The organism is Magnetococcales bacterium, assembly GCA_015232395.1.
Classification (GTDB): domain Bacteria; phylum Pseudomonadota; class Magnetococcia; order Magnetococcales; family JADFZT01; genus JADFZT01.
On record JADFZT010000023.1, the window covers coordinates 1 to 57,287 of the forward strand.

General features: G+C 57.1%; 50 protein-coding genes and 1 pseudogene. 32 read left to right on the forward strand and 19 right to left on the reverse strand.

Annotated elements, in window-relative coordinates; all coding sequences use genetic code 11:
* Window positions 1-69: 69 nt before the first annotated feature.
* Window positions 70-2,490 (forward strand): DNA internalization-related competence protein ComEC/Rec2, encoded by a 2,421-nt coding sequence (locus HQL52_08560; GenBank protein MBF0369492.1) that lies wholly within the window; start codon window positions 70-72, stop codon window positions 2,488-2,490.
* Here the strand turns inward: HQL52_08560 and HQL52_08565 are convergent.
* From HQL52_08565 to mazG, 3 genes are all read right to left on the reverse strand, one after another.
* A complete protein-coding gene (locus HQL52_08565; GenBank protein MBF0369493.1) occupies window positions 2,474-3,064 on the reverse strand; it encodes a hypothetical protein in 591 nt (196 codons plus the stop codon). The genes HQL52_08560 and HQL52_08565 overlap by 17 nt on opposite strands.
* 115 nt (window positions 3,065-3,179) lie before the next feature.
* A complete protein-coding gene (locus HQL52_08570) occupies window positions 3,180-3,782 on the reverse strand; it encodes a hypothetical protein (GenBank protein ID MBF0369494.1) in 603 nt (200 codons plus the stop codon).
* Between the two features lie 169 nt (window positions 3,783-3,951).
* Entirely contained in the window at window positions 3,952-4,776 is an 825-nt protein-coding gene (gene mazG, locus HQL52_08575; protein ID MBF0369495.1) for a nucleoside triphosphate pyrophosphohydrolase, read from the reverse strand.
* A 515-nt stretch (window positions 4,777-5,291) separates the two neighbouring features.
* Here mazG and flgF point away from each other — a divergent pair.
* The 9 genes from flgF to csrA all read left to right on the forward strand — a co-directional run bounded on the left by flgF (window position 5,292) and on the right by csrA (window position 11,769).
* Window positions 5,292-6,098 carry a flagellar basal-body rod protein FlgF gene (gene flgF, locus HQL52_08580; GenBank protein ID MBF0369496.1) on the forward strand — a complete coding sequence of 269 codons (807 nt, stop codon included), beginning with the start codon at window positions 5,292-5,294 and terminating at the stop codon, window positions 6,096-6,098.
* A 162-nt stretch (window positions 6,099-6,260) separates the two neighbouring features.
* Window positions 6,261-7,067, forward strand: coding sequence for a flagellar basal-body rod protein FlgG (gene flgG / locus HQL52_08585; protein MBF0369497.1), 807 nt, complete (start codon window positions 6,261-6,263; stop codon window positions 7,065-7,067).
* A gap of 291 nt (window positions 7,068-7,358) precedes the next feature.
* Complete coding sequence (gene flgA, locus HQL52_08590) at window positions 7,359-8,021, forward strand: flagellar basal body P-ring formation protein FlgA (GenBank protein ID MBF0369498.1); 663 nt, start codon at window positions 7,359-7,361, stop codon at window positions 8,019-8,021.
* 55 nt (window positions 8,022-8,076) lie between these two features.
* A complete protein-coding gene (locus HQL52_08595; GenBank protein ID MBF0369499.1) occupies window positions 8,077-8,763 on the forward strand; it encodes a flagellar basal body L-ring protein FlgH in 687 nt (228 codons plus the stop codon).
* Between the two features lie 20 nt (window positions 8,764-8,783).
* Window positions 8,784-9,881 carry a flagellar basal body P-ring protein FlgI gene (locus HQL52_08600; protein ID MBF0369500.1) on the forward strand — a complete coding sequence of 366 codons (1,098 nt, stop codon included), beginning with the start codon at window positions 8,784-8,786 and terminating at the stop codon, window positions 9,879-9,881.
* Window positions 9,881-10,279: a rod-binding protein gene (locus HQL52_08605; protein MBF0369501.1), complete on the forward strand. Its 399-nt coding sequence runs from the start codon at window positions 9,881-9,883 to the stop codon at window positions 10,277-10,279. Before HQL52_08600 ends, HQL52_08605 begins: the two co-directional genes overlap by 1 nt.
* 163 nt (window positions 10,280-10,442) lie before the next feature.
* A complete protein-coding gene (gene flgM, locus HQL52_08610) occupies window positions 10,443-10,748 on the forward strand; it encodes a flagellar biosynthesis anti-sigma factor FlgM (protein ID MBF0369502.1) in 306 nt (101 codons plus the stop codon).
* 17 nt (window positions 10,749-10,765) lie between these two features.
* Complete coding sequence (locus HQL52_08615; GenBank protein MBF0369503.1) at window positions 10,766-11,296, forward strand: flagellar protein FlgN; 531 nt, start codon at window positions 10,766-10,768, stop codon at window positions 11,294-11,296.
* 239 nt (window positions 11,297-11,535) lie between these two features.
* Window positions 11,536-11,769, forward strand: coding sequence for a carbon storage regulator CsrA (gene csrA / locus HQL52_08620; GenBank protein MBF0369504.1), 234 nt, complete (start codon window positions 11,536-11,538; stop codon window positions 11,767-11,769).
* A 131-nt stretch (window positions 11,770-11,900) separates the two neighbouring features.
* On the opposite strand, the gene HQL52_08625 is transcribed toward csrA, so the two are convergent.
* From HQL52_08625 to HQL52_08635, 3 genes are all read right to left on the reverse strand, one after another.
* On the reverse strand, window positions 11,901-16,301 hold the full coding sequence (locus HQL52_08625) for a translocation/assembly module TamB domain-containing protein (GenBank protein ID MBF0369505.1): 4,401 nt from the start codon (window positions 16,299-16,301) through the stop codon (window positions 11,901-11,903).
* An 18-nt stretch (window positions 16,302-16,319) separates the two neighbouring features.
* Entirely contained in the window at window positions 16,320-18,194 is a 1,875-nt protein-coding gene (locus HQL52_08630) for a BamA/TamA family outer membrane protein (GenBank protein ID MBF0369506.1), read from the reverse strand.
* Window positions 18,195-18,544: 350 nt separating this feature from the next.
* The gene (locus HQL52_08635; protein ID MBF0369507.1) at window positions 18,545-18,688 is read right to left on the reverse strand and encodes a hypothetical protein; all 144 of its coding nucleotides are present in this window, start codon (window positions 18,686-18,688) and stop codon (window positions 18,545-18,547) included.
* Between the two features lie 206 nt (window positions 18,689-18,894).
* On the opposite strand from HQL52_08635, the gene HQL52_08640 reads away from it, so the two are divergent.
* From HQL52_08640 to HQL52_08650, 3 genes are all read left to right on the forward strand, one after another.
* On the forward strand, window positions 18,895-19,533 hold the full coding sequence (locus tag HQL52_08640) for a methyltransferase domain-containing protein (GenBank protein MBF0369508.1): 639 nt from the start codon (window positions 18,895-18,897) through the stop codon (window positions 19,531-19,533).
* A 9-nt stretch (window positions 19,534-19,542) separates the two neighbouring features.
* Window positions 19,543-20,892 (forward strand): NnrS family protein, encoded by a 1,350-nt coding sequence (locus HQL52_08645; GenBank protein ID MBF0369509.1) that lies wholly within the window; start codon window positions 19,543-19,545, stop codon window positions 20,890-20,892.
* Window positions 20,893-20,989: 97 nt separating this feature from the next.
* Window positions 20,990-22,678, forward strand: a complete 1,689-nt coding sequence (locus HQL52_08650) for a glutamine--tRNA ligase/YqeY domain fusion protein (protein MBF0369510.1) — start codon at window positions 20,990-20,992, stop codon at window positions 22,676-22,678.
* Between the two features lie 225 nt (window positions 22,679-22,903).
* Here the strand turns inward: HQL52_08650 and HQL52_08655 are convergent, their stop codons facing one another.
* The gene (locus tag HQL52_08655) at window positions 22,904-23,470 is read right to left on the reverse strand and encodes a hypothetical protein (protein ID MBF0369511.1); all 567 of its coding nucleotides are present in this window, start codon (window positions 23,468-23,470) and stop codon (window positions 22,904-22,906) included.
* Window positions 23,471-24,091: 621 nt separating this feature from the next.
* Between HQL52_08655 and HQL52_08660 the strand changes: the two genes are divergently transcribed.
* From HQL52_08660 to HQL52_08675, 4 genes are all read left to right on the forward strand, one after another.
* Window positions 24,092-25,291, forward strand: a complete 1,200-nt coding sequence (locus HQL52_08660; protein ID MBF0369512.1) for an aldo/keto reductase — start codon at window positions 24,092-24,094, stop codon at window positions 25,289-25,291.
* A gap of 12 nt (window positions 25,292-25,303) precedes the next feature.
* Window positions 25,304-26,251, forward strand: coding sequence for a hypothetical protein (locus HQL52_08665; protein MBF0369513.1), 948 nt, complete (start codon window positions 25,304-25,306; stop codon window positions 26,249-26,251).
* A 12-nt stretch (window positions 26,252-26,263) separates the two neighbouring features.
* Window positions 26,264-27,274: a DUF362 domain-containing protein gene (locus HQL52_08670; GenBank protein MBF0369514.1), complete on the forward strand. Its 1,011-nt coding sequence runs from the start codon at window positions 26,264-26,266 to the stop codon at window positions 27,272-27,274.
* Between the two features lie 94 nt (window positions 27,275-27,368).
* Entirely contained in the window at window positions 27,369-28,871 is a 1,503-nt protein-coding gene (locus HQL52_08675) for a 4Fe-4S binding protein (protein ID MBF0369515.1), read from the forward strand.
* A gap of 5 nt (window positions 28,872-28,876) precedes the next feature.
* Here the strand turns inward: HQL52_08675 and HQL52_08680 are convergent, their stop codons facing one another.
* From HQL52_08680 to HQL52_08695, 4 genes are read right to left on the reverse strand one after another with little or no spacing between them, the layout of a single operon-like run.
* Window positions 28,877-29,068 (reverse strand): hypothetical protein, encoded by a 192-nt coding sequence (locus HQL52_08680; GenBank protein ID MBF0369516.1) that lies wholly within the window; start codon window positions 29,066-29,068, stop codon window positions 28,877-28,879.
* Window positions 29,046-29,519, reverse strand: coding sequence for a PIN domain protein (locus HQL52_08685; GenBank protein MBF0369517.1), 474 nt, complete (start codon window positions 29,517-29,519; stop codon window positions 29,046-29,048). Before HQL52_08685 ends, HQL52_08680 begins: the two co-directional genes overlap by 23 nt.
* Before the next feature lie 24 nt (window positions 29,520-29,543).
* On the reverse strand, window positions 29,544-29,957 hold the full coding sequence (locus tag HQL52_08690; GenBank protein MBF0369518.1) for a hypothetical protein: 414 nt from the start codon (window positions 29,955-29,957) through the stop codon (window positions 29,544-29,546).
* A 2-nt stretch (window positions 29,958-29,959) separates the two neighbouring features.
* The gene (locus HQL52_08695) at window positions 29,960-30,151 is read right to left on the reverse strand and encodes a hypothetical protein (GenBank protein MBF0369519.1); all 192 of its coding nucleotides are present in this window, start codon (window positions 30,149-30,151) and stop codon (window positions 29,960-29,962) included.
* Between HQL52_08695 and HQL52_08700 the strand changes: the two genes are divergently transcribed.
* The 4 genes from HQL52_08700 to HQL52_08715 all read left to right on the forward strand — a co-directional run bounded on the left by HQL52_08700 (window position 30,150) and on the right by HQL52_08715 (window position 35,452).
* Complete coding sequence (locus HQL52_08700; GenBank protein ID MBF0369520.1) at window positions 30,150-34,523, forward strand: tetratricopeptide repeat protein; 4,374 nt, start codon at window positions 30,150-30,152, stop codon at window positions 34,521-34,523. The two genes, HQL52_08695 and HQL52_08700, sit on opposite strands and share 2 nt — an antisense overlap.
* Entirely contained in the window at window positions 34,520-34,798 is a 279-nt protein-coding gene (locus HQL52_08705; protein ID MBF0369521.1) for a helix-turn-helix transcriptional regulator, read from the forward strand. The genes HQL52_08700 and HQL52_08705 overlap by 4 nt, the downstream gene beginning before the upstream one ends.
* Window positions 34,799-34,919: 121 nt before the next feature.
* A complete protein-coding gene (locus tag HQL52_08710) occupies window positions 34,920-35,171 on the forward strand; it encodes a hypothetical protein (GenBank protein MBF0369522.1) in 252 nt (83 codons plus the stop codon).
* The gene (locus HQL52_08715; GenBank protein MBF0369523.1) at window positions 35,168-35,452 is read left to right on the forward strand and encodes a type II toxin-antitoxin system RelE/ParE family toxin; all 285 of its coding nucleotides are present in this window, start codon (window positions 35,168-35,170) and stop codon (window positions 35,450-35,452) included. The genes HQL52_08710 and HQL52_08715 overlap by 4 nt, the downstream gene beginning before the upstream one ends.
* Before the next feature lie 416 nt (window positions 35,453-35,868).
* On the opposite strand, the gene HQL52_08720 is transcribed toward HQL52_08715, so the two are convergent.
* Together HQL52_08720 and HQL52_08725 are read right to left on the reverse strand one after the other, a co-directional pair.
* Entirely contained in the window at window positions 35,869-36,282 is a 414-nt protein-coding gene (locus tag HQL52_08720) for a PIN domain-containing protein (protein MBF0369524.1), read from the reverse strand.
* Between the two features lie 5 nt (window positions 36,283-36,287).
* Complete coding sequence (locus HQL52_08725; protein MBF0369525.1) at window positions 36,288-36,503, reverse strand: AbrB/MazE/SpoVT family DNA-binding domain-containing protein; 216 nt, start codon at window positions 36,501-36,503, stop codon at window positions 36,288-36,290.
* 185 nt (window positions 36,504-36,688) lie between these two features.
* On the opposite strand from HQL52_08725, the gene HQL52_08730 reads away from it, so the two are divergent.
* Entirely contained in the window at window positions 36,689-37,993 is a 1,305-nt protein-coding gene (locus HQL52_08730) for a sodium:alanine symporter family protein (protein MBF0369526.1), read from the forward strand.
* A 60-nt stretch (window positions 37,994-38,053) separates the two neighbouring features.
* On the opposite strand, the gene HQL52_08735 is transcribed toward HQL52_08730, so the two are convergent.
* Window positions 38,054-38,752: an NAD-dependent deacylase gene (locus tag HQL52_08735; GenBank protein ID MBF0369527.1), complete on the reverse strand. Its 699-nt coding sequence runs from the start codon at window positions 38,750-38,752 to the stop codon at window positions 38,054-38,056.
* Between the two features lie 112 nt (window positions 38,753-38,864).
* On the opposite strand from HQL52_08735, the gene htpG reads away from it, so the two are divergent.
* The 4 genes from htpG (at window position 38,865) to HQL52_08755 (ending at window position 44,992) form a co-directional block, all read left to right on the forward strand.
* Entirely contained in the window at window positions 38,865-40,811 is a 1,947-nt protein-coding gene (gene htpG, locus HQL52_08740) for a molecular chaperone HtpG (GenBank protein MBF0369528.1), read from the forward strand.
* Between the two features lie 201 nt (window positions 40,812-41,012).
* The gene (locus tag HQL52_08745) at window positions 41,013-41,291 is read left to right on the forward strand and encodes a DUF2312 domain-containing protein (GenBank protein ID MBF0369529.1); all 279 of its coding nucleotides are present in this window, start codon (window positions 41,013-41,015) and stop codon (window positions 41,289-41,291) included.
* Between the two features lie 174 nt (window positions 41,292-41,465).
* On the forward strand, window positions 41,466-43,856 hold the full coding sequence (gene rlmKL, locus HQL52_08750) for a bifunctional 23S rRNA (guanine(2069)-N(7))-methyltransferase RlmK/23S rRNA (guanine(2445)-N(2))-methyltransferase RlmL (GenBank protein MBF0369530.1): 2,391 nt from the start codon (window positions 41,466-41,468) through the stop codon (window positions 43,854-43,856).
* A 200-nt stretch (window positions 43,857-44,056) separates the two neighbouring features.
* Window positions 44,057-44,992, forward strand: coding sequence for an exopolyphosphatase (locus HQL52_08755; protein MBF0369531.1), 936 nt, complete (start codon window positions 44,057-44,059; stop codon window positions 44,990-44,992).
* A gap of 474 nt (window positions 44,993-45,466) precedes the next feature.
* Here HQL52_08755 and HQL52_08760 read toward each other — a convergent pair whose 3' ends face one another.
* The 4 genes from HQL52_08760 to HQL52_08775 all read right to left on the reverse strand — a co-directional run bounded on the left by HQL52_08760 (window position 45,467) and on the right by HQL52_08775 (window position 49,722).
* Window positions 45,467-45,646 (reverse strand): hypothetical protein, encoded by a 180-nt coding sequence (locus HQL52_08760; protein MBF0369532.1) that lies wholly within the window; start codon window positions 45,644-45,646, stop codon window positions 45,467-45,469.
* Between the two features lie 38 nt (window positions 45,647-45,684).
* Window positions 45,685-47,820, reverse strand: a complete 2,136-nt coding sequence (gene feoB / locus HQL52_08765; GenBank protein ID MBF0369533.1) for a ferrous iron transport protein B — start codon at window positions 47,818-47,820, stop codon at window positions 45,685-45,687.
* A 168-nt stretch (window positions 47,821-47,988) separates the two neighbouring features.
* Window positions 47,989-48,210 (reverse strand): ferrous iron transport protein A, encoded by a 222-nt coding sequence (locus tag HQL52_08770; protein MBF0369534.1) that lies wholly within the window; start codon window positions 48,208-48,210, stop codon window positions 47,989-47,991.
* Window positions 48,211-48,405: 195 nt separating this feature from the next.
* The gene (locus HQL52_08775) at window positions 48,406-49,722 is read right to left on the reverse strand and encodes an SO_0444 family Cu/Zn efflux transporter (protein MBF0369535.1); all 1,317 of its coding nucleotides are present in this window, start codon (window positions 49,720-49,722) and stop codon (window positions 48,406-48,408) included.
* A gap of 130 nt (window positions 49,723-49,852) precedes the next feature.
* Between HQL52_08775 and HQL52_08780 the strand changes: the two genes are divergently transcribed.
* A complete protein-coding gene (locus HQL52_08780) occupies window positions 49,853-50,305 on the forward strand; it encodes a helix-turn-helix domain-containing protein (GenBank protein ID MBF0369536.1) in 453 nt (150 codons plus the stop codon).
* A gap of 44 nt (window positions 50,306-50,349) precedes the next feature.
* Here HQL52_08780 and HQL52_08785 read toward each other — a convergent pair whose 3' ends face one another.
* On the reverse strand, window positions 50,350-52,956 hold the full coding sequence (locus HQL52_08785; GenBank protein ID MBF0369537.1) for a CHASE2 domain-containing protein: 2,607 nt from the start codon (window positions 52,954-52,956) through the stop codon (window positions 50,350-50,352).
* 309 nt (window positions 52,957-53,265) lie between these two features.
* On the opposite strand from HQL52_08785, the pseudogene HQL52_08790 reads away from it, so the two are divergent.
* The 5 genes and pseudogenes from HQL52_08790 to moaA all read left to right on the forward strand — a co-directional run bounded on the left by HQL52_08790 (window position 53,266) and on the right by moaA (window position 57,263).
* A pseudogene (locus HQL52_08790) lies at window positions 53,266-53,694 on the forward strand (molybdenum cofactor biosynthesis protein MoaE).
* 189 nt (window positions 53,695-53,883) lie between these two features.
* Window positions 53,884-54,351, forward strand: a complete 468-nt coding sequence (locus HQL52_08795; GenBank protein ID MBF0369538.1) for a MogA/MoaB family molybdenum cofactor biosynthesis protein — start codon at window positions 53,884-53,886, stop codon at window positions 54,349-54,351.
* A 215-nt stretch (window positions 54,352-54,566) separates the two neighbouring features.
* Window positions 54,567-55,778 (forward strand): molybdopterin molybdotransferase MoeA, encoded by a 1,212-nt coding sequence (locus HQL52_08800; GenBank protein MBF0369539.1) that lies wholly within the window; start codon window positions 54,567-54,569, stop codon window positions 55,776-55,778.
* Window positions 55,771-56,268: a cyclic pyranopterin monophosphate synthase MoaC gene (moaC, locus tag HQL52_08805; GenBank protein MBF0369540.1), complete on the forward strand. Its 498-nt coding sequence runs from the start codon at window positions 55,771-55,773 to the stop codon at window positions 56,266-56,268. Before HQL52_08800 ends, moaC begins: the two co-directional genes overlap by 8 nt.
* Entirely contained in the window at window positions 56,268-57,263 is a 996-nt protein-coding gene (gene moaA, locus HQL52_08810) for a GTP 3',8-cyclase MoaA (GenBank protein ID MBF0369541.1), read from the forward strand. The genes moaC and moaA overlap by 1 nt, the downstream gene beginning before the upstream one ends.
* The last annotated feature ends 24 nt before the right edge of the window (window positions 57,264-57,287 follow it).

The following is a 57,287-nucleotide window of genomic DNA, read 5'->3' on the forward strand; positions in this document are numbered from 1 at the left end:
TGTTGGTAGATATGAATCACCCCGTTTGGGGGGGTGGCATACCCTTTTCAGCCAGTATGGGAGAATCGATTGGGCCGTTTTTTGGCATTTTTGATCCTGGGGCTCGTTCTGGTCGCTGAACTGCCGCCAACAGGGGGGTGGGGGGTGATCAGTGGGGCCGGGGTGGCGGCATTGGGGACTTTTTTCGCATCCAGTTGGCGAAAAGGGTGGTTGGTGGTATTGGCAGGACTTGTTGTTGGTTTGACAACGGCATGGTGGAATGGTGAGCAATATCAGGGCCATTTGCCTGAAAAGCTTTCGGGGGAGGAGGTCATCACCGGGGTGGTGGCGGACCGGGAGGATCGGGCCCGTTCGGTCAAATTGATTTTGGCTGGGGTAACCGCCTCTATGGCTGAGGTGGGGGCGGTTTCCCAGGGGGAGAGGCTCGATTCCGTGGATGATCTGGAAGGGGGGAGCACTACCCTGTGGCGGGCTGAAGGGTTGGTGCAGGTGACGGTCTATCGGCAGGATGTGTTCGCCCTGCCCGGGGATCGGGTTCGTTTTTCCGCCCGACTCTTTCCCCCCTCCGGCCATCGGGTGCCGGGGAGTTTTGACTATGGGGCCTGGCTTAAAGAGCGGGGTATTGTAGCCACCGGCTATGCCCGGGGGGATGTGGAGATTCTGGAAAGCACGGAGGATTGGCGCTGGAACCGCTTGCGCCAGCATATTTTTCAATGGATTACCCATCATCTTCCCCCGGAAAGCCAGGGGATGGTGGCAGCCATTCTGGTGGGCAAACGGGGAGGACTCTCCCATGAGGTTCGGGAAAATCTGGTGGTGGCCGGGGTGTTTCATCTGGTGGCCATCTCCGGGTTGCATCTGGGGCTGGTGGCTTTTTGGGGATATGGCTTGATTCGTTTGGCCTTGGCCTTGGTGATTCCCCTCTCAGCCCGGTGGGATGTGAAGCGCCTGGCTGCGGGGCTGGCAATTTTCCCTATGCTGGCCTATGCCTTTCTTGCAGGCTGGCCGGTTTCCACCCAACGGGCGGCGGTGATGGCCGGGGCTTTTTTGCTCAGTATCGCCTTAAGTCGAAACCCCCACCCTTGGCGGGCTTTGGGGGTGGCGGCGATGATTGTGTTGGTTTGGCGGCCGGGACAACTCTTCGAAGCGGGCTTTTTGCTCTCCTTTTTGGCGGTGGGGGTGTTGCTATGGCTCTGGTGGCCGGGGCGCTCTCCCATCGGCAATGAAAAGGCCCCGACGGGTCTGGCTGTTCGGGAAGAGAGTGGGGTTTGGGGCCAGCTTCGGGGGTTGGTGATCACCACTGTGGTGTTGGGGGTGGTTCTCTCACCCATCTCGGCCCATTTTTTCCACCGCCTCACCCCCTATGGCTTTGTCGGCAACCTGGTGGCGGTGCCTTGGGTGAGCCTGGTGGCGGTTCCCTTGGGGCTGGGGAGCTTGGTGGTAGCCCCCTTTTCCGACACCCTGGGGGCTTGGCTGCTGCTGGGGACGGGGTGGAGCCTGGATCTGGTTCGCCTGGGTTCTGATTGGTTGGCTGCTCTTCCTGGTGCGTGGCAACGCCTTCCCGGCCCCCCCTTGGATGGGATCGCCTGGGGGGTGGTGGGGGGATTGGGGGTGGTGGCACTCCCGGGGCGGATGGCCAAGGGGTTTTCCTTGCTGGTGATGGTGGCAGCCCTCTTTTGGCCCCGGGTGGCTCCTTCGTATGGGGTTTTTCACCTGGCGGCGCTGGAGGTGGGGCAGGCCCAATCGGTGGCGGTAAGGGGGCCGGAGGGGGCGTGGTCCATTGTGGATGCCGGGGGGGCGGTGACCCCTCGTTTCAATATTGGTGAAGGGGTGATTTCCAGTTATCTCTGGCACCATGGGGTCACGGAGTTGAAGCATTTGGTGGTGAGCCACCCCCAGGCGGATCATATGGCGGGGGCTCGGCGGGTGTTGCGCAATTTTGCGGTGGAGAGTCTCTGGTTGGGGCAGTTTCCTGTCAAGGAGCGGGAAAAGGCGAGCTATCGGGCGCTGATGGCAATGGCTGAAGCCCGGGGCGTGGCGATTCGGCGGTTTGCAGTGAGGGAAGCCTTTCAGGAAGGGGAGCTGATATGGCGCATTTTGCCTCCCTGGTCTCCGGGGGAGGGTCGAAACCATAATGATCGCAGTGTGGTGGTGGAAGCGGCTTTTGGGGCGCATCGCTTTCTTTTTCCAGGGGATATCGAAAAAGCCGGGGAGGAGTGGCTTTTGGGGCAGGGGGTGTTGCAGCCTGTGACGCTACTGATGGCCCCCCACCACGGCTCCAACTCCTCCAGCTCCCCGGAGTTTATCGCCGCCACCCAGCCCGAGGGGGTGATTTTCAGCGTGGGGCGGCGCAATCGTTATGGATTTCCCAAACAGCCGGTGGTGGATCGATGGCGGGAGAGTGGGGCGCAGCTGTGGCGGACGGATCGCCACGGCACGGTGATTGTGGAAAGCGATGGTGAGGCTTGGTGGGTTAAACCTGTAGAATAACTTCCCAGAGAGGTGTTGTTCCTGAAAAATCAAAGATCTTCCCTGCTGGAACCCCGTCAAACCGGCTGCCCAGAGCGGTCAACGCCTCTTGATAGATCTTCCCATCAGCCGGAAAAGAGATTCCTTCCGGATGGCGGATGGTCAGCCGATGGTCACAGCCCGCAAGCCCTGTGGCCAGGCGCAGCCCTTCGGTGAGGTGCAAAGGGTCGGGCAGCAGCACAAGTATGCTTTTGTGTCGGCCATCATCGGGGGCGCTTGGCCAGTGCAGGTTGGGGAGGGAGAGGGTGAACCGGCTTCGTCCGATCATCTCTCCCAGGTTGGCAAGTCCTCCGTCCCGGGCTGGATGGTCTCCGGTAAAGGGGGGGAGATGATGGCGATTTCGGCTGTGGGCGCAGGCGATTTTTTGGCGAATGTCGAGATGGGGGAAAGCGTTGTCAGCCAGATAAACCCCTCGGTCCAAAAAAAAGAGATTGATCTGAAATTCATCAGAAAATGGCTCGGGGATTCCGGTGATGGCCTTTTCAATGGTGTCTTCGGGGAGCTGATCCCGGGTGATGAGGAGGGTGACTTCCATGGGGCATTTCGCTAACTGCGTTCGATTTCCTGATGATTGGCGTGGCTGTCTGTTTCGGATCGTTTCCATTCCGGTCGTGTTGACTTGTTCCCGATAGATCCCTCCCCGGTCGCATTTACTTGTTCCGGAAGGGATCTTTCACTTTGACCCGCTGGCCGGGACGGGGTTGATCTCCAGCCTTCTCTTCCAGCTTCCACGCTTCGGTAGCCCGCAAGCGCCGGGTAAAGATGATCTGCAACAGCGGCGTCAGAAGGAGCGCGATCAGCACTGTCAGCAGGATGCCCATGTGGAGATTTGCCCGGGCGGTATAGTCGGGGGGGAGCATTACGCCGATGCCTACAGTGAGGAAGAGGATGGCCAAAATTTTGGAGACATAGCGCCCCATCCACACCCCCAAAACCGCAATCAGGGTGAGAATGGCCAAATTTTGCCACAACCCCGTATTGCCCCCTTCGGAACTCATGGGGATGTTGGCACCCAGGGCCAGAATCAGCACCACGATGGCCACCAGAATGTTTTGATTCCTCAACATCCAGATTGCCACAAGGGCGTAGAGGGTGCCCAGGAGAAAATTGGTCTCCACTCCCACCCGGGCGGCCAGCTCCGCTGGAAGATTGGCTCCCACGGAGAGTACCAGGATAAAGAAGATAAACCCGGATTTGATCATCCCCGTTAACGAGGCGGGTTCGGGTTTTGAGGTGATGATTTTTTCCGCCATTCGTCCCCCCTTGCCTTTGACGATTGCGAAATGAAGGTTTAAGCCGATAGTTCCATTATCGAATGGATGAAGGGAAGAGTTGAACGGAATTTAGGATTGTTCACAAATATCCCCCGGTTTTTTTCCTGAGGCTCTTCCCTGATTTTCCAGAAAATGCATGTGTCCGGGTTCAAGGAAATAGCCGTTTGGAGTCTTGCCAGAGCTCTTCCAGTGCCGCCAGATCTTCATCCTCCACCAGCTTGTCCTGCTGTTGCAGGTGTTCCTCGATATAGCGAAAACGGGATTGGGCTTTGATGGTGGTGCGGCGCAGGGCGGCCTCGGGGTTGACGTTCATGTGTCGGGCCAGATTGACCAGGACAAACAGCAGATCCCCAAATTCCCCCTCCATCCCCTCCTGATCCTGCTGGGCATGGGCCTCTTCCAGCTCCCCCAGCTCCTCATGGACTTTTTTCCACACCGGCTCGATTTCGGTCCAGTCAAAATTGACCTTGGCCATCTTGCGCTGCACCTTGTGCGCCCAGAGGAGCGCTGGCAGCTTGCCGCTCAAGCCGTCGAATACCGACAGGGTCTGGGGGGAGCGTTTATCTTCCCGATCAGCCTTTTCCCGACGTTTGATCTCCTCCCATTGATCCACCACCTGATCCGGCGTGGCGAGGGTTTCCTCCTTGGAGCCGAAGACGTGGGGGTGGCGATTGGTCATCTTGGTGGTGATGTGGCGGATCACCTCTTCCAGGGTGAAGGTGCCATTTTCCCGGGCGATCTCGCTGTGAAAAACAATGTGAAAAAGCAGATCCCCCAACTCCTCCTTAAGCTCTGCCGGATCCCCGGATTCCACCCCTTCAGCCACTTCATAGGCCTCTTCGATGGTGTAGGGGAGGAGGGAGTGGTGGGTCTGTTTGCGATCCCAGGGGCAGCCGTCGGGAGCGCGTAGACGCTGCATCAAGGTTTCGAGTTCCTGGATGGCTTCGCTGGAAAGGGAAGTGTCGGAGGGCATATGGCTCGGTCCATGGGGTGGTTGGCAAGCCCATGGATGGATCCTTCACGGGCAGTTGGCTTCCTGTTTGCTACTTTATATTAAAGTGAGACCATCCGGGTAGGAACCTCCGCCCCTCCCGGGGTGGATCGGTTTGATGGGGTAAAAAACATGAAGGCCCCGGAGCGTTCTTGTTTGGTGCTTCGGTCTATCCCTGTTTGGTTAATTGACTGTCTTTGCGCTCTTTTTGTGCAAGTCGGAGCATGTCATGCACCTCCTGCTCCAGCCCGGATCAGAGGGTGTGGGATTCATTCCCAGAGGGCTCCCCGGGCTTCCCTGCCAGGGAACAATTGCCCGGGCAGGGGGCAAAAAACGCCAACTTAACCGAATGTGGAAAAAGTTTCCCCCTGTTCTTCCCCAGGGGAAATCACTGGTGAATCCAGCTGTTGCTGAAAAAAACCGCCTCAATCCGGGTATGGCATGGGGGTTGCTTTGATTCTGGATACCTTAGAATCCTCATAGGAGAAGTTTTCATCATGGACAGTGGATTGTATGCGGCGGTCAATGGCGCACTCAGGGCCGAACTACGGATGGAAGTGTTGGCCAATAACCTGGCCAACGTCAATACCAACGGTTACAAGGAAGATAACATCACCTTTGATTCCTATATGACCGAGCCGGGTCCCGAGCAGTTTCCCCTGCCCACAGACTCCTTTTTGGGACAGCGTACTCCGGGGGGCATCCCTTTTCCTTTCAGCAACCCCTCCGCCAACGCCTACCAGATGACCTATCCCCGAGCTGACGGCACCACCGTCGATCTTTCCCAGGGGGCCATGCAAAAAACCGGCAATCGTCTGGATGTGGCTCTGGAAGGGGAGGGGTTTTTCGTGGTCAACACCCCCGACGGCCCCCGTTATACCCGGGACGGTCACTTTCAGGTCAATACCCTGGGGGAGCTGGTCAACAAAAACGGCCATCCGGTCCAGGGCGCGGGTGGTGCCAATCTGGTGATTGGTGATAACCCGGTGGAAATCGGAGCCGATGGGGTGATCTCCGGCCCCGGGGGCAATCTCGGCCAGATCCAGGTGGTGGGACTCCCGGAAGAGGCCTTGACCAAAGTCGGTCAAAATCTCTATTCCGCGCCTGCCGGGGCTGAAGTGGCCCTGGAGGACTCATCCCAAAGCTTCCATCAGGGATTTCTCGAAGGCTCCAACTCCAACATGATCCGGGGCATGACCCAGATGATCGAAACAGGGCGGGCCATGGAGGCCTATATGCGTCTGATCAAAACCATGGATCAGCTGGATGCCCAGGCCGCAGGCCAGATCGGTAAGTTGGAATAGCCCGGCCAGAGGGGATAACCCAGTATAAATGAACCGGAATGGCTGAACTGTTTTAGGGGTTGCAGGGGCTGAATCAATCTCCTCTCACCCTCCCAAATGGATCCCATTCCCAGTCAGATTGAATCATTCAAGCCAAAAAAAAGAACCAAGGAGCCTTTCGTCATGATTCGGGCACTCTATACCGCCTCTACCGGCATGCAAGCTCAGCAACTCAACATCGACGTGATCGCCGACAACCTGGCCAACGTCAACACCACCGGCTTTAAAAATGCCCGGACTGACTTTCAGGATCTGCTCTACGCCAACCTGCGCTCTCCCGGTGCTGAAAACTCCTCTGCTGGCACTCTGGTGCCGGTGGGAACCCAGCTGGGCCACGGTGTCAAAGTGGCTTCCGTCAGCAAGGATTTTACCCAGGGCAGCCCTGTCGCCACCAGTGAAGATCCCATGAACGTGGACATGATGGTTCAGGGACAAGGTTTTTTCCAGATCGAACTCCCCTCTGGTGAGACCGCCTACACCCGGGATGGCAGCTTTAAAATTCTCGACGGCAACATCGTCACCTCCGACGGCTATCCTCTGATCGGTGGCCAGATCGGCTTTGATCCCACCACCACCCTGGGCATCAGCGTTGAGTCCAGCGGCGCCATCGGCCTGGAGGACACCTCCACCACCGGGTTTACCTCTGGCGTTGGTCAGCTGCAACTGGCCCGTTTTGTCAATCCCGAGGGTTTGAATGCCATCGGCAACAATCTCTACAAAGAGACCGAATCTTCCGGTACCCCCCAGCTGGGCAACCCCGAAGAGGATGGTTACGGTTCGGTCAACCAGCACTATCTGGAGCAGTCCAACGTCTCCATGGTGAGCGAGATGGTCAACATGATTACCACCCAGCGGGCCTACGAAGTAGGGGCCAAGGCGATTCAGACCGCCGACTCCATGCTGGGTGAAGTGACCGGCCTGAAACGCTGATCCGGATAAACAGGATTTTTGATGCGGGGTGATTTCGGTTTTTGACCGGATGATCCCCGCGACCGGTTCCCGGTTTTGGATGCCAGATTTCAAGTTTCAAGCTCAAAACCGACAGCGACAACGTTTTGGTCCAATGGAGTGACGATGAAGGGCTCTATCTTTTCTGGCGCGATTCTTGAATATTCAACTCTTGAGTGTTCAACTTCACTCTATTCAACAGGGCCATGTGCACGACAGCCTCTCGGGTTTTGGCCCAGGGGAATCGCCCTGATTTTCGCCCTGGTACTGGGATTGAGTGGCTTCGACGCCCAGGCCCAGCTTCTCTCTCAGGAGCAGCTGAATCGCCAGGTGAGTTTAGAACTTCAGAAGATTTTGGCTGATGATGGCAACGGTTTGACGGTTTCCAATGTGCTTTACCGTTACGATCTGCAGGTGAATGATGGTGAAGTCAGCGTGGAAGTGGATCTGCCAATGGAGATCCAAACCCCTGGCCGCCACACCATTTTGGTCAATGTTTTGGTAGACGGGGTGGTGGAAAAGGTGCTGGAGCCCACCGCAAAGCTCACGCAGCGGCTGCGGATTCCGGTTCCAGCGACAACCCTGGAGCGGGGCACAGTGGTCAGCAGTGCTGATTTCAACTGGATCGAAAAGGAGTTTTCCCGCTCGATACCAGGTTTGGTCACAGAAATAAATGCGGTGGTCGGCAAGGCTTTGACCCGCACCGCCCGTGAGGGCAGGCTCCTGCAGAGCAAATGGTTTGAAGCCCCGGTGGCTGTCGATCGGGGAGAGAGAATCCGAGTAAAAGTGAGCACAGGATTGCTCACCATCAATACCCTGGGGGTGGCCATGGGCAAGGGGCGCATCGGTGAAACCATCGAAGTGCGCAACCCCGACAGTCGCCAACGCTATCTGGCCCGGATTATAGGACCCGGGGAGGTCCAGGTAGAAAACTGATCCGCCTAAAGCACTGGGGCATAGAGGCGGGGCAAGCGTGGAAAGAAGAGAGACCATGACGACGGACCGGCTGGTAATCGTATTGCTGATGGTAAGTGTGACCCTGACCGGTTGCGGCATGACCCGCGCCTCCCAGCGTCCCATCGCCCCGATGGCGGTGGTTCAGCCTGAGGCCCCGGAGCGTTTGTCTCCCAAAAAGGGCTCCATCTGGCAGACCACCGACCGCAACACCCTTTTTGTGGACAACAAGGCCCGCAACATCGGCGACCTGATTACCGTCTACGTATCAGAAGAGTCCGAGGCGGGCAAAGAGGCCTCCACGGCACTCTCCCGGGAAGATGACAGCTCCTTCAGCTTTTCCGGTCTGTTTGATCTGACCTCGGTCTTCAAATCCGACAAAACCCTCGCTTCCGGGGGCACTTCCAGCAAACATGAATTCGACGGCTCCGGCAAAACCGAGCGGGAGAGCGCCTTTACCGCGACCATCTCCTGCCAGGTGACCGAGATGCTCAGCAACGGCAACCTCCGCATCGAGGGGCGTCGGGATATCACCATCAATAACGAAAACCAGTTTATCCTCCTCTCCGGCATCATCCGGCCCGAGGATATCGCCACGGACAACTCCATCCAGTCGGCCCAGATCGCCGATGCCCGGATCGAATATTCCGGTGATGGCGATATCGATGACCAGCAAAATCCGGGATGGGTCAACTCCTTCTTTGCCAACCTGCCCATCCTGTGAGGCTGAGGAAGCTGAACATCATGAAAAAAATACCCTCTCTGCTGATCCTGCTGGCTCTGCTGCTGTTTGGTCCCATCACCGAGACCCAGGCAGCCCGGCTCAAGGATGTGGTGGATATCGAAGGTGTTCGGGACAACCCTTTGACCGGGTTCGGCCTGATCGTGGGCCTCAACGGCACCGGGGATTCCAGTGCTGACTTTACCACCCAGTCCCTGAAAATGATGTTGAAGCGTATGGGGATTTCCGCCCCCGACGATGTGAAGGTAAAAAATATCGCCGCTGTGATGGTCACCGCCACCCTGCGCCCCTTTGCCCGGCAAGGTAGTCGCCTGGATGTCATTCTCTCTTCCCTGGGAGATGCCAAAAGCCTCCAGGGCGGTACCCTGATTTTGACTCCCCTCAAAGGTGCTGATGGTCAGATCTATGCCGTGGCCCAAGGACCGGCCTCCATCGGTGGTTTTGCCGCTGAGGGGGGGGCTCAAGGGGTTCAAAAAAACCATCCGACCGTGGCGCGTATCGCTGGTGGAGCCATTGTTGAGCGGGAAGTGGATTTTGATTTGACCAACGAGCGCCACTTGCGCTTTGCCCTGAAAAATCCAGACTTTACCACAGCCAGTCGGGTGGCCAGGGGGATCAATAATCTGATTGGCCAACGTCTGGCCAAGGCCCGGGATTCGGGTACGGTGGATCTGGAAATTCCCCCCACCTATCACGGTCGGGTGGTGGAGTTTATCTCCCGCCTGGAAAATATCCAGATCGAACAGGACCAAACCGCCCGCATTGTCGTCAACGAGCGCACCGGCACCATCGTCATGGGTGAAAATGTCCGGGTCTCCACCGTCGCTCTCTCCCACGGCAATCTTTCCATCCGGGTGAGCGAAGATCAGCAGGTGAGCCAACCGGCTCCCTTCAGCGATGGTGAAACCGCCGAAACCAACCAGACCCAGATCGATGTGGATGAAGAAGAGGCGAAATTGCTGGAGATGGAAGAGGGGGTGACCCTGGGGGATCTGGTGCGGGGACTCAACAGCGTCGGGGTAACCCCCCGGGATTTGATCGCCATTTTGCAGGCCATCAAGGCTGCAGGAGCACTGCAAGCCGATTTGGAGATCCTCTGATGAACGCCATATCCGGAAATATGCCCCAGGTCGCCAGCCTCAGCGAGAGCGACACCAAGCGTCTGCGTGAGGCGACAGCTGATTTTGAGGCTCTGTTTGTCCGCCAGCTCTTTTCGGCCATGCGCAAGGCGGTCCCGGAAGGGGAAGAAGGGCTGTTCGCCAAGAGCAATGGGGAAAAAATATTTCGTGAAATGCTGGACGGCGAATATGCTAACATTATCAGTCGTAGGCCCAATGGTCTGGGTATGAAGGAGTCGATCTTCAAGGAGATGACCCGCAACTACAAGCTCCCCACCCAGGAGACCCGGGGAGCCTTGGATGAAGCCCAGGCCAAAGTAGCCGCCATGAAGGCCATGGATCATCGCATGAAGGGTTCATTGACCCCTTCGTCGGAGTGATGGTTGGCCGAGTCGTGTGAAGGGATCAGGGCCAAGAAGCAAATGACCTGAGCCAACGGAAGGCTTGAAGCAGTCAAGTAGCGTCGGAAGAGAGCGGTCGGAGCCGGCTGGTTTTCGTACCATTTCCCGGGACGTAAGTTCAAACAGAGGATCCATTTGCACCATGGTCACGCGCATCAAAGGCACAAAGGTCGGTCAGCTGGAACGGATTTCCGGACGCCGGGTCGCCAAACCCAAAACCGGGACAACAGCCAAGGCCAAACCCCGTCAGGATGACGTGGCGCTCTCGGCCATCTCCCGTACCATTGGTATGGCTGGTGAGGCCGCTAGTAACGCCCCGGAAATCCGCAGCGAACTGGTAGAGCCCATTCGAGAGGCTTTGGCTGCCGGGCGCTATAATGTTTCCAGTCTGGATGTGGCGGATAAAATTTTGCGCCAGATTCTGATGGAACGCAAAAAAAGCGCCTGACGGGGGTCGGTTAAGCCATGGAAGCTCGCAAAATGAGAAAAGCCGCTTTTGACGCTGAAGATCTGATCCGCCAACTCAAAGGGATCCTCAGCCAGATGATCCAGCGGTTTGAGGGATTGATCGCCCTTTCCGAACGGGAGCGGGAGGCCATCCGCCAGCGGGAGCCTGAAAAGGTCGAAGCGGCCTCTGCCGAAATAGCCGGGGTGCTCAAGGAGATCGGGCGCATCAACAGCGAACGCCAGCGCCTGACTCTGGGCTTGGCCGACGGCTTGGGGCTGCCTAAAAAAGAGCTGGATCTGCTCAAGGTGGATGCGGCCACCGGAGGGCGATACGGCCTCAAAGAACTGAGAACCAAACTCCAGGATGCCATCAGCCGGGCCGACCAGGCCAACAAGGAAAACAAGGCGATTTTGAATGGGGTATTGATGGCCACCGAATCGGTGATCAAGGCGCTGAAGGATGGTACCCGGGACTCCTCCATCGCCTATGACCGTTTGGGTCAGCGTCAGGCTTCCTCTGGATACAATCTGTTTTCCAAGCAGCTGTAGGGGGTTGGGTGGTTTCAAGGGTGTGATGGCGGTTGAAGGATTATTGGTTGATTTTGAGCCAATGGAGCCTTGCTGAGTGCGGGCCTGTTAACAGGTTCTGGAGTGTGTTTTAAGGCAGCATTATGCCGAAGATCGTTTTTGACAAAGAAATTCCAACAGGGATGTTGAGCCATGAGGCATAACCACTATTACAGGCTTTTGGGCAGGGATGCCGGTGGCGATTCGAGGGGGGGTGGGCCATGCTGATTTTGACCAGGCGGATCGGGGAAAGCCTGAACATCGGCGACGACATCAAGATTACCTTGCTGGGCATCAAGGGCAACCAGGTGCGCATCGGTATCGACGCACCCCGGGATGTGCAGGTCCACCGGGAAGAGATCTACGACAAGATCAAACGTGAAACCCGCAAGGCCAACCGTCGAATGAGCGAAGAAGTCTTGGATCAAGCCTCCAGAATGCTCTCTCAGAAATAGTCTCTCCTGTTAGCTCGGGGGGGCTGGGGAGGGGCTATCTGGAATGCTCTCCTGGGATGTTCCCTTGGGGTTTTCTTTCTTGAGGACGGACTCATTTTTTTGGTTTTCAGCCTGGAGCCGGCCCCTCCCTCTCAATAATCATGCTTCCAGTTGATGCCAAACGCCCCGTTTTGCTTTTGATCCATTTCGGTTTCGAGGGTTATGTCGGGGGTGAGTTCCACCTCCACGCTCATCTTGCCACTCCCCTCCGATAGTCCCTGCTCCACCTCCAGAAACACCCGATCACCGATATATTTACCCACCTTGACGGTGCCGGTGGCCAGATCGTCCCCTCCAGCTTCAAAAGAGTCGATGCCCAGGCTATCCTGCATTTTGTCCATCATTCCCGGCCCACCCCCCTGAAGACGCGCCACCGCAGCAGCCAGTTTAATGGCCTGGCCCGGGGTGATGTCACTGGCGTTGCGGTCGAAGAGCAGGTTGGCCAAAATTTCATCCTGGGGCTGGGGGGGCTCGCTGGTGAGAATCAGCTTGGGTTCGCTGGCCGGGCCTTCCAGACCAATCACCGCCTTGATCTCCTCCTTGGTGACCGAGGCGGAGATATCCAGGTTGGGGGTCGGTGGGGAAGCGCCGCCAAATTCGATGATTCCCTTGTCCAGATTGAAGCGGTGGTCGAGAAAATCGAAGGTGCCCTTTTTGACCGAGAGATCCCCCAGCACCACCGGATTCGTGGCATACCCCTTGATTTTGAGGTCCCCCCGCCACTCCGATTCCAACCCCTTGCCCCGAACATAAACCTGTCCGGGAATATGCACCGCGACATCGAGCTTGATGGCGGCAGACTCCGAGTCTTCCGTCCCATCTTCCTCTCCGTCAGCACTCTCCCCGCTCTCCCGCAGCTCCAGGGTGGCGATATCCGGCCCCACTCCCTCGGGGAGGTAGAACAGCACCCGGTCGGTGGTGAGGTCCCCCTTGACCATCACCAGGGAGGTATCCCCCGTGACATCGATGGCGCCGCTGATGGTGGCGGAAAGGTCGTCCCGCTGCACCAGGTTGGCGTGATCCAGCTCGCTGTGGATCCCAAAGGTGTATCCCCCTTTCTCCAGGAACGACACCTTGCCAGAGCCCGACAGCTGGCCTTTGTTGCCATCCGTCGCACTCAATTTTTCCAGGACGAGGACTTTTTCATCGAGCTTGGCTACCAGGGTCATTTTTTGAATGTCGGTGCCGCTCTCGATGCTTTTGAAGAAACCTTCCCCCACAGTCAGCTCTCCCGAAGCCTGGGGGGTTTCCAGGGTACCGGTTGCAGTGAAATCCGCTTTCATCTGCCCCCCCATCTCCCAGCCATCCGGGGCGAGAAAGGCCATGAGTCGGGCCATGTCCGCCTCCATGTTGAAGACGCCACTCAAAGGCTCGTTCTGGGGGATGACCAGATTCCAGGGAATCAGGCTCACGGTGACCGGCAGGGCAAAGTGGCCTTTGGCCGGCTTTACAGTGAGCTTTTCGATCAGGAGTTCCCCTTTGGCCTGATCATCCCCCAAAGCGAGGTGCAAGGTGAGATCTGCAGGGGGGACCGGTTTCAGAGCCGGTTCATCCATGTGGAAGTCGCTGACGTTGAGGTGGACCTCTGCCCGGGGCTTGGAGGGGTGGCCGGAAAGATTTCCCTGCAAGGCCGCTTTGCCGGTGAGAGGGGGAGCACCGAACTGGCTGGCCAGGCTCAAGGGAAGATCCAGATCGATCTTGGCCGTAACCCCTTGCTCGGTGAGGGTGCCAGCCCCGGTGAGTTGCGCTGTGCCAAAGGTCAGATCCAGGGCTTCCAGAGTCATCTCCCGGCCCGACTGCTTCAGGTGAAGGGGGTGGGCGAGATGAAAGGGTTCCGGACCAAAGGTGCCGTCCAGGGTGTTCAGGGAGGCTGCTACACCGTTATCCAGAAGATCCACCCGGGCTTGGGTTCTGGCGGTAAATATTTCAACCGCCCTACCCTCGGTGGTCAGGGTGAGATTGAGCCCTTTGAGATCACCGTCGGTTTGCAGTGTGGTTTCCTGAACCACCATATCCCCCGTTTCGAACTGGGTGGCATTGAGGGTCGCTTTGAATCCAATCTCTGCCAACAGATCGGTCACCCGGGCTTCCAGGCGGCTCCAGGCGAGGGAGCCGAAATCTCCCTTGATATCTGCCCCGTCGAGTTCAAAATCGAGATCCTGCCTGGTCAAGGGGCCACCGGGTTTTCCCCCGGGGTGGAGTTGGGCCTTGAAGACGATATGGCCAGCCAGATTCATCCCCGGTGGGGGAATCATGGCTGCCGGATCGTGGATTTTACCGGTCAAGGTGCCGGTTAGGAGGGGGCCTGCCAGGTCGATATCCAGGGGGCCGGTGATCTGGCCTCCGGGAAAGTCGATGCGGAGATCTTTCAGGTTGACCCCGGCGGCGGTTTTTTCGAAAGGGGTGGCGACGCTGAAATGTTGCTTCTGCCGGGTGGCGGTCAGATGGATATTTCCAGTTGGGCTCGCCACTGAGCCGGTGGTGGCGAGTTTGAGTGCCAGGCGCTCTATTTTTTCCTGATCAAAGCGGATAGAGGAGCCCTTTACCGTCAGATCCAGGGTGGGTTCCGTGGCGCTGCCGGAGAGCTTGGCGGTGGTGGTTACCTGGCCCGCTAAGGGTTTGCCCAGGGCATTGGAAAGGGGATTCAAGTCCGGCAGTGTCAGATCGATTTGACCCATAAGCGCTTGGGTGGCGGTGTTAAAATCAATGCTGGAGGCGGTGAGGTGGATGGCGCGACCCTTTAAAGAGAGCCCCTTGAGCTGGATCGCCTCCTCGCCCGTCATCAAGACCTTTCCTGTCAGCTGCATGTGGGGGCCCAAGAGGGCTGCGGCTTCGGGAATGCCCTGGAAATCATCAAGCCCCCCATCCAGATCAACGCGAATGCGCCGGGGGTTTTCCTGAAAATCGATCCGGGTGGTGAGAGCCAGCCTGCCATCGATGGCCAGCCCTTGGGGCTCGGCCCAGGGAGTGGGATCGGTGATCCGGGTGGTTAACTCCACCTGGGCGGCTGGGGCTGCGGGGTCGATGTCGCCCTTCAATCCCAGCGCCAGGGTTTGGCCGGTGAGATCAAATCCGGCAATGTGCAACCGGCCATCGGGGGGCATCCGGCCCTTGAGCTGCCACTGGAGTTCCTTTTCCGGCCAAGCTGGTTGATCCGCTGGCTGCAAGCCACTGACGCCCCCTTTCCCGGTCAAGAGCAGGGTGGGCTGGTCGTTTTGGGGCTCCTGGGACCAACGGGCATTCAGGGTGGCGGTGAGTTGGTCGATAGCCACCTGGGGGGCGTCGATGGCTTGGCCGGTGATGTCGATGGTCGCGGTGGGATGGGGGAGGGGGCCATCGGCATTGAGAATAATATTTACCCCACCTGCCAGGGGGGTGGCGGCGATGGGGCTTAAACGGTCCAGATCGGGCAGGGCGATGGTGGCTTGGGCCTGGAGTTGATTGGTGGCCTCATCCAGGGTGGCTTGGGCCTGGAGAGTGCCCAGGGGGAGCGCCAGATCAAGGGTTTTAAGGGAGAGCACTCCTTCAGAGCTGCGGGTGGCTTGGGTTTTGAATGTCCAGGGGGAAACGCCCAGCATTAGAGGATCCTGAACCATGCTGAGGCTGCCATCGAGGGTGATTCCCAAGGGTTCGCCCAGAGTCAGGGTGAGGCCGGTATGGATCTCCCCAAGCCCTTCAACCCCGGCAGCCAGTTTTCCCTGCCAATCGTCGAGAGGCCCCTCACCATCCAGCTCCAGGCTCAGATCCCCCGCTTCTTGCAGTCCGGAGAGCATCGCCACCAATCCGCCGCGCTCTTGGGCTGCGGTGTTGAGGGTGAGATGTCCCGTCGCCAGGTTGAGTCCGGCGGTTATGTTCAGGTGCGCCGTGGCTTGATCCAGGCGTTCGGTTTTCAGCTGTAGATCAAACATTTCCCCGCTTTGATCGATCCCCATGCGGCCATTGAGATTAAATGTGGCGGCACTTCCCAAAATCGCCTCACCCAGCTCCAGCCGGGCCACAGCCAGCCGGTCGATCTCAAAGGGGGGCAACCCCTGGGGGAGTACCATGGGGCCTGCCTGGAGCTCTTCCACTTCAGGGGGGGCTTCGGAGGGGGGGAGGAGAGGGGGGCGTAGCAAAGTGATTTTTTCGGCGGATATTTCCTGCACCCGGATAATTCCCAAGGGTGGCCCCAGGGGGGACCAGGCGATGCGGAGTTGATCCAGGGCAAACCAGTCCCCATCCTGATCTGCCAGAGCCAGGTGTTCCAGTTCGATGGAGAAGGGAATGAAGCCGTCCAACCCCCGGATTTGTGCGTTGATTCCCATCTCACCCAGAAGGGTTTCCACCACATCCACCAGCTGCTGGCGTCCCCAATCGGTTTGGAGGATGGTGAAGGGGATGAGGAGCACAACGATCACGACGACAAACAGCCGTGCCAGCCAGCGCAGGGGTTTGGCACGGGAGGTGGGCTCGTCGGGAGGCGGGGGGGCCGGGGTGGTTTCGTCACTGCTCATGAAGAGGTGTCCAATGGGTTAAAAAGCTTGCCCCAGACTGACATAAAACTGTACCACGTCATCTACATCTTCCCGGGAGTTGACGGGAAAGCCGACATCCAGGCGCAGGGGGCCGATGGGGGTTTTGTAGCGGACGCCAGCACCCGCACCGATGAATAGCTCTTCGGTGAGGTCGGGAATTTCATCTTCGTAGGCTCTTCCGGCATCCACAAACAGCACCATGCCGATGGAGTCGGTAATACCGATGCGAAATTCGTTGTTGAGTTCCAACATGGAGGCCCCACCCAGGGGATCGAGTTCGTCATCCAGGGGGCCTGCCAGCTGAAAGCCGAACCCGCGCAGAGAGCCGCCACCCCCCACATAGAATCGCTCGTCCGCCGGGAGCTGCTCCCGTCCGGCTCCAGAGAGAAATCCCCCGGCCAGGCGGGTGGCGAGGATGATTTGAGGGGATTTCATGATCGGGATATAGCGGCTGTGGCTGGCTTGGAATTTACCGAAGAGGACGCCATTTTCCAGGGTTTCCAGGTAGGGTCCGCCGGAGATCTCCAGCCGCCAGCCGCTGGTGGGGTCGAGAAGATCGTTGGAGTGGTCCATCAACACCCGGGCGGGGAGGGAGACGAGACCGAAGGAGTCGTCATCGAGCTCTCCCCCTTCCAGAATGGTGACCACACGATAGCTCAACCCCAGGGAGATTTGCAGGCGGGGAGAGAAGGTACGCTCCACCCCCATACTGGCTTCCAGGGAGGTGCGCTCAAAGGCTTCGGTCTCTTCATCGTTAAAGTCGATGGCGGCGATCAATTTTTGATCCATCCGCAAAAAATGGGGCTTGCCGAAGGAGCCGGTAAAACCAAATCCATCCACGGCGGCCTCTCCCTCCAGGCTCACCACCTCGCCGGAGCGATTAAAATTGCGGTGTTCCCAACCGAGGGTGCCGCCAACCCCTTTATCGGTGGAAAATTGCATTCCGGAGCTGATCGTGCGGTGTTTTTTTTCCTTCAGCTCAATTTCTACCGGAAGGTGCTTTTCAGGGTCCGGTTCTTTCAGCAGATGCACCCGGGCCATGGCAAAAAGCCCGGTGCCGACCATGGCTTGGCGGGCTTTTTCCAGGATATCCGGATGATATTTTTCCCCGGGCTGCCAGGGAATCAGGGTCATGAGAAAATCGGGATTGGTCTCCCCATAGCCTTTCAGCCGCGCCGCCCCCAGATGCACAAGCGGCCCCGGATCAGCCCCCACGACCACATTCAGCAGCTTTTTATCCCGATCAGCGTAGGCCAGATAGGGGATGGGTTTGACAAAGGGGTAGCCCATCTTTTGGATGAGAGAGGTGAGCTTGCTCTGGGCATCCAGCACGGTGCGGGCGACGGCGGGCTCGCCAAAGTTAAGTTCCAGCTCGTGGGGTTTGGGGGGCTCGGGGGCATTTTCTCCCGGGGTGATGTTGATCTGGATATCCCCAAAACGATAGCGGGTACCGGCTTCCACCTGAAAGGTGAGCACAATGGGATCGACATCGGCACGCATGGATCCTTTTACCTGGGCATCGAGATACCCCCGGGAATACATCGCCCGAACCAGATTGGTCTCATCCCCTTCGAGTCGGCGCTCCAGGACGATGTGGGTTTCGGGGGGGCGATCCTGGCGTTTGATGGCGTCGGAAGCGGATTCCAGGAGGCTGGTCAGTTCATTATCGGGCGCCCCAAGAATTTCGACTTCATACTCCAGCGGAGAGGCTTTGCTCTGAGGGGCCTCTTCACTCTGAGAGGGGGGGTCATCATCGGGGATGGTTTCATCTTCGGCATGACTTTCCTGACCCACCAACAAAAACAGCCCGACTCCCATCATCAGGAGCGAGCGAAAAAAAGGTTTCAATCGAAAGGGTTTAAACAACGCCATCCAGTCCATACCATGATGCGTTAAAGTGGCGGCTTTCTACCAGTCAACCGCGATTCCCAACGGAGCAATCTGGTAAAGAAGGGTATCCCCATCACGCCCCTTCGGCAACGCTCTTTGATAACTCTCATGTCCAGATGTAGATCATTGGGGGGCTATCAGATGCGGGATGGCCGGTTCGGAAATTCACACCTGCCTGGCCACTGTTATCCCTCTCCCGCCACTGGAGAGTTGATCGTTTTTGGTAGTCATTTGCGTCGATTATTGATTTCTATGGCTTCTATTACAGGTAAAGGGAGATGGTTCAATAAAAAAAGGGGAGTGAGTAGGGAATGGGTTCAAACAGGGGCGTATCAGGGGAAAAACTTGATGATGGCGATGATGAGTCCGGTTTGGGTCAGAAGGAAGGTGACGAGCCATTTGATCAGCCGATTTTCCGTTTCCAGCAGGTCGCGCTTGGTCGCCAACTCTCCCAGCCGGGACTCCTGAACTTTCATTTATGAGCCTCGGCATGGGCTTCCGCTTGCTCTTCCGGCACACCGGCGGCGACCAGAAGTTTGACGAATTCGTGGGTATCAAAAGTAATTCCGTTGGCCATCTCTTGAATTCCTCCTCCAGTCAGAATATCACATTACAATGGGGTGCCAAGTGATTTTTGCCTGCCAAGACACCCTTTCCCAATCCATCAACTGACTGTAGGCTGATGGCGAGGTATGGCTTTAAAATCTCCCCTGAAAGGAAACCCAAGGTGAATCCCGACCGTGACAAGTGGAACGAACGCTACCGGCAATCCACAGCGCTCCCGGGGGCGGCGCGGGTGTTGATTGAAAACAAGCATTTGCTGCCACCATCGGGGCTGGCTCTGGATTTGGCTTGTGGCTTGGGGGGCAATGCGCTTTTACTGGCGGAGTTGGGGTTTCAGGTGGAAGCCTGGGATATCTCCGATGTGGCGGTAAAACGGCTGCAACAGGAGTCCCGCAAACAAAAACTCCCCGTCAAAGCCCAAGTCCGCAACCTCACCATGGGCGCACTGCCGGACGATCATTTTGATATCATCGTCGTCAGCCGTTTTTTGGAACGGGGGCTGGCACCCTGTATCATCAAAGCCCTGCGACCCGGGGGAGTGCTTTTTTATCAAACCTTCATCCGCGCCCGAGTAGGCGAAGCCGGACCCGAAAGTCCCATCTTTCGCCTTAAGGAAAATGAACTCCTCCACCTTTTCGATGGTCTGACAGTGCTCGCCTACCGGGAAGAGGGGCTGGTAGGGGATCTTAAAAGAGGGTTTCGGGATGAAGCCCAGCTGGTCGCCAGAAAAAATGACTCCAATCTCACGGAAGAGTAACCCACCAAGATGAGCCGAAACAAACCCATTCAACCCCCCGGAAAAACCATCTCCATTCAATCCCCAGGCAGCGGCCCCGGTGGTGGCAGGCCCATTCAACCCCCCGGTGCGCCCCCAGGTGGCGGTTTTCCCCTGCGCCCCCCAGGCCGAGGCATCCCCATCGCCTCCCAGCCCGAAGCCCCCCCCAAACCACCTTCAGGCTTTGTCCCCTTTGCGTTGGGCTTTCGCCCCTTCTTTTTGCTGGGGCCGCTTTGGGGTGTGGTGTCGATTCTTGTTTGGCTGGTGATCCTGGAAGGGGGCTTCATGCCGGCGTGGCAGCTTCCCCCGGGGTGGTGGCACGGTCATGAAATGGTCTTCGGTTTTGTCGGGGCGATGGCGGCTGGTTTTTTGCTGACAGCAGTACCCAACTGGACCGGTGGGGATCACCTCAAAGGCAGGCTGCTGGCGGGCCTGGTGGGGGTGTGGCTTGCTGGGCGGCTGGTGATGGGGTTTTCCCATCTGCTCCCTTTCTGGCTCTCTTCCGGCATCGATCTGCTCTTTCTTTTCCTGGTGATGCTCGCCACCGGACTGCCGGTGATTCAATCCAAACGTTGGAACCAGGGCGCTTTTCCGGCCCTTTTGGGGCTGCTTTGGTGTGCGGATGTGCTGTTTCATCTGGAGGGGTTGGGGGTGGTGGAGGATGGGATGCGCCGGGGGCTCTGGCTGGGAGCGGACGTTGTCGCCTGGATCATCGTGATTTTTGGAGGACGCATGCTGCCCATGTTTACCCGCACCACCCTGCTCACTCGGGGAATTGATCCCGGGGTGATGATGAAACCGTGGGTGGAGTGGGGGTCGGTGATTTCCCTGGTTTTGATTGCGGTGTGTGATCTCTTCCTGGCAGAAGTTTCCTGGAGCGGTTGGATTTTTCTCCTCGCCGCCCTCATCCACGGGGTGCGCCTCGCCGGTTGGCAGCCGGTCAAATGCCGCATCGAGCCCCTGGTTTGGGTTTTGCATCTGGGCTACGGCTGGCTGATCGTGGGCTTTTTCCTCCGGGGGCTTTCGCTGCTGTGGGAGGTGATGCCAATGAACGATGCCCTCCACGCGCAAACCGTTGGTGCGATCGGCATGTTGGCGGTGGGGATCTCCAGCCGGGTTTCCCTGGCCCACACCGGCCGACCTTTAATGGCTTCCCGGGGAGTTGTGGGGGTCTATCTGGCGCTTTTTGTGGCGGCATTGGTGCGGGTGTTGGGGGGGTGGATTGCACCGGAATGGTTGGTTCCCCTCTCCGGGCTGATCTGGATCGGTGCTTTTGGCCTTTTTGTGTCGATATTTGCGCCCAAGCTACTCCGTCCCCGACTGGATGGCCGGCCTGGATGAACAGACAGGATATGCCATTGAACTGGCAGGCCCCTCTCTGGCACTCTCCTCAACGATGATTTTTCCCTGACCTGAACATTGGAAGGCAACACTCGCCATGGCTTCGAACGAAGAGTTGGACACCCGTGACCTGGACTTTATCCGCGCCATCATCGCCCAGGATCTGGCAAGCGGCAAACATCAACGGGTGGTCTCCCGCTTTCCCCCGGAGCCCAACGGCTTTTTGCATATCGGCCACGCCAAATCCATCTGCCTCAACTTTGGGGTGGCAGAGGAAAACCCCAACTCCCTCTGCCGTCTGCGTTTTGACGATACCAATCCCGAAAAAGAGAGCCAGACCTACATCGACGCCATCGAAACCGATGTTCGTTGGCTCGGCTTCGACTGGGGAGGAAAGACCCTCTACACCTCTGACTATTTCGATAAAATCCACGCCAGCGCCGTTACCCTGATCCAAAAAGGCCAAGCTTACGTTTGCGATCTGAGCGCCGAGGAGACCAGAAATTATCGGGGCACTTTGACCGATCCGGGAAGAGAAAGTCCCTTTCGCAACCGCTCCATAGAGGAAAATCTCGATCTTTTTGAACGCATGGGCAAAGGGGAGTTTGATGATGGTGCGTGTGTGCTCCGGGCCAAAATCGACATGGCGAGCCCCAACATGAACCTCCGGGATCCCACCCTCTATCGCATTCGGCGGGTGAATCACCATCAAACCGGCGATAGCTGGTGCATCTATCCCACCTATGACTTTTCCCACCCCATTTCCGACTGGCTGGAAGGGGTGACCCACTCTCTGTGTACCCTGGAGTTTGAAGACCACCGCCCCCTCTACGACTGGGTGCTGGCCAAACTGGAGCTGGAAAACCGTCCCCGGCAGATCGAATTTTCCCGGCTCGATCTGGAATATACGGTGATGAGCAAGCGCAAGCTCAACGAACTGGTCACATCAGGCCATGTCAACGGTTGGGACGACCCCCGCATGCCGACTCTTTCCGGTCTCAGACGACGGGGCTTTACGCCTAAATCAATCCGTACCTTTTGTGGGCGCATCGGCATCTCCAAAGCCATCGGTACCGTGGAATTGGCCCAGCTGGAAGCGTGCATCCGGGAGGACTTGGAGGAAAAAGCCCCCCGGGCCATGGCGGTGCTTGATCCCATCAAAGTGGTCATCGATAACTTTCCCGAAGGTCAGGTGGAGGAGATTATCGCCCCCAACCATCCCCAAAAACCAGAGAGGGGTGAGCGGACTCTCTATTTTACCCGGGAAATCTGGATCGACCGGGAGGATTTCAAGGAGATCCCCCCTCGCAAATACAAGCGCCTGATCCCGGGAGGGGAGGTGCGTCTGCGCAACGGCTATGTGATTCGTTGTGACGAGATGGTCAAGGATCCGGAAAGTGGCGAGGTGGTAGAGCTGAGCTGCTCCTACGACCCCAAAACCCTGGGGGCTCCCCCGGAAGGGCGTAAGGTGAAAGGGGTGATCCATTGGGTTTCAGCCGAGCGTTGTGTCCGGGCCGATATTCGTCTCTACGACCATCTCTTCACCGAGCCCAACCCCGACGGTGGCGGCGATTTTACCGACCGGCTCAACCCCGACTCCCTCACCCTCCTGGAAAATCGCCCGGTGGAGATGAGTCTCGCCAACGCCCAGCCAGAAACCGGCTATCAGTTTGAGCGGGTGGGATATTTCAGTGTCGATGAAAAAGATTCAACCCCGGAGCGTCTGGTGTTCAACCGCACCGTGAGCCTGCGTGATTCCTGGGCCAAAATTGTCCGCAAGGGGTGAAACCAGGAGGGGATACCAAGGGGAAAAGATCGAGAGGATGGAGCGAACGTGTTGCCGGGAGGGAAAGGGTGTGGGGCTTGATTTCCCAGCGGGTCAAAGCACGCAACGGCAGGGGAGAATGAAACAGAGGTTTGGCCAAGCCAAAAGCCTGGATTGGCCAAACCGGGGATAGGGCATCCCGGAGGGGAAAACAGCCCTTTCCCGGCTCAAATCAGCGGCAATGATTCATTTGCCCGAAAGAAAAAACCACACCAAAGCACCGATAGCCCCAACAATAAGCACCACTTTGAAGAGGGTGGCCGCCAAAGAGGGTGAAGCCGAGGAGGGTGACGGGGTATTTTCATCCCCGGCTTCAGGCTTTTTTGCCGGGGGTGCCTGGTCCGTGGCCCGATCTTTGGCTTCGATGTCGCCAGAGGCTGGGGAGCTGGATTGGTTGCCAGCGGATTTGCGGCGTCTTTTTTTCTTGGGGGTTAGCGGAAGAGTGGCCTCCATGCGGTCAATCTCAGCGTTGTGGGAGTCCATATCCACCGGCCACGCTTCCCACTCCAGGCCCATCTCCTCCAGATCCCGACTGTACTCTTCCACCTTCTGTTTTTCAGCGCAGCCAAACACCTTGAACCACTGATCCGGATTGCTCGTGGCACAGTTGCCAGCTGTCAAAACCTCCTGGGAAGGATGTTTCCACAGGGCGTCGATTGCCCGTTTTTTGGCTGCATCACCCAGGGTTCCGTCGGTTGGCGGAGACCAGCGACAGCGAAGTGTGCGCATTTCGGATTTGGCGTTATTGGTCATGGATTCGAGCTTTTCAGTAGTTGGCCCGGATGAATCAGGGAGAGCGCAGCCCTGTGAAGCGAGGGGCTTTCTCTTTGATTCAGAAAAGTTGGATCTTCAGACCGATTATCTATGCAATGCCCATTCCAGTGTTGCCTGTTTCAGTGCATATTTGTTTCAATAGCCCCCTTTAATCCACATCCTGATCCCTGTTAAGCGTGCTTGGGCTCTTGGGCTGATCGAATCATCTGGCGCTTGGACAGCTCCTGTTTAGAATAATCGGAACAAACCGATTGAGCCAGAAATCTCTTGTATCGAGAACGTCGGGCGGTAGAAAAAACACGGCATACCATCTCTTTTTCGGCTCAGTTGGGGAAAACCTTGAATCTGGCAGAGGGTCGCCATGACATTTTTGCCGATTTTGGTCGGAGTGATATTCCCTGGCGTATGGATCAAGGCTCCGGAATAAGCCGCAGAATGAATGGCAAAGAGGGATGGTCCTGGAGGGGAGGGGGTATGGAATACGTTGAAAAATATTGACTGGATAAGGAAATAAAGCCCATCACTTTGCAAAATGCTTGAAAGCCACCGGTGAAAAACGCCAAACTGGGATTTTTCCAGACCCCCCAAGGAGGCCCAGCCATGAAGCGACGGGAATTCATCAAATCCACCGCAGCCCTTGCCACAGCCGCCGCCGTGATTAGCCCCACCCCAGGCCAGGCTGCCCCCAGTCGTCCCAAGGTCAAGCAATATCGCACTCTGGGCAAAACCAATATCGCCATGAGTGATATTTCTTTTGGTGCCGGAAAATTGCCCTCCTCCTCCATGATTCTTCGGGCCATGGATCGGGGGATCAACTATTTTGACACCTCCCCGGATTATGGTGAGAGCGAGGATCTGATCGGCAAGGCTCTGAAACGCCGCAAGGATCGTGAAAAATATTATATCGCTTCCAAATTTTGCAGCCCCATCGCCTACCCTGGCCATGTGCGTTTTGGCTCCTCCAAAAAAGAGTATATCGAGGCGGTGGATGGCAGCCTGAAGCGTTTGGGGTGCGACTATCTGGACGTGGTTTTTGTCCACGCCATCGGCTCCAAAAAGGACTATGCGTTGGATAAGCGGCGTATGCTCGATCCCCGTATGTTCGAGGCTTTCGCTGAGCTGAAGGAGAAGGGCAAGGCCAACTATCTGGCGGTCTCCTCCCACGGCCCCCACCATATGGAAAAGTTGATGTTGGCAGCGGTGGAGTCGGGGAAGTTTGACATCATCATGCCCGCTTTCAACTTTATGAACTTTCCCAGAGTGCCGGAGCTGATTCAAAAGGCCAAAGCCAACGGGGTGGGGGTGGTCGCCATGAAAACCCTGGCTGGGGCCAAGGATAGCGGGGTGGAGCTGGATCCAGGTGTGTTTGAACAGGCTGCCTTTAAATGGGTATTACGCCACAAGGAGGTGGATGGCCTGGTGATCACCATCAAGAGCGTCGGGGATCTGGATACCTTTTTGCCCGCCTCCGGCGAAGAATACAGCGCCCGGGATCAACGGGCTCTGGACCACTATGCCGCCCGCCACGGCCAGGACTATTGCCGTACGGGTTGTGGGGATTGCGAGCCTGACTGTGCTGAGGGGGTGCAGATTGCCACCATCCTGCGGCAGCAGATGTATTTCGAAGATTATGGGGACGAAAAACGGGCGATGGAAAATTATGCCACCCTGGATCGGGATGCCTCTGCTTGTGGGGATTGTGGCGATGCGGTGTGTGTGTCCGCCTGCCCCCACGGCCTGGATGTGGTGGCCAAGCTGCAGTCAGCCCACCGGAGCCTCACCTTCAACCCCGTCGCTTGAGGTTGATCTGACGTGGCTGCCCGGGTTCCGGTTCCTGCCCCCCCTGCGTCGGTTCAGTGGCTGTTGCTTTTGCTGCTGCCGGTGATGGCGCTTGGGGTTTGGCTGGATGGCGCTGCCTATGATCCGGATCGCGCCCGCTTCAAGCCGGGGGGGAAGAGGATCCCCATGGCGGCCTTTCTGCCGGAGCGGTTGGGAAACCTTTTTCGTTTGAACCCGGTCAAAGGCTACGACAAGGCAAACCTCTTCGAATATATCAACGGCCACGCGGAATTTTTTATCGATGCCGGGTTTGTCAATCTGGCTGTGGGGGAGTATGGCGGGGAAAAAGGGGCTGCCTCTCCCGCTGTGGTGGTGGATATCTATGACCTGCAAAAGCCTCTCCACGCCTTCGGGGTGTTGATGGATGAAGCCGCCCGCCACGGGGAGCCGGTAGAGGTGGGGGAGATGGGTTTTGCCAGTGAAGCCGGGTTGGCATTCATCTCAGGCCCTTATTATATCAAGCTGGCTGCTTTTGATAGCGATACGCCGCTGATGCCATTGGCCCGGGGAGTTCATCAGGTCATCGGTGGCGCTGGGGGAGAGCAGGCCCAGGCGTTTGCTTTTCCGGATCTGGGGGAGACCACCCGCACCCGTTTTATCAAAGAGAGCTATCGGGGGTTGGACTTTTTTTCCAACGTGGTGGAGCGTTCTTTTGATCTGGATGGTCGGGAGCTGACTGCTTTTTTGTTGACGGGCAGCCCGGAAGAAAAACGCCAAACGACGACCGCGCTGAAAGATTTTCTGGCTGGAGAGGAGATTCCCAATCCTGCCATCCGTGAAGCCGGGGTGGAGTGGGTCACGGTGATGGATCCTTATGAGGATGAGTGGTTTTTTGTCTGGTCTGAGGATCGCTTTTTAGGGGTTTTCGCCCCCCTGACCGATGAGTTGAAAACACGCATCCAAGCCTACCTGGCCTTGTGAGAGGCAACACCCATGGCCAAAAAAGAGGGGTCTGATCGCAACCGGGTAGACCCCCCCTTGAATCGACGGCAGTTTATCAAACGCCTGGCAGGCACCTCGGGCTTGGCTTTGGGGCTGGGTGTGGGGGGGGCTTTGGTCTACAGCGACAAGCCCATCCGCCGGGCTCCGGAAATCATTCACACCCTCAACGATTTTCGCGTTCCCCCTTCTGACCATCATCCGATGATGGCGGTGGTGCGGGGGAGTGATGCCGAAACCATGGTGCGGGAGGCGGTGGCCAAGCTGGGGGGCATTTCCCGGTTTATCTCCCGGGGGGAGCGGGTGTTGCTGAAGCCCAATGTGGGGTGGGATCGTTTGCCGGAGCAGGCGGCCAACACCGGGCCTGAGGTAGTCGGGGCGGTGGCGAAGCTTTGCCGGGAGGCGGGGGCGGGGGAGGTGTGGGTGACGGATGTTTCCCTGAACGACCCTTATCGCTCTTTTGCCCGCTCCGGGATTGAACAGAGCGCCATCGCAGCAGGCGCCCAGGTGCGGATTCCCGGACAGGCGGATTTTTGGTCCACGGATCTGGGGGGAGAGTTGTTGGGCGTGTGGCCGGTGTCGCGTTTTTTCCATGAGGTAGACCGGGTGATCAACCTGCCTATTATTAAAAACCACTCCCTCTGCGGCTGCACCCTGGCCATGAAAAACTGGTATGGGGTGTTGGGGGGGCGCCGGAATCAACTGCATCAAAAAATCCACACTTCCATCGTCGATCTGGCCAGAGCGGTGCGCCCGACGTTGACCATTATGGATGGCATACGGGTATTGAAGGAGAATGGTCCGACGGGGGGGAGCTTGAGTGATGTGGTGATGGGGCACACGGTGGTGGCTGGTTTGGATGAGGTGGCGATGGATAGCTTTGCCCTGGGATTTTTGGAGCTGACACCAGAAGAGATCCCTTTCCTCACCATGGCTGAAAAAGCCGGTTTGGGACAAGTGGATTGGCAAGGATTGAACTGGACAGAATCAAAGATAAACATCTGATCTGATACGATTAAAAAAAAGAGGAGGGGGTTTGGGGGGATTCCTCCCCCCCAAGGTTTGTCCTTTGATCTTATGGTGAGCCTAAATGCCCGGACTGCGCAACATACGCCGAATCTACGCATTTTTCTTCCTGGGGCTCTTCCTCTTCCTGCTCCTGATAGCTGATTTTCGCCACCTGAAAGGCTACGAAGCCGCCCTTTTCCTGGAGCTGGATCCCCTCACCGCCATCGCTGCTTTTCTCACCTCGGGCACTCTCTACAAGGGGTTGGCCCTCTCCCTGATTATTCTGATTCCCACTCTTTTTTTCGGGCGTTTTTTCTGTTCGTGGATCTGCCCTTTGGGGATTCTCAACCAGTGGCTGAGCCATTTTTTCAATAAACGCCGAGCTGTTGATGAATACAAGATCAACCGCTATCGCCCGATCCAGCGGCTGAAATATTATCTTTTGGCGGCTCTGTTGATATTGGCCCTGTTTGGCTCCCTGCAAGTGGGGCTGTTGGATCCCATTCCCCTGCTTTATCGCTCCTTCACCACCGCCGCTCTGCCTGCCATGGATGGGGCCGGGTTGGGGATTTATCTCAACCATCCGGTTTTTCATGGGGGGGTGCTGATTGCGGTTTTGTTTTTGGGGATATTGATCGCCAATCGTTTGCTGACCCGTTTTTGGTGTCGGGTGTTGTGTCCTTTGGGGGCGCTGCTGGGGGCCTGTTCGGGGCGGGCGCCGTTGCGCATTCGGCGGGATGTGGATAAGTGCACCGATTGCCAAAAGTGCCTGCAATTTTGCCAGGGGGGGTGCGATCCCGATGGGGAGCTTCGGGTGAGTGAGTGCCATGTCTGCATGAACTGCCTGGAGCAGTGTCCGGAAGGGGCGTTGCATTATGGCCTGCCCACCCCCCGGAGTTCCATCCACACCCCGCTGGATTTTAACCGTCGGCGTTTGGTGGAGAGCGGTGTGGCGGCGGGGGTGCTGTTTCCCATGTTGCGTTCTTCAGCTTCAGCCCACACCACCCCCGCTCCAGAGGTGATCCGCCCCCCGGGTTCCTTGGAAGAGGGGGATTTTTTGGCGCGTTGTATCAAATGTTCGGCCTGTATGCGGGTCTGCCCCACCAACGTGCTACAACCGGCATTGTTGGAGAGCGGTTTTGAGGGGTTGTGGACGCCGATTTTGCAAAACCGCATCGGCTATTGCGAGCACCACTGTGTTTTGTGTTCTGAAGTGTGCCCCACAGCGGCGATTCGCCCCCTGACGGTGCAGGAGAAGGTTGGGGAGGGGGATTTTAAGACGCCGATCAAGCTCGGGACCGCTTTTTTTGATCGGGGCAGGTGCTTGCCTTGGGCGATGCAGGTGCCGTGTATTGTCTGTGAGGAGGTGTGTCCGACCTCACCAAAAGCGATCTGGTACGAAAAGGTGACTGTGCCCGACCGCAACGGCAAGCTGATCCAGCTCAAGCAGCCCTACGTGGAGCCTGCCCGCTGTATTGGTTGCGGCATCTGCGAAAACAAATGCCCGGTCACCGATAAAGCCGCGATCCGGGTGACCAGCGTAGGGGAGACCCGCTCCAAGAGGAATCGGATGATTTTGGACCAGCGGGTATAGTTTGATCAGGCCGCATCATGGGTGCGGTTCCAGGGGGATGGGGCTTGGTTTTTCAGGAGCTTTTTGCCCTCTTCCGAGAGGTTCGCTTCGATATATTGATTGATCTCCTCGAAGGTCATCCCCTGCATATCCTGGCTGATTTGAGCCCGTCGTTCCCGCTGGAATTTGACCGCATCAAAGTTTTTTTCCTCTTTCATCACCGATAACCTCCCGTGGTGTCCGGATTTCCAGAAGGGGATAGCCCAGCCGTAGGTTGATGGCGTTATATCCCCGTATTTGGTTGAGGTTGACGATATCTTTGAAGTTCCAACTCACCAGCACATCAACACGATGAATGGTCGCCAAAGCGATGTGTTGGGCATCAGCTGACTTTTTTGCACTGATCACACCTGCTTGAATATAGTTCTTGGCAAGGCTTTTCGCCTCATCTGTCAGTATAACACTTTCCCTGTGTGACTCGGGAATTTTTTCAAGAACCGATTTCACTTTGGAAGGGGCTCTATCCAGTTCCAGTATGGTGATATTGGAAAGCACAATTATCCGGGAGCCGGACTGGAAGGATTCTACCAGGGGGACGGACCACTCCTTGAACTCTTTGTCCAGGTATCCCCCGATGACGGATGTGTCGGTATAGATTCTGGGTTTCATCGGGGGATACCTTATCAGTCAGGTTTATTGCTCACCCATGGTGAAATCCCGGCGGGAGGTGGAGATGGTGACGGTGAAGCCGGCGACCACATCCAGGAAGGCCATCAGGGAGAGGATGAAGAAGGTGGGGGTGGCGGCTTGGGGCACCAGGAGGAACTCCACCAGGAAGGCGACGAACACCAGCATGGAGAGAAAATGGTCGACGATGGAGGAGTCGCTGGAGCGGGTGGCTTTGAATATTTCGATATAGAGAGCGGCCATCCCCACCATCAGGAGCAGATCCCCGACGCTGGCGGTGAAGAGCACCCCGGAGGTTAACGGAATGCTGAAGGCGGTCATCTCCAGATCCACCCCGGGCCGTGAGCCGCCGGCAAAAGCGATAACGTTATAGATGATCAGCAGATAAGCAGTCAGGGGGATGGCGCGGATGATGCCCATGGTCAATCTCCTAGGTGGATAATCGGGAACATTTTCAAAGAGGCTCCAAATTTAGGCTTTTTCCCGGCAAAAGCCAAATGGATCTTTCTCAAGGGGGTGATGAGGGATTTTCGAGTGGTTTCGGCAATAAAAAATATCATATAATCAAGGTTTGTGATTTTGCGAAATATCATTCCCTCGGAAAAGGCCGCCATGTCCACCAATTCAGCCCCCAGCCAAAAACCGGTTTTTATCTCCCACTCCAGTGTGGATGACGCGTTTGTCCAATCCTTGCGCCAACACCTTCAGGATCATGGGGTGCCGGTGTGGGAGGATGCTTCCTGTTTGAGTGGTGGCGTCAATCTACCGGAAGTGATCTTTAAAGCCATCCGTGATTCCCAGCATTTTATTGTGGTGGTGAGTGAGGATGCGATGGACTCCGAATGGGTGGTGGATGAGACCGAGCTGGCCATGACGCTGTTGGCGGAGCGCACCGATGGCTTCAAGGTGGTGCCCATTTTGTTGGGGAAGAAAACCCACACAGCGGCCCGGGCTTTGACAGGGAAAAAATTGGCCGCCATCCGGGGGCAGGAGGGGGTGGATGTGGCGATGCCGGAAATCCTCGCCGCTTTGGGGAAACAGCTGCCAGAGGGATATTTTAAACCCGAGGCCGTGGATGCCCCGGATATCGAAGAGTTGACCCTGGAGCTGGAAAATCCCCGTTTGGAAAAGCTGGAGGGGAAGGAGCGGGGGGTGGCAGAGGCCCGGTTGATCTATCAGCCCAGTGGCGGTGCTCGCGCCATTCGCAGTGCCAAATTTAAATTTACTGCTCCCATTGGCCCCATCGAAGCGGACAAGCTGCGTTGGTATTTGGAAGACTATTATCTTTGGCCGACGGGGCCGTTTAAAACGCGGGCTGAGGAGGTGGAGAGGGCGTTGCCGGAGTGGGGGGCGGCGCTTTATTGGGGGGCAGTGGGGGGGGATGTCAATCTGGCTCCTTTAGCCAGCTGGGAGCGGGTGCCGGTGGGCAAGGCGCGGCGTTTTTCGGTCTATGTGGATGACCGGGCTGTGACGGGGGCGGATGAAAAAACGACTGCCGAGGTGAAACAAGCCGCCACTACCCTGATGGGGCTGCCCTGGGAGCTGGCTTATGATCAACGGGGCTATCTTTTCCAGGGAGCGAAACCCGCCCGGGTGCGTAGATTGCTCCCCAACGAATTGGAGGCCGAAGCTCTCCTCACCGAGCCCCCGATTCGGATTTTGCTGGCCAGCCCCCGGCCTGATGATGACAAAGCCGGATACATCGACCACCGCATCAGCGCCCGGCCCCTGGTGGAGGCGTTGGCGGGGTTGGGGGGGATGGTGGAGGTGACGGTGTTGGAGCCCCCCACCTTTCCCGAGTTGAAAAAGGAACTGAAGCGGGCGCGGCAGGCGAAAAAGCCCTATCACGTGGTCCATTTCGATGGGCATGGGGTGTATGACCCGGTGGTGGGGCTGGGGGGGCTCTGCTTTGAGGATCCGGAAGATGCCCACAAGCTGCAAAAACGGGGCACTGCCATCATCAATGCCCAGGAGCTGGGGGCGGAGATTCAGGATCATCGGATTGCGCTGTTTTTCCTGGAAGCGTGCCAAACCGCCCAAGCAGAGCTGGATCCCATCGCTTCGGTGGCTGGGAGGTTGCTGGAGTGTGGGGTGGCATCGGTGGTGGCCATGAGTCACAGCGTGTTGGTGGAGACGGCGCGCCGGTTTGTGGAGGCGTTTTATCAAGAGTTGGCCGGGGGGCATCGGATTGGGGAGGCGATGCTGGCGGGGCAGATCCATATTTATGACAATCCCTTCAAGTTTGAGGTTCCGGGGGCGGGGGATCTACATCTGCAGGATTGGTTTGTGCCGGTGCTCTACCAGGAGGCCCACGATCCCCAGCTGGTCACAACCATCCCCGCTGAAAAAGCTCAAAATCTGATCAAAAAACGCCAAAAGAATGTCCTGGGCAAGCTACCGGAACCACCCCCTCACCATTTTGTGGGTCGCAGTCGGGAGTTGCTGGCTCTGGAGCGGCTGTTGCAGCATCACGGCTATGGGGTGCTGGTGGGGCAGGGGGGGGAGGGGAAGACCACCTTGGGGGTGGAGCTGGCTCGCTGGCTGGTGATGACCAATCGCTTTGAGCGGGCCGCTTTTGTCAGCCTGGAGGAGTATCGGGATCACCGCACCATTCTGGATAGCTTGGGGCAACAGCTGCTACCCGGTTACACCATCGCCAAATATGGCCACGAGTTGGATAAAGCCTGGCTGCCCATCCAGCAGACACTTTCAGAGCGGGCGACCCTGATCGTGTTCGACAACCTGGAGTCCGCCCTCCCACCCCCCGATGGTAGCGGTTATTCTGACTTTGAACCCGCTATCTGGCAGGGGATTTTGGCGTTGTTCAAGCAGGTGGGGGCGGTGGCACGCGCCAAGATGATCTTCACCACCCGGGAGCCCATGCCGGAGCCTTTTGATATCCATCAAGTGCGGATTGGCAAGCTGGATAAAAAGGCGGCGATAGAGCTGGTGAGCGGGGTGCTGAAACAGAACCACTTGCCCCCCAAAGCGGATGATCCAGGCCTCAACGAAGCCGAGATCGAAGCCCTGGTGGAATCAGTCAACCGCCACGCCCGCTCCCTCACCTTGCTCGCCCCCGAGATCGCCAAAACCGGCGTCACAGGCACCACCGAAAACCTCACCAGCATCATGCAGGCGCTACAAAAAAAACACCCCAATGAACGGGAACGCTCCCTCTACGCCTCGGTGGAGCTTTCCCTCAGAAGACTCAAACCCGACACCCGGGAAAAGATCAAGGTGCTGGGGGTGTTTCATGGGGGGGCGAATTTAAACATCGTTGATGACATGCTGAAACTGGATCCGTCAGAAATGATGGCAGTGGCTCAGGAGTTGGCAGAAGCTGGTTTGGCTGGGGAGTTTTACAACGGCCACCTAAGACTCCACCCCGCCCTCTGCCCCTACCTCCTGGGGGAACTGGGGGAGACCGAGGCGGAAGGTTTCCGGGAGCAATGGTTGCAGGGGATGGTGCAGCTGGTGGGGTTTTTGAGTCAGCAACAGCACCAGGACACCCAAATGGCCTACACCCTCACCCGCCTGGAGCTACCCAACCTCCTCGCCGCCCTGGAGCGGGTGCGGGAGCAGCCACCGGAGCAGGTGGTGGATTATGCCAAGAGGGTGGAACAGTTGCTGTCCAGACAGGGGCTGCCCTCAGCTCTCAAACGAGCCGTGGAAGCCCGGGAAGAGGCGGCGGCAAAAATTCCCGATTGGGGCCACGCCCGGTTTGAGTCCCAACAGCTTGGCATCGAGCGATTGCTGGAAGCAGGGAATCTGCAAGAGGCCTTTTCCCAAGCTCAGGATTTGCTCGCCCAGAGCCAAGCCGCTGGAGAAGCCGCCTATCCAGGGGCTGATTATGATCTGGCTATGGCTCACAATCTATTAGGCCAGGTTTTGTATGCAGGTGGGAATGCGCAGTTGGCCCTGAATTGTTTTGTTGAGGCTCATCAACGTTTTCAGACTTTGGAAGAAGTGGGGGATGATGCAGCTAAGAGAATGGTTGCCGTAATAATCACCAGAAAAGGGGATTGTTACAGGGGGCTTGGCCAATTGGATGAGGCGGCCAAGGCCTATCAGGAGGGGATTGAGTTGGATGAGAGGCAGGGGGATGACCGGGGTGTGGCTGTTGGGAAAGGGCAGCTGGGTACGGTGTGGCTGGAGCAAAATAAATATGGCGAGGCTTTGAAAGCGCACGAAGAGGCTCGGGAGAGTTTTGAAAATATGGATGAGCCCCTGAGTGTGGCCACGGCTTGGCATCAGATCGGCATGGTTCATCAGCAGGCGGGCAACACGAAAGAGGCGGAAAAGGCCTATAAGGAATCCCTGAGCATCAGGACCAGGGAAAGTAATCGGGACGGGGAGGCGGACAGCTCAATCCAGTTGGGCAATTTGTACGACAGTATGGGCCGTCTTGAGGAAGCGGCGATCTTTTACAATAGGGCAGCAGATATCCGTGTGGAATTGAAGGATTTGGCAGGTGAAGGTCGGGTTCGCAGCAACTTGGCTAATACCCTGATCCAGCTTAAACGCTACGACGATGCCAGGGTGGTGGCAGAGCGTGCGATTGAGTGCTTAACCCCTTATGGTCAAAATGCCCAGCCTTGGATTTTATGGAGTGTCCTCCACAATCTGGAACAGGCTGTGGGCAACCGGGAAGCGGCTCTCCAGGCGCGGCAGAAGGCCATGGAGCTCTTTCTCCAATATCGTCGGGATGGGGGGGAGAATCATGCAGGGGGAGGCAGGCTTTGTCTGATGGTGGAGCAGGGGATCAAAGCTAAGGATACCGGTGAGGTGGCGGGGCTGTTGGGGCAGCTGGCGAGCGATACTGATTACCATCCCTACATTAGAGCCCTCGCTGCCTCTCTGCAAAAGATCGTGAACGGCTCCCGCGATCCCACTCTGGCCGACGACCCGGCTTTGGACTATGACGATGCCGTGGAACTGAAGCTCCTCCTGGAGCGGTTGAGGGAGCTGGAGGGGAATGATGCATGACCATCCCATTTTCTGAAGTGCGCAAAGAGTGGCGCAAAAATCCCGGCTTCATGAAAGCCTATGACGATCTGGCCGAAGCGTTCGACCTGGCCAAAGAGTTGATCCAAGCCCGGGTAAACGCAGGCTTGAGCCAGCAGGAGCTGGCGGAGCGGATGGGGCGTTCTCAGCCCGTGGTCGCCAGACTCGAAAGCAGCCACAAAACCTCCCTCAAATCCCTGGAACGCTACGTCAAAGCCTTGGGAATGAAAGTGAAAATTCAACTCGCGCCGGAATGATGGCGGGGTTGGAGTAAGGCGAAGATAGCTGGAGAGGGTTGGGTTTTTGGGTGTTGGGATGGGGGTGTTATGGTACTCTTTGATGAGAAATCTCCAACATCAACCAAACGGGGGTTGAATCATGCGGGTCGCTCGGGAATTTAATAAATTGGCAGTGGTGCATGGGCTGGAAACCGTTCGGGAAGAAGAATTGGAAGCCTTCCTGAAAACCGCCCCCAAGGATCCCAAGGCGTTGGAACTGCGGGAATGGCAGCTACAAGAGATCGATGCCGGTATCCGAGAAGCCGACACCGAACCCGGCATCCCCCACGAAAAGGTTAAGGCGTGGGTGGAAAGCTGGGGAATGGAGAATGAACTTCCCATGCCGGAATGAAGGTCCATTGGAATAAACGCGCCCTGGCCAATCTTGCCAATATTCGTTTTTATATTTTTCAAGAAAACCCTCGGGCCGCTTCCAAAGTAGCATCACGCATCCTGGAGGCAGCCAATAGACTGGCTGAATTCCCTGAAAAAGGTCGTCTGGGGCCTAGACCTAACACCCGGGAACTGGTGATCCCAAATTTGCCATTTATCGTCTTATACCGGCTCGACAAAAACGCCATCAAAATTTTGCGGGTTTTCCATACCGCCAGGAAATGGCCGATACGTTTATAATGGCTTCGCGGCTGGATTGAGGATTGTTCGGGGTTGGTCAACGATCATAAAATGGTGGGATTTGGTTCGGAGGGGGTGGGGAGAGGAAAAACGGTTCCCCGGCCTGCCGTTGGAGGGGGAGAACCCTCCAGTTTGGGGTTGGGTTGGGCGTTAGATGAGGAACATAAGAGCGATGCCGACGGCTCCGACCGCCAAGCTAAGCAGAACCCGCTCCATTTGGTGCCCGCCGATGTTGAAAAACGAAGGGCTGTTGATGTTTTCCACTGGGTCCATGAACATGATGATTCTCCTTTTTTGGTTTTAGTTACCTGGTTAGATTCCCCCCCTGAATGATTAGTTCCGCAAATTCGCACATAAAGAATCCTTTTCAGGCCGATTTTTGCTCAGCGGTTGGTTTGACAAAAACCCATCAATTTTCAATGGATTTCAGCGGTAGGATCCAGCTGTTCCACACGAAAATATCGACCATATCCCCGATCCCGACTGATCAGCCCATAGCCCTGAACCGTGGCATGAGCGCCAATCAAAAAATCCGCCAGCATCCGCTTTTTCTGCCCACCCCGCTGCCGATATTGACGAAACACCTGACCTGCCAGAAAAGCCGCTGTGGGGGGAATCGGCTCATGGCGAAAAAGATCCGTCGGCAACAATAGATCCAGCTCCTCTTTGGCTTCGAACCAGCCCGCAAGTTCTGCATAAATCACGGGATTAATGACCAACTCTCCCGACTCGGCTATCTCCCCCAGAATTTCCCTGGCGCGTTCGCCAAAATGGGTATCCCCCTGGAAGTGATCAATCAGGACATTGGTGTCCACCAGCCAGCTTTTCATAAAGCTTAATCCCGCAAAAAAGCCATGATTTCATCGGTAGAAAGCCCAGTCTGCACGCGCCCATACAGATCATCCATTTTCTGACGGCGCGCTTTGGGGTTTCGGGTCAATATCAACTCCCCATCCCGCTCGATGAACTCCACCTCACTGCCAGGGAGCAGGTCGTAACGCTCCCGAAGGGCTTTGGGTATGGTAATTTGACCGCGCTCGCCAATCCGCATCGTCCGCTCCTTGGGTAAAAATAGGAATATGAATTCATATTCATACTTTCACTTGCCCCTGTCCAGCAAAAAGTCCCCCTCTGCCCATGCTGAACCCAGCTTGTGGGCGCTTTCCGGAGCGGGGGGAATCCGTTAGACTGCTTGGGTTTATTTTATCTTTATTGTCAGAATGATGGGATGCGCGAATGGCCTGGATAGCCGCCTGGATCTGGAACCCCTTTTTAAGCCTCGTCTATCTGGAGGTGGGATTGCTCTTTTTGCTTCTCACCCGAGGGCTTTCGTGGCGGCGGCCTTGGGGGCTCTTTCGAGAGCTGGGGAGGGGGCAGCCAGCCGGGGAGGGGGAGCGGGTGATCTCCCATCGGCGGGCCTTTATCGCCGCACTTGCCACCTCCATCGGCGTGGGCAATCTCGCCGGAGTCGCCACCGCCATTCATCTGGGAGGGCCGGGGGCGCTCTTCTGGATGTGGATGACGGCGATCACCGGTAACGCCTTTCGCATGTGCTCCACCTATCTCGCCATCCAACACGGCCCGTCAGACCCCAACTCCCCCCTCTTCGCCACCCCCATGGCCTATCTGGATAAATTTCTCCCCCGCTCCTGGAAATGGCTCGGCAGTTTTTTGGCGGGGATGATTTTGGTCAAGGGGCTGGTGACCGCCAATCTGATCCAATCCAACTCGGTGGCCCATGCGGTGGTGGGGGAGTTTGGCTTGCCAAAAATGCTGGTGGCATTGGTGCTGTTTGGCCTGGTGGCGGTAGTGGTGGTCGGGGGATTGCGCTCCATCCTTAACTTTAGCGTATTGTTGGCTCCCTGGATGATGGGGCTCTATCTGGGGGCGGGGTTGTGGATTTTGCTTTCAGATCCGGCCCGCACCATGGGGGCTTTGGGGGAGGTGTGGCGTTATGCGTTTCAACCCTATTCGGCGGCGGGGGGATTGCTGGGCTATGGGGTGATGCAGGCGATGCAGTTTGGGGTCTCCAGGGGAGTTTTTTCCCATAACTCCGGGATGGGGGTGGCCCCTTTTCTCCACGGAGCCAATCGGGATCATCCGGCCAGGGGTGCGATGTTTGCCGCACTCGTGCCCATGGTGGATACCTTGATCGTCTGTAGCGTGACCGGGCTGGTGGTGCTTTCGGTAGGCAACTGGCATGAATGGACCGGGGCCTATCTCACGGTGAACGCCTTTCAGAGCGCCTTGGGGGATGGTGGACGGGGGTTGGTGGTGGTGTGTTTGATGCTGTTCGCCTTCACCACCATGATCAACTGGGCCTACTTTTCCGAACGCTGCTATGAATATCTGGGGGGGCGCAATATCAAGGGCTACCGCTGGTTTTTCGCCGGTGTCACCTTCCTGGGACCATTCTTCCCCGTCGCTTTTATCTGGTCGGTAGGAGACATCCTGATCGGCGTGATCCTCATAGTCCACCTACTCCCCTTGACGATGATCGTGATCAAGCAACTACCTGAACTAAAAAAGGTTTTGACTTAAACTGTTAAAAAAAGGGTGGGGTCTGGGGGAGTTCCCTCCCCCAGGATCTTGACCTTGATTTTAAAAGATCTTCCCCTCAAGCCAAAGTGTCTCCAACACCTCGGTCGCCTTCCCCTCCAAAATCCCATCAAAAGCCCCAAAATTATCAGCAGCCTCCAGATTGATCAGCCGGGTTCGCGCCCCCCCTGATTTGGCCATGCTGACAAACTGCGCTGCGGGATAGACCGCCCCGCTGGTGCCGATGGCGATAAACTGGCTGGCGCGCATCAGGGCTGTCTGAATCTCTTCCATATGAAAGGGCATCTCCCCAAACCAGACGATGTGGGGTCGGACGCTGCTGCCGCAGTCGGGGCATCCTTCGATGGAGCGGTTGTAATCATAATCCCCGTGCACCATACCGCAGTGCAGGCAGCGGGCTTTCATGATCTCCCCGTGCATGTGCAAAAGCTTTCGGCTGCCCCCCCGTTCGTGAAGGTCATCGACATTTTGGGTGACCAGGAGCATGCGCTCCCCCAGCTCCGCTTCCATCTCGGCGAGAATTTCATGGGCGCGGTTGGGTTGGGCGTTGCGCACCCCCTCCTGCCGCCAGCGATAAAAATCCCACACCAGATCCGAATCCGCCGCAAAGGCCTCCGGAGTGGCCAACTCCTCGAATCGATGCTGGCGCCAGAGCCCACCGTTGGAGCGAAAAGTGGGCACGCCGGATTCTGCAGAAATGCCCGCTCCGGTCAATACCACGAGAAAATCATCTTTTTTCATTTCCACCCCCGCTTGTAATCTGCCAACTGCGTTACTATATATACCCGCAACCTCCCTGATCCGGTATCGGGCTGGATGACAAAATCATACGTTTAAGAGGATGGAACGGACAATGAGCGAAGCTGAGAAAAAAGAGACCCGGCAATTCCAAACCGAAGTGCGGCAACTGCTGGACCTCATGATTCACTCCCTTTACAGCAACAAGGAGATCTTTCTGCGGGAGTTGATCTCCAACGCTTCCGATGCATCGGACAAGCTCCGCTACGAAGCTCTTTCCAATGAGTCCCTTTATGAAGGGGAGTCAGACCTGCAAATCCGCGTCACCTTCGACAAAGAGGCCAAGACCGTTACCGTTTCGGATAACGGTATCGGCATGAACCGGGAAGAGGTGGTGGAAAATATCGGCACCATCGCCCGCTCCGGTACCCGGGAATTTTTAAACGCCATGAGTGGGGATCAGGCCAAGGATGCCAATCTGATCGGGCAGTTCGGGGTCGGGTTCTATGCTTCTTTCATCGTCGCCGACCGTTTGACCCTCGTCACCCGCCGGGCTGGAGCCCCAGCCAATCAGGCGGTTCGCTGGGAGTCTGCCGGGGATGGGGAATATACCCTGGAAGAGGTGGAAAAAGAGGGTCGGGGGACCGATGTGATTCTCCACCTGCGGGAGGGGGAAGAGGATTTTCTCGACGATTGGCGGCTGCGCTCCATCATCCGCAAATTTTCCGATCACGTCTCCTGGCCCGTGCTGATGGAAAAACAGGAGATGCCTGTCCCACCCATGGGCGATGAAGCCAAGGAAGATGAAGAAGAGAGTGAGGCTGAGGAGAAGGCCCCGGAGTGGGAGACCGTCAACCGCGCTTCCGCCCTCTGGACCCGTCCCAAGAGTGAAATCAGCGACGAGGAGTATCAGGAATTTTACAAACACGTCGCCCACGATTTTGAGGATGCCCTCATCCACACCCATGTCAAGCTGGAAGGGAAATACGAATATACCCTGCTCCTCTACACCCCCAAGCGGGCTCCCTTTGATCTATGGGATCGGGATCGCAAACATGGGGTGAAGCTCTATGTGCGGCGGATCTTCATCATGGAAGGGGCTGAGGAGATCATGCCCCGCTATCTGCGCTTTATCCGGGGTGTGGTGGACTCTTCCGACCTGCCCTTGAACGTATCCCGGGAAATTTTGCAGCAAAACCGGGCGGTGGAAGCGATTCGCAAGGGGTGTGTCAACAAGGTCTTTGGCATGTTTGAGTCGCTGGCCAAAAACGATGCGGAAAAATATGCTGAATTTTGGAGCACCTTCGGCCAGGTGTTGAAGGAAGGGGTGATTGAGGATAGCGCCAACAAGGAGCGCATCGCCAAGCTTCTGCGTTTTGCCTCCACCAACAGCGATACCGAAACCCAGGATGTGTCCCTCGCCGACTATGTCTCCCGGATGAAGCCGGACCAGGAGCTGATCTATTATGTCAATGGTGAGACCTTTGCTGCGGCCAAAAACAGCCCCCACCTGGAAATTTTCCGCAAGAAGGGCATCGAGGTGTTGCTGCTCTCCGACCGGGTGGATGAGTGGTTGGCAAGCCATCTGACGGAATTTGACGGCAAAAAGCTTCAGGCGGTGAGCAAGGGCGAGCTGGACCTGGGCAAGATGGATGATGAAGAGGACAAGGAAGAGCGCCAAAAGAGCGAAGAGGCGCTGGCCGGCTTGGTGGAGCGGATGAAGAGTGCCTTGGGGGATCAGGTGCAGGATGTGCGCTTGAGCCACCGCCTGACCGACTCTCCCTCCTGTCTGGTGGGGGGCGATCACGATATGAGTGCCTCCATGGAGCGTATTCTCAAGGAGGCGGGGCAGGAGGTGCCGGTTTCCAAGCGGTCCCTGGAAATCAATCCCAGCCATCCCCTGGCGGTGCGCTTGAAGGATGAGCAGAATGAAAGCCGTTTTGGCGATCTCTCCCAGATACTGCTGGATCAAGCGGTGCTGAGTGAGGGGGGGCAGCTGGAGGATCCGGCTGAGTTTGTCCGGCGTTTGAACAATCTGCTCTTGGAAGTCGCCAACCAATAATCCAACTTTCCCGTTTCGATTTGGCTTTGGAACGGGCTTGAAAAACAGCCCCCTGCTTCTCTCCACCCCTGTCGCATCCTGGATTGATGGTGCGGCAGGGGTGGAAAGGGAGCCTCTCTGGGGGTAGTCTGTCAACAAAGCAGTCTCGTCTTTATCCTTTTATTGATTAACCTGTCTGACACCCACAGCAGGGGAGAGCCCATGGACCAGGAACCGGAAAAACAGCAGGAAGAAGAGGATGTCGGCGGCCTGGCCCAGGATCATCTCCGCCAGATGATCGACCGGATTGAGCGGTTGGAAGAAGAGAAGGAAGAGGTCGGGCTGCAGATCCGAGCGATCTATGCCGAGGCCAAGAGTGCGGGTTTTGAGCCCAAGGTGATGCGCACCATCATTCGGGATCGCAAAAAGGAACCCCATGTGCTGGAGGAGGAGGAAACGTTGATCCACCTCTATAAAAAAGCCCTGGGAATGAGCTTTTGATCCGGCGATATTCCGACCAGACTGTTCCCTTTCAAAAAAAATCCTCATATTTGCCATTTTTCTTGCTGCGTTCCGACTCTCCGTTGCCACAATGGCGAGTGGGTTATGCTTCTTTCCGATTTTCCAGGCTTGATCCATGCTAGCCGTTACTTCCCTCTTTTCCAGGTCTAATCCATGTTAGCCAGTTATCCCCTCTTTGCTACCGCTGCCCGAGGGGTTGAGGCCCTGCTTGCCCAGGAGTTGCGGGATATGGGGGCCAAGCGGGTTCGGGAAGTGCGGGCCGGGGTCTCCTTTCATGGGGATTTTCGCCTGGCGGCCCGGGTTTGCCTCTGGTCCCGGGTGGCAAGCCGCTTGATCCTGCCCCTGGCCCAGGTGCAGGCCCCGGATCCGGAAGCGCTTTATCAGGGGGTTCGGGATATTCCCTGGGAAAACCATCTGCCTCGTGAGGCCACCCTTGCGGTCTCTTTTACCGGTACCCATACCACGATTCGTCATACCCATTTTGGCGCTCTCAAGGTCAAGGATGGAGTGGTGGATCGCTTGCGGGAGGTGTGGGGGGTGCGCCCTGATGTGAACCTGGACGCCCCGGATTTATTGATCAACGTCCGCCTGCGGGAAAATACCGCCCATGTGGGGATCGATCTTTCGGGGGAGAGCCTCCATCGCCGGGGCTACCGCTCCGCCCAAACCACCGCCCCTCTGAAGGAATCCCTGGCGGCGGCAATACTGCTGTTGGCTGGTTGGCCCGAGGTGGCCCAAGAGGGAGGGGCGCTGCTGGATCCCATGTGTGGCTCGGGCACTCTGCTGATCGAAGGGGCCTGGATGGCGGCGGATATGGCTCCGGGGTTATTGCGGGAGCGGTTTGGCTTTATGGGGTGGCTGGGGCAGGATCCCGAGGTTTGGCGGGAGCTGTTGGATGAGGCCCATGAGCGGGCCCAGGAAGGGTTGAAAACGTTACCCCCGGTGATCGGTTACGATCGGGATTCCAGGGCGATCAAGGCGGCTCGGGAAAATATCATTCGGGCGGGATTGGTGGAAAAAGTGCGGGTCTCTTCAGCCGAGGTGGGGGAGCTGACCCTCCCAGGCCCCGATGAGCTGCCCCCCGGGGTGATGGTCACCAACCCCCCTTATGGCACCCGCCAGGGGGAGGAAGTGAATTTACACCCCCTCTATCAAACCTTGGGTGAGGTGATCCAGAGTCGTTTGCAGGGGTGGAAGGGGGCTGTGTTTACCGCCCGAGGTAAGCTGGAAGAGGCCCTGGGACTGCCTCCCAAGCGGCCTATCCTGCTCTATAACGGCGCGCTCCCCTGCCATTTGCTGCCTTTCGACAGCTACGTCAAAAGAGACAAAAAAGAGAAAGCCAAGGGGGAGTGGTCAAAGGGCAAGCTCCTGCGCCACCCTGGGGAGAGTGGGCGCAGACAGGGTGGCCAGGATCCATCGCTCCCCAAGGGGGGACGTAGGGAAGAGCGGGGAGGGAGGGAATTCGCTCCCCCAAAGGATATCGGGGAGGGGCGCGATCAGGAATTGGACGGCCCCCGTATCACACCAGGCCCCCACAATCAAATGGGGCCTGGGGGGGAGATGCTTTTTAATCGGTTGATTAAAAACCTCAAGCGCTTGAAATCCTGGATCAACCGGGAGGAGATCCGCTGTTTTCGGCTTTATGATGCCGATATCCCCGAATTTGCCGTTGCCATTGATGTCTACGAAGAGTGGGTGCACGTTCAGGAATACAGTCCCCCGGCGCATATTGATCCCCAAAAGGCCCGGGAGCGGCTGGAGACGGTGTTGGCGGTGATTCCGGAGGCGTTGGATCTGCCGTGGAATCATATTTTCCTCAAGGTACGTAAACGCCGCCAGGGGGGCACGGGTCATAATATCAAACCCCATGCCGGGCGCTTTCACAAAGTATCGGAAGGGGGCTTGCAGTTTCGGGTCAACTTTACCGACCATCTGGATACCGGGCTATTCCTCGATCACGCACCCACCAGGCGCATGTTGGGGAAGATGGCTGGAGAAAAACGCTTTTTGAATCTGTTCGGCCATACCGGGGCGGCGACAGTGGCGGCCGCGGCGGGGGGGGCCTTGGAAACCGTCACCGTGGATTTGTCCAATACCTATCTGGATTGGGCGAAAAAAAACATGGCCTTGAATGGTTTCAAGGGACCTGAGCATCAATTCATTCGGAAAGATTGTCTGGCCTGGCTCAAAGCGCAACAAAGGCTTTCCGGGAAGTCCAAACGTTTTGGCCTGATTTTTCTGGATCCACCGACTTTTTCCAACTCCAAAAGCCTGGATGCCCCCTTTGACCTGCAAAAGAGCCACGTCTCTCTGATTTCTCTGGCGGCTTCCCTGCTGGACCATGGGGGGGTGTTGGTGTTTTCGAATAACCTTCGACGCTTTCGAATGGATCGTGACGCTTTGCCCAAGCATCTGGAAGTGACCGATATCACCCGTGAGACTCTGGCTCCGGATTTTCAACGTAATGCGCGGATTCACAACTGCTGGCGCATTCGCTATCAAAAAAGTCTGGGTGGAAACAGTTCGCTTTCCGATAAAAATTGATTTGTTTTTGACGGTTTTTACGGTAAGTTACAAGATTGAAGAAGACACAGGCCAAGAGAATTGAGCCCGTGTTACAAGCCCGGGTCATCACAATTGACCAAACGCTGATTGTTTTGCTTTGAATGGAAACAATCTTGCATGGGGTGCCACTTCCTTTAGATATAAGCGATACGATCGACTTTTCCAGGAGGCCTTCTGACGTGAAACCAAAAAAATACCGCTTGGTAACCCGGAGCGATTTCGATGGACTGGTGTGTGCGGCGATCTTGAAGGAGGTGGACCTGATCGATGATATCAAGTTTGTCCATCCCAAGGATATGCAGGATGGCAAGATTGAAATCACCAGCCAGGATATCACCACCAACCTGCCTTACGTGGAAGGGGTGCATCTGGCGTTTGACCATCACTCTTCCGAGGTGATGCGCCGGGGGGGTAACCAGCCCGATAATCACATCATCGATCCCGATGCTCCGTCAGCTGCCCGGGTGGTGTTCGATCACTATGGCGGTGCAGCGGCGCTGCCCAGAATTTCCAATGAGTTGATGGTGGCGGTGGATCAGGGGGATTCGGCCCAATTTTCCAAGGACGAAATCCTCAACTCCACCGGCTGGCCGCTCCTGAACTTTCTCATGGATGCCCGCACCGGCTTGGGCCGGTTTCGGAGCTTCCGGGTCTCCAACTATCAACTGATGATGCAGTTGATCGACGAATGCCGGGAAAAGAGTGTCGAGGAGATTCTGGAGCTGCCGGATGTCAAGGAGCGGGTGGATCTCTATTTTGAGCACGAGGCCAAATGCAAGGAGCAGATCCAGCGCCTGGCCAAGGTGTACAATAACCTGGTGGTGCTCGATCTTCGGAATGAGGAGACCATCTGGGCGGGAAATCGCTTCCTGATCTATGCCCTCTATCCCGACTGCAACATTTCGATCCACGTGCTCTGGGGCTTTAAAAAGCAGAACACGGCGCTGCCCATCGGTAAATCCATCATCAATCGCACCTCCAAGACCAACGTCGGTGAGCTGGCGCTCTCCTACGGCGGTGGCGGGCATGCCAATGCGGGTACCTGCCAGGTGGCCAATGAGGATGCGGAAGATGTGTTGAAAGAGCTGATCGAAAAGATTACGGCGGACGGTTGAGCCGAATCAAAAAAAGCTGAACTGGGTTGGATCGGGAGGAGGTACCCTCCCGGTCGAGCCTGCTTTCGAATAAAAAAAAGGGGTCTCTCCGGTTGTTTTGGAGAGGCCCTTTTTTTATGTGGCTTGTGATGCTGCCGTTTGTGGCAGCAATTCCATCTGAAAATTGGATGCTTGGTGGCTTACCAACGACTCTAAAATTCGTCATTCCCGCGAATGCGGGAATCCAGGGAGTCTGGCACGAATCTATCCAATTTTTCCATAATTTTCAGTTGAATTGTCTGTTTTTTTAAAGGTTTGATTTATTCTTGCGGGCCATCATGATCTCCCTGGATCCCCGCTTTCGCGGGGATGACGAGTCAGGGAAGAGTGCCCAATTTTGAGATAGAACTGCTATAGCGCGTTTCGCATCAGGTGCAGATCAATGGTTGCTCGTCAGGTCAGGATCAGGGGTGTAGATTTTTGGTCCATCAGGCATCAGGGGCATTTGCCTTTTTTTCCCTCCATCATCTTTGGAGAGCAGCCGCCGGAGCAGCCGCAGTTGTTGCCCTTTGGGGGTGGGTTGAAGGTGCGTTTGAGACCTCTGCCTACATAGAGCAGGCAGAGGATTCCCACCACGGAGAGGGTCAAAATATCCATCAGGCTGGTTTCGTTCATGGTTTGATGACCACTCTCACTTTAAGTCTCTGTTTGGATCATGCCAGAAGGTGACCGACCTTGACGATGGAGAAGGCCAGGGTCCAGGCCAGGGTGAGGGAAAAGACGACGGAAAATCCAGCCCAGCGCCATCCCCCTGCTTCACGCCGAATGGCTGCGATGGTAGCGAGGCACGGGGCATAGAGCAAGGCGAAGACCATGAAGGAGAAGGCCACCAGGGGGGACATGGTGCCTGCCAATACCTCCCGCAGGCTGTCGGACTCTTCGGTGGCCTCTTCCCCCTGGGAGTAGAGCACCGCATAACTGGCCACCACCACCTCTTTGGCGACAAAACCGGTCAAAATGGCCACGGTATCCTTCCAGGTAAACTCCAAGGGGGCGAGAAGCGGGGCGACCGTGTGAGAAACTTGCCCCAGGTAGCTTTTTTCCAGGGCTTCCTGTCCCTGTTGCAGTTTCAGTTTGTGGAGTGCCTGATCCCGTTCAACGGTTGCGGGTTCATTTTCCAGCTGGGTGATGGCCTGTTCGTAGTTTATGGACCAGTTGATCTCTTTGGGGAACTCCTGCAAAAACCAGATGACGATGGATCCAACCAGAATGACTCCGGCGATTTTTTGCAGGAAGTTCAAGGCCTTGTCCCACATGTGCACAATTACGGCCCGCAAGGTGGGCAGGCGATAGGGGGGCAGCTCCATGACGAAGGCTTCGGCAGCGCCTTGGGGGAGAATTTTATTCAGAAAAACCGAGGCCGCCATGGCCATGATGATGGAGAGCATATACATGCCAAAGACCACGGTACCGGCATTTTCGGCAAAAAAGGCCCCGGCAAAGAGGATGAAGACCGGCAGTCTGGCGGCGCAGAGCATGAAGGGGTTGACCAGAATGGCGATGAGTCGGGAGCGGTCGCTTTCGATGGTGCGGGTAGCCATCACCGCAGGCACGTTACAGCCGAAGCCCATTACCAGGGGAATGAGCGCCTTACCGTGGAGGCCGAAGGTGTGCATCACCCGGTCCATCAGGAAGGCCGCCCGGGTGAGATAACCGGTTTCGCTGAAGATGGCCATGAAGAAAAAGAGGATGACGATGTTGGGCAGAAAGATGATGGTGCCGCCGACCCCTGCGATAATACCATCAATCACCAGATCGTGGACCATCCCTGGGGGAATGATATCGTCCAAGGCGTCGGAGACGATGGATACACCGGCATCGATCCAATCCATGGGATATTCGCCGATGGAAAAGGTGGTCTGAAACATCAGCCACAGGAAAGCGATAAAAATGGGAATCCCCATCACCTTGTGGAGCAGCAGGGTATCGAGCTTACGGGTCATGTCGAGGCGGGCGTTGGCGTCCGGGGTGACCTCAACCGCTTCGACGACCAAGCCGTGAACAAAACCGAAACGGGCGTCGGCAAAGAGCATTTCACACTCCTCGCCATGGTCTCTGGAAAGGTCGTAGCGTTCTCGACGAACCAGCTCCAGCAGGTGGGCATGCTCCTCCTCCTGGCGCAAAAGGGCGTCATCCCCCTCCAATAGTTTGATGGAGAGCCAGCGACCCTGATGGTCGTCCATCTCTTCCCCGGGGTGGAGATCGTGGAGATGTTTTTGTACCCGTTGCACCGACTCTTCCAGATGGCTGTCATACTGGATAAAGGAGGGGGTGGGGGGGGTGGATTGCCCGGCTACCGTGACGACACTGTCCAGGAGTTCTTCCATCCCGTTGCCGGAGATGGCGTTCATGGTGAGCACCGGTCCTCCCAGCATGGAGGAGAGGGATTTGATATCGATCTTGATTTTTTTCTTGTCCGCCTCGTCGATCATGTTGAGGAGGAATATGGTGGGCCGGCCCATTTCCATCAGCTGCGTGGTCAAAAACAGCGAACGCTCCAGATTACCGGCATCCAGCACGTTGACGATGATGTCGGCGTTGCGGGCGTTGATATAATCCCGGCTTTCCGCTTCCTCAGGGGTCTGGGTGGTGAGGGCGTAGACCCCGGGGAGATCCACCAGATTGATTTCCCACCCCTGGTGGTGGGTGATGCGCTGCTGCACCGCAACCGTGACCCGGGGATAGTTACCCACCTGGTCTTTGGATTTGGCGAGTTTATTGATGATGGAGGTTTTGCCGCAGTTGGGATTACCCACCAGAGCCACGGTAATGGAGCGCTGTTCAGACACGATAGGCTTCCTTTATTTCTTGAAAGACGCACTGCCTGACTTAAAGAATTCAGGCAATAAAAGATTCAACCGACAGACAATAAGCCTGTCGGCTGGATGCTTTGCAGCTTAACGCCCTATGGATCAGGGCGTTAAGCTGCTATGTCAGGAGAAGGTCGAAACGATTGGTCAGGAGTCGACCAGGATGTTTCTCGCGTCTTCGTTGCGGATGGTGAGGCGGTAACCCAGGATGGAATAGATACGGGGATCCCCCATGGGGGCTTTTACTTCCAACGAAATTTCTTTGCCTTTGACGATCCCCAGGGCCATCAACCGCCGCTTACTGGTTTCGTCTCCCATCAGGCGATGGATTTTGGCGGTTTCTCCATTTTTCAAGTCGGCAAGGGTCACGTTGGGCCTCCACGATGGTTGAACTGGATGCGTGCGGATTCAAGCCTGATTTGAGCTTGAAAGTCGCAGGCATGATCAAAGAGCCTTGTTGGTCAATGGTGGCAGCTAACTGCGAATCAATCTTGCTACCATCCGCTTCTTTACTATCATTGGCTCATTTTATTGTCAACCATGAATGATGGCGTTTGTAACATTTTATGATGATTCCATGACAACGGCCCCAGGCTGGTTGAAGAAGCCCTGTTTTTTGAGAAAAGTACGCAGGGTGAGCCCAACCAGAAGCACGGTGGAGGAGCCGCTCAACCACAGAGGAACCGCATCTTCCTGGGCTGAGGCCATGGGCGCTTCGATCACCAGGTTCCAGTGAAGAGCGATCCAGTCGATGAGAAGCCCGAACCCGACGGCACTCAGGAGAATGCCCAGCACATAGGCCGCCATGATCTTCCAGCCCAGCTCCCGGCCGATGATCCCCAAGGGGGCGATGTTGGTGGCGGGGCCTGCGATGAGAAAAGCCAGGGCCATGCCCGGGGTGAGGCCGCTATAGAGCATGGCGGCGGCCAGTGGGGTGGAGGCGGTGGCGCAGACATAGACCGGAATGGAGGCCACCACGATCAGGAGCATGGCCATTATCCCGCCATCGGCATACTGGTGCAGGTCACCGGGAGGTAACCAGGTCATCACTGCCGCAGCCAGAAGCAATCCTACCCCAAGCCACAGGGCCAGATCATCCCAAAGATCGGTGAGGGCGTAGCGCACGCCCAGCTCAAAGCGCCTCCAAACCGAAAGCTTTTTGAAATCCATCTCGGGGGCCGAACTGCCACAACAGCCACCACTGGAGCAGGCCGATTCACTCTTTTTTTCCGTTGGGGCTGGGTTGGTTTCCATGGCTGGGCCGGGGGCTTGGCTGCTGTTTTGGCTCTCCAAAATAGGCATGGTGGCGCACCCCCCTTCATCCCGGGTCATGATGGGAATGGTGTTGCCACTCCCCAGGGCCATGATGGGGATGGCCGTGCTTCTGGTTGCGTAGCCGGATGGCGCGGCAACAGTGGATTGTACCGCCACAGGAATGGGCTTGGGAGCTGCGGGCTTGGGGAGCTGTTGTGGGGCTTCTTCCTTATCCACCAGCAGGGTCAAAAATCCCGAAAGCAGGGCGCTCAGGATGGCGGTGATGGGGCGGATGATGGTCATGATGGGGCCCAGCATAATCCACGAAACCGCTACGGAATCAACGCCGGTTTCCGGAGTGGCCACCAAAAAAGAGACCGTGGCTGGTTTTGACGCCCCATTGCGCCTCAACCCCAAAGCCATGGGAATCACCGAGCAGGAACAGAGGGGCAGGGGGGCACCGATCAGGGCACCTCTCAGGATGGGGCCGCTTCCCTTCCCCCCCAGCCAGCGGCTGATGGTACTTTCAGGAATCCAATATTTGATAAACCCCGCAGCGAGCAGTCCCCCCACCAGCCAGGGGGCCATGTCCAGGGTGAGATCCAGCAGATTGTTCAGGTAAGACATCGGGTTCTCCATGGGGTTCATTTACAACTTGTTAACGTAACCGGGGTCAATCCAGGCTGTTTTCGTCTGGATTGGGGTCACTCTTTCCGTTACGGTACAACCTACAGTAGCTTTAGGTTCAAGGGAAAAAATGCAAATGAGAACACGAATCCAAATCGGTAAGCTTGCCAAGGCGGGGGGGTGCAAGGTGCAGACCATTCGCTACTATGAAGAAATCGGGCTCCTGGAACCCCCCATGCGTTCCTCCGGCAACCAGCGCATCTATGCCCAACACCATCTGGATCGGCTGGTTTTTATCCGCCACTGCCGGGATCTGGGCTTTCCCCTGGATCGTATCCGCAAGCTGTTGGCTCTCAACGACGATAGTGAGCGTGCCTGCGAGGAGGTGGAGGAGATCGCCCGGGAGCAGTTGGGGGAGGTGGAGCGCAAGATATCGATTTTGAATGGCCTGAAGTTGGAACTGGAGCGGATTATCAACAGTTGCAGTGGATTGGGGCCTGCCGGGGATTGCGAAATCATCCAGGCGCTGGCGGATCACAGCGCCTGTTTTTCCAACCATCATGAGGGGGATGAGAAAGGGTGAAGGAGGGGTGGCGCTCTGATGGAGCTTTGAGTTGTCAGGGGGGATCAGGCGGGGGGCTTCTTGGGTTTTTTCTTGACCACACTTTTAACACACGCCACCAGATCCCGGGTCATCAAGCTCCCCTTTTGATAGCGATCTTCAGGCTCTTTTTCCAGCAATCGATTGATCACCTGCTCCAAACAGGGGGGTAGCCCCGGTCGGTGAGTGCGAACGCCGGGGGCGGGCTGGCGGGTGATCTGAAACAGCGTGCTGGCCAGATCATCCCCATGGAAGGGGCGTCGACCGGTGAGAAGCTGATAGAAGAGGGTGCCCAGGGAAAAAAGATCCGAGCGGCCATCCACCTTGGCGCCGGCGATCTGCTCCGGGGACATATAATGGGGTGTGCCCATGACGTGTCCGGTGCGGGTTTGGCCAATATTGCTTTCGGTCAGGCGGGCAATGCCAAAATCGGTCACCTTCACATCCCCGCTTTCCGGGTCGTAGAGGACGTTGGCCGGCTTGATATCCCGATGGACGACGCCGTTTTTGTGGGCATAATCCAACGCCATCGCCACCTTGGCCATGATCTGAATCAGCCGTGTCAGGGGCAGGAGGTCGCCTTCCTGGGTGTAGCGCTCCAGATTGTGGCCCGGCAAAAAGGCCATGGCGATATAGGCCACATCCTGCTCTTCGCCGCTGTCGTGGATGGTGACGATGTTGGGATGGTTGAGGCGTCCAGCGCTTTCAGCCTCCCGGAAAAAGCGTGTCTTGGCGTTCTGAAGATCCTCTCCGGCAAATTCATCTCCCAAGGGTAGGGTTTTGATCGCCACCGTCCGATTGATCTTTGGATCCCGCCCCTGGTAAACCACCCCCATGGCCCCGCGTCCCAGCTCTTTTTCGATGATGTAGCGCCCCAACATCGGTTTTTGTACATCGGATACCCCTTCCGTATCCGGGGTCGGGAGCAGGGTGTTGGCCCCGGTGGAGGCGGGGCCTGGCATCAGGTTGCTGGAGAGGGCATCGGTGCGTTCCAGGCGCTCTGCCACATCCCGAAAACCGGGGGCGTGGTCGAGGATGGTGCGGTAGGCGGAGGAGGCCTTGGCATATTGGCGTTTGCGTTCAAAATCCAGGGCCAGATGGAAATAAATTTCCATCAGGGTTTCGTCCGGTGGGCACTTGCGAAACTTTTCAAAAGCCAGATCCAACTGCCCCTGCCCCTGAAAAACCAGTCCCAGGAGACGATTGTTTTCAGCGGATTCGGCGGCAAAAGTGCGATGGTTTCGCTCTGATGCGAGAAATCCCCGGGTGGTAAAGAGGGGATAGCCGATGGCCAGGAGCAGCAGAGGCCCCATCAGCTGAAGCCATAGAGAGGTGGCCACCATCAGATAAAAGTGTGTGCCGACAAGCCCCAGCCCGATCAGCAGGCTGATGATCGCCGCTCCCCCCGGTGACAACCTGGGCAGAACACCGGCCAAAAAGAGCAATAGCGCCAGATAGAGCCCGAGCTTGGCTGGAAAGCCCCAGGAGGGAATGGTAAAGCGGTCCAGGTTGAGGAGGGATTCCACCCCGTGAGCCAAGAGCGTGACTGGAGCCATGGCGGGGGAGAGTGGTGTTGCAAAGTGACCTGCCAGACCGGGAGCCGTCACGCCGATCAAGACGATGCGATCCCGATATTTTCCGGCTTTGATCCGACCGTTCAGAAGATCGACAAAGGAGTCCACCGGGAAGGGGTGGTCGTTTCTGGGGTCTGAATAAAAATAGGGGTTGAAACGGCGTTGGTGGTTGGTGGGTAGCTGCAGATTGCCCAGCTGAATGGTGCCATCGGGATGGAGATGAATATCACTGGCAGACAGGTTTAATGCCCGGGCGGCAGTGAGTAGAGTCAGGGAGGGAAAAAAATCTCCCTGGAAGGAAACAACCAGGGGCAGGCTGCGCAGGCTGCCATCGGAATCCAGCGCCAAAACCTGTGCGCCAACACCAGCCGCCGCCCGTCCCAATTGGGCCATCGGGGGAGTGGCTGCCCGGGCCATGAGGGGTTGGGCCACTTCGGGAATGGGTTCGGCTGGAGGGGGGATGGTGTGGCGGTGAAGATAGTCATCCAGGGGCTTGGTTGGGGCTTGGGTGGGTAGTCCCGGAATGAAGGTGCCTCCCAGCACCACATTGCCCGCTTCGCGCAGGGCGTTGGCCAGCTGCCGGTCGGTGTCGAGCTTTTGGATGGCGTCGGTCAAAATACGACTCAAAACCCGGCTGTCCCGGACCATGGCCATCTGGTTGTCGGCTTCCTCATCGCCTTTTTTCGGGCTCATTTGATGCAGGCTGGAACTCTGGAGAAAACCGAGGGCGCGGGTCAGGTGAGCGAGTCCCGGATCATTTTGGGCTTCCAGAAACAGGACATTTTCCACCACCACCTTGGGTTTGCCTTGGGCCAGTTTGTTGATCAGACGGGCATGGGTATCCCGGGGCCAAGGCCAACGACCCAGTTCAGAGATGCTCTTTTCATCGATGGCGAGGATGGAGATGGGGTGTTTTGGCGGACGGGCACTCAGCTGCACCCCCCAGTCATAGGCGGTGCGTTCCAGGCCCTGGATCAGGTCTCCCTGATCGTTGGCCACCAGAAAAAGAGTGAGGGCAAGTCCCAAAAGCCAGGGATTACGCCAAAAACGAATTGTCATGAGCCGCATTCTATACCCGGATTCCCGCCAATACCATTGTTCCTTTGCGCCCCTCCAAGGTTGTGATTCCAAGCAGGAACAGGCTACGTGATCGGGGAGAGGATATTTCGGTATTTTTGGTGGGAGTGCTCCCCCCGGTTATTCGAACCCGTCGTAGAATAGTGTCGAGAGTGGGGTGAGATTGTTGGTCGGCCTGTTTTTCAGTTCCTGTGAATACCGCCAGCGCTTTTTTTCATCCAGCGTAAACGATAAGATGGCGGTTTGCTGAAAGTCACTTTTTAAGTCGAGAGAGCGCTTGCCGCCACATCCATGATCAGAATTCAAAAAGAAGATTTTTCCGTAGAAGAGGAAACCGCTGCCCTGATTCAAGATTCCACCGTGGTGGGCGGGGTGGTGAGTTTTGTGGGCACGGTACGGGATTATGTGGATGACTCCCGGGTGGTGGCCATGGAGCTGGAACACTATCCCGGCATGACCGAATCGGAGTTGGAAAAGATCGAAGTGGCTGCCCGGGTTCGGTTTGGTGTGGAAGAGATTTCCGTGGTCCATCGGGTGGGGCGCCTGGGGGTAGGTGAAAACATCGTTCTGGTGATCGCTGCCGCCCGCCATCGGGCCGACGCCTTCGATGCCTGCCGTTATATGATCGACCATCTTAAAATTCACGCCACCTTCTGGAAAAAAGAGTATCTTGATAGTGGGGAGACCCAGTGGGTCAAAGGGTGTCCCGGCTGTGAAGCCGCAGCCAGCCAGTGGTCCGATCTGGGGGCGGTGGCCCATGCCCACGACCGTCCAGTGGAGGCAGCGGCTACCCCGGAGCAAAAAACGTCGGATTCCAACCACCAAGAGAGTGCACTCAAGCCATCATCAGAAAAAAATCACCACCCTGGAGATACCCATCACCATGGGGGAAAGGCGACCTGGTCTGGATTGCGAGTGGGTATTTTAACCCTTTCCGACAGCCGCAACCGCCAATCCGACAAGAGCGGAGATGCCTTGGAAGGGATGGTGCTGGGGTTGGGGGCCATGGTCGCCGCCCGGGAAATTTTGCCGGATGAACAGATTCGGATTCAGGAATGTCTTCTGGAGTGGAGTGATACCTCCCACCTCAACCTGATTCTCACCACCGGTGGCACAGGTCCCGGCCCCCGGGATGTCACCCCGGAAGCCACCCGCCAGGTGTGTGATCGGGAGCTGCCTGGGTTTAGTGAATTTATCCGCGCTGAAGGATTGAAACAGGTCCGTTCAGCACTCCTTACCCGGGGGGTGGCGGCTTTTCGGGGGCAGACCCTGGTGGTCAACCTGCCCGGCTCCACCCGGGGGGCGGTGCACTCCCTGGAAGCCGTTTCAGATCTCATCCCCCACGCCCTGCGGATGGCTCGGGGGGGGGGACACTGACGCACCCGTTTGGTTGAGGCCCCGGCAGGTTGTTGGCGTTGTGGCAGGTTGGTTGGCGTCCTGGTGGGCATTCCAGCACTCCTCGGCAGGTATCACGGCATACCCCCGGTAGGCATCACGGCAGACACTTGGTATTAACCAGCACGAAATACCGATCCCGGCTTGGTCTTTTCCCGGGGTATTATCTGACTACGAAAAAAGGATTGGATCCAGCGATGATCTCATTTTCCGATGCCCGAAAACAGGTCATGGAACAGGTAAAGCCCATCACCGATATCGAGCAGGTGGCTGTTGCAGATGCCTTGGGCAGGGTGCTGGCCGCCCCGGCCAAGGCGCTCATCGATGTGCCCAACCACGACAACTCCGCGATGGATGGCTATGGGGTGCGCTTCAAGGATCTTTCATTGGATCAGCCAGTGGGGCTTGAAGTGATAGCGGACCTGCCCGCCGGGGATCGGTTGACCAAGCCCCTGGGGGGTGGCGAAGCGGTGCGGATCATGACCGGCGCCCCCATCCCCGACGGTTGCGACTGCATCGTCATCCAGGAGGTGGTGACCTGGGAGGCGGGGGGGCAGTTGATGGTGCCTCCTGGTCAAAAAAAGGCTCAGCACATTCGTCGGGCAGGGGAAGATATCGCCAAAGGGGAGAAGGTGCTTCCGGCAGGGCGGCGTTTGGGCCCTGCTGATTTGGGGCTTCTCACCTCCCTGGGACTGGTCGAGGTGGCCTGTTATCGCAAACCCCGGGTGGCGCTACTCTCCACCGGCAACGAAGTGGTGGAGGCGGGGACGCCCCTCAAGCCCGGCCAGGTCTATGATTCCAATCGTTCCTCCCTGCGGGGGGCGCTGCAATCCCTGGGCGTTGATATCATCGATCTGGGCCTGGTCCAGGACGACCGCAAAGCCATTACCGATATTTTGGCCCGAGGGGGAGAAGAAGCCGATGCGGTCATCTCCACCGGTGGGGTTTCGGTGGGGGATTACGACCTGATCAAGGAGGTGTTGATCAATCAGGGCCAGATTCATTTTTGGAAGGTCTCCATGAAACCCGGCAAGCCCCAGGCCTATGGCCGTTTGGGCAAGGCCCTCTTTTTTGGCCTGCCGGGCAACCCCGTCTCGGGGCTGGTGGTTTTTCTGCTCATGGTGCGTCCTGCGCTGATCGAGATGATGGGGGCCACACCGGAACCGGAGCGAATCTTGAGACTGCCTTTCAAGGGGAGCCATCGGAAAAAACATGGCCGTATGGATTTTGTCCGGGGCGTGGTGCACTTTGATGGCCGAAAAGCGCCCTGGGTGGAGACCACCGGTCCCCAGGGGTCGGGGATATTGACCTCCATGTCCAAAGCCAACGCCTTCATCGTGCTCCCGGAAGGCCCGGTCAAACTGAAAGATGGAGATGAGGTGTCCGTACTCATGATCGACTATGGCTGATGAAAAACGTTTGACCCATTTTGACGAAACCGGCGCTTCCCGGATGGTGGACGTCTCTGCCAAGGGGGTCACCGAGCGGCTGGCGGTGGCGGTGGGCCAGGTGGTCATGGCCCCGGAAACCTTTCGCCTGGTCATGGATCGGGGGATGGCCAAGGGGGATGTGCTGGAGGTGGCCCGCATTGCAGGCATCATGGGGGCCAAGCGGGTGGATATGTTGATTCCCCTCTGTCACCAACTGGCTTTGACCTCGGTAAAAGTGGCCTTTGAGCCCCACTCCGAAACCGCCACCATCGGCATCGAGGCCCGGGTAAAGACCGCCGGACGCACCGGTGTGGAGATGGAGGCCCTGACGGCGGTATCGGTGACGGCTCTGACGATCTATGACATGTGCAAGGCGGTGGACCGGGATATGCGGATTGAAGGCATTCGGCTGATGGAAAAAGTGGGCGGCAAGTCCGGCCATTATCTCAGATCCCAAGAGACTGGCTGATGCCCCTGGTCGATACCTTTGGCAGAACCATCCGCTACCTGCGGGTTTCGGTTACCGACCGCTGCAATTTTCGCTGTCACTATTGTCGCCCGGCTGAGGGGATTGCCTTGGCTGAGCAGGAGGAAATTCTCTCCCTGGAGGAGATGGCGCGACTGGTGCGGCTCTTTACCGAACTGGGGGTGGAGCGGGTGCGCTTGACGGGGGGGGAACCTCTCCTGCGTCGCAACGTGATGGAGCTGATTGAAACACTGGGGGCACTCCCCGGTCTGGAGGATCTTTCCCTCTCCACCAACGCCTTGCTCCTGGCCCGCCATGCCCGGGGGCTGCGGGAGGCGGGGGTGGGGCGGGTCAATATTTCCCTGGATTCCCTCAATCCGGAAACCTTTTTCACCATCACCCGCAATGGCCGCCTGGATACGGTATTGGCCGGGATCGATGCTGCCGTGGCTGCGGGTTTGGGGCCGGTCAAGGTGAATATGGTGGTGATGCGGGGGATCAACGATTCCGAAATCACCGCCATGGTGGACTTTGCCCGGGAAAAAGGGGTGATTTTGCGTTTTATCGAGACCATGCCGGTGGGGGAGGCGGGTCAGGAGGTGGTGGATCGCTTCATGCCTGCTGAGGAAATATTGCAAGTGGTCAAAGAGCACGCTGGCAGCGAGTTGATTCCGGTCAAAATTTCCCGGGGGGCGGGGCCCGCACGCTATTATCGTATCTCTGGAAGTACCGCTGAAGTCGGGGTGATCTCCGCTCTTTCCCAACACTTTTGTGAGGGGTGCAACCGGGTGCGTCTTACCTCCCAGGGCTCTCTGGTGCTCTGTTTGGGGCGGGTGGATTCGGTGGATCTGAAGACCCCCCTGCGCAATGGGGCCAGCGATGAAGAGATGAAAACCCGGATTCAGGCCGCCATCGATACCAAACCCATGGGTCATCAGTTCGATGCCGAGACCCCCAAATCAGGCTCCAACCATCGCATGTCCGCTTTGGGGGGATGATTTTTCCCGAACCTCCACTCTCCC

What these genes read in the sequence shown, in the direction of transcription:
- HQL52_08565 (MBF0369493.1), bottom strand. Translation starts at nt 3,064, where the DNA reads ATGGAAGTCACCCTCCTCATCACCCGGGATCAGCTCCCCGAAGACACC.
- HQL52_08570 (MBF0369494.1), bottom strand. Translation starts at nt 3,782, where the DNA reads ATGGCGGAAAAAATCATCACCTCAAAACCCGAACCCGCCTCGTTAACG.
- mazG (MBF0369495.1), bottom strand. Translation starts at nt 4,776, where the DNA reads ATGCCCTCCGACACTTCCCTTTCCAGCGAAGCCATCCAGGAACTCGAA.
- flgF (MBF0369496.1), top strand. Translation starts at nt 5,292, where the DNA reads ATGGACAGTGGATTGTATGCGGCGGTCAATGGCGCACTCAGGGCCGAA.
- flgG (MBF0369497.1), top strand. Translation starts at nt 6,261, where the DNA reads ATGATTCGGGCACTCTATACCGCCTCTACCGGCATGCAAGCTCAGCAA.
- HQL52_08595 (MBF0369499.1), top strand. Translation starts at nt 8,077, where the DNA reads ATGACGACGGACCGGCTGGTAATCGTATTGCTGATGGTAAGTGTGACC.
- HQL52_08600 (MBF0369500.1), top strand. Translation starts at nt 8,784, where the DNA reads ATGAAAAAAATACCCTCTCTGCTGATCCTGCTGGCTCTGCTGCTGTTT.
- HQL52_08605 (MBF0369501.1), top strand. Translation starts at nt 9,881, where the DNA reads ATGAACGCCATATCCGGAAATATGCCCCAGGTCGCCAGCCTCAGCGAG.
- flgM (MBF0369502.1), top strand. Translation starts at nt 10,443, where the DNA reads ATGGTCACGCGCATCAAAGGCACAAAGGTCGGTCAGCTGGAACGGATT.
- HQL52_08615 (MBF0369503.1), top strand. Translation starts at nt 10,766, where the DNA reads ATGGAAGCTCGCAAAATGAGAAAAGCCGCTTTTGACGCTGAAGATCTG.
- csrA (MBF0369504.1), top strand. Translation starts at nt 11,536, where the DNA reads ATGCTGATTTTGACCAGGCGGATCGGGGAAAGCCTGAACATCGGCGAC.
- HQL52_08625 (MBF0369505.1), bottom strand. Translation starts at nt 16,301, where the DNA reads ATGAGCAGTGACGAAACCACCCCGGCCCCCCCGCCTCCCGACGAGCCC.
- HQL52_08630 (MBF0369506.1), bottom strand. Translation starts at nt 18,194, where the DNA reads ATGGCGTTGTTTAAACCCTTTCGATTGAAACCTTTTTTTCGCTCGCTC.
- HQL52_08635 (MBF0369507.1), bottom strand. Translation starts at nt 18,688, where the DNA reads ATGAAAGTTCAGGAGTCCCGGCTGGGAGAGTTGGCGACCAAGCGCGAC.
- HQL52_08640 (MBF0369508.1), top strand. Translation starts at nt 18,895, where the DNA reads ATGGCGAGGTATGGCTTTAAAATCTCCCCTGAAAGGAAACCCAAGGTG.
- HQL52_08645 (MBF0369509.1), top strand. Translation starts at nt 19,543, where the DNA reads ATGAGCCGAAACAAACCCATTCAACCCCCCGGAAAAACCATCTCCATT.
- HQL52_08650 (MBF0369510.1), top strand. Translation starts at nt 20,990, where the DNA reads ATGGCTTCGAACGAAGAGTTGGACACCCGTGACCTGGACTTTATCCGC.
- HQL52_08655 (MBF0369511.1), bottom strand. Translation starts at nt 23,470, where the DNA reads ATGACCAATAACGCCAAATCCGAAATGCGCACACTTCGCTGTCGCTGG.
- HQL52_08660 (MBF0369512.1), top strand. Translation starts at nt 24,092, where the DNA reads ATGAAGCGACGGGAATTCATCAAATCCACCGCAGCCCTTGCCACAGCC.
- HQL52_08670 (MBF0369514.1), top strand. Translation starts at nt 26,264, where the DNA reads ATGGCCAAAAAAGAGGGGTCTGATCGCAACCGGGTAGACCCCCCCTTG.
- HQL52_08680 (MBF0369516.1), bottom strand. Translation starts at nt 29,068, where the DNA reads ATGAAAGAGGAAAAAAACTTTGATGCGGTCAAATTCCAGCGGGAACGA.
- HQL52_08685 (MBF0369517.1), bottom strand. Translation starts at nt 29,519, where the DNA reads ATGAAACCCAGAATCTATACCGACACATCCGTCATCGGGGGATACCTG.
- HQL52_08690 (MBF0369518.1), bottom strand. Translation starts at nt 29,957, where the DNA reads ATGGGCATCATCCGCGCCATCCCCCTGACTGCTTATCTGCTGATCATC.
- HQL52_08700 (MBF0369520.1), top strand. Translation starts at nt 30,150, where the DNA reads ATGTCCACCAATTCAGCCCCCAGCCAAAAACCGGTTTTTATCTCCCAC.
- HQL52_08695 (MBF0369519.1), bottom strand. Translation starts at nt 30,151, where the DNA reads ATGGCGGCCTTTTCCGAGGGAATGATATTTCGCAAAATCACAAACCTT.
- HQL52_08705 (MBF0369521.1), top strand. Translation starts at nt 34,520, where the DNA reads ATGACCATCCCATTTTCTGAAGTGCGCAAAGAGTGGCGCAAAAATCCC.
- HQL52_08710 (MBF0369522.1), top strand. Translation starts at nt 34,920, where the DNA reads ATGCGGGTCGCTCGGGAATTTAATAAATTGGCAGTGGTGCATGGGCTG.
- HQL52_08715 (MBF0369523.1), top strand. Translation starts at nt 35,168, where the DNA reads ATGAAGGTCCATTGGAATAAACGCGCCCTGGCCAATCTTGCCAATATT.
- HQL52_08720 (MBF0369524.1), bottom strand. Translation starts at nt 36,282, where the DNA reads ATGAAAAGCTGGCTGGTGGACACCAATGTCCTGATTGATCACTTCCAG.
- HQL52_08725 (MBF0369525.1), bottom strand. Translation starts at nt 36,503, where the DNA reads ATGCGGATTGGCGAGCGCGGTCAAATTACCATACCCAAAGCCCTTCGG.
- HQL52_08730 (MBF0369526.1), top strand. Translation starts at nt 36,689, where the DNA reads ATGGCCTGGATAGCCGCCTGGATCTGGAACCCCTTTTTAAGCCTCGTC.
- HQL52_08735 (MBF0369527.1), bottom strand. Translation starts at nt 38,752, where the DNA reads ATGAAAAAAGATGATTTTCTCGTGGTATTGACCGGAGCGGGCATTTCT.
- htpG (MBF0369528.1), top strand. Translation starts at nt 38,865, where the DNA reads ATGAGCGAAGCTGAGAAAAAAGAGACCCGGCAATTCCAAACCGAAGTG.
- HQL52_08745 (MBF0369529.1), top strand. Translation starts at nt 41,013, where the DNA reads ATGGACCAGGAACCGGAAAAACAGCAGGAAGAAGAGGATGTCGGCGGC.
- rlmKL (MBF0369530.1), top strand. Translation starts at nt 41,466, where the DNA reads ATGTTAGCCAGTTATCCCCTCTTTGCTACCGCTGCCCGAGGGGTTGAG.
- HQL52_08760 (MBF0369532.1), bottom strand. Translation starts at nt 45,646, where the DNA reads ATGAACGAAACCAGCCTGATGGATATTTTGACCCTCTCCGTGGTGGGA.
- HQL52_08775 (MBF0369535.1), bottom strand. Translation starts at nt 49,722, where the DNA reads ATGTCTTACCTGAACAATCTGCTGGATCTCACCCTGGACATGGCCCCC.
- HQL52_08780 (MBF0369536.1), top strand. Translation starts at nt 49,853, where the DNA reads ATGCAAATGAGAACACGAATCCAAATCGGTAAGCTTGCCAAGGCGGGG.
- HQL52_08785 (MBF0369537.1), bottom strand. Translation starts at nt 52,956, where the DNA reads ATGACAATTCGTTTTTGGCGTAATCCCTGGCTTTTGGGACTTGCCCTC.
- HQL52_08800 (MBF0369539.1), top strand. Translation starts at nt 54,567, where the DNA reads ATGATCTCATTTTCCGATGCCCGAAAACAGGTCATGGAACAGGTAAAG.
- moaC (MBF0369540.1), top strand. Translation starts at nt 55,771, where the DNA reads ATGGCTGATGAAAAACGTTTGACCCATTTTGACGAAACCGGCGCTTCC.
- moaA (MBF0369541.1), top strand. Translation starts at nt 56,268, where the DNA reads ATGCCCCTGGTCGATACCTTTGGCAGAACCATCCGCTACCTGCGGGTT.